Here is a 43,845-nt window from a genome sequence, read left to right on the forward strand (position 1 = left end):
TTACCGGGAGCTCCTTCACAGGAAGAAGCAGTTATTGCCTTTGGTAAGTTCAAACTGAACCTCGGAACCCGTGAAATGTTCCGCGAAGATGAACCTATGCCGTTAACCAGTGGCGAATTCGCGGTACTGAAAGCGCTGGTCAGCCACCCGCGTGAGCCTTTGTCACGGGATAAGCTAATGAACCTGGCGCGCGGACGTGAATATAGTGCGATGGAACGTTCCATCGATGTACAGATCTCCCGGTTACGTCGTATGGTCGAAGAAGATCCTGCCCATCCGCGTTATATCCAGACGGTCTGGGGCCTGGGCTATGTGTTTGTGCCGGATGGCAGTAAAGCATGAAGCGATTCCGCTTCTCGCCTCGCAGTTCCTTTGCCCGTACCTTGCTATTGATCGTTACCTTGCTGTTTGTCAGTCTGGTAACGACCTATCTGGTGGTACTTAACTTCGCGATTTTGCCGAGTCTGCAGCAATTTAATAAAGTTCTGGCGTATGAAGTCAGGATGCTGATGACGGATAAACTGCAACTGGAAGATGGCACGCAGCTGGAAGTTCCGCCGGCCTTCCGCCGGGAGATCTACCGTGAGTTAGGTATTTCACTGTATACCAATGCGGCAGCAGAGGAAGGAGGATTGCGCTGGGCGCAGCATTATGAATTTCTGAGTGATCAGATGGCACAACAACTGGGAGGCCCTACCGATGTTCGTGTCGAGGTCAATAAAAACTCTCCGGTTGTCTGGCTGAAAACCTGGTTGTCGCCTGATATCTGGGTACGGGTACCGCTGACAGAAATTCATCAGGGTGATTTTTCCCCGCTGTTCCGTTATACCCTGGCGATAATGCTGCTGGCGATTTGCGGTGCCTGGTTATTTATACGAATGCAGAATCGTCCATTGGTCGAACTTGAAAATGCGGCTCTGCAGGTCGGACAAGGGATTATTCCTCCACCGTTACGGGAATACGGTGCTTCTGAAGTCCGTTCGGTAACCCGTGCTTTTAACCAGATGGCGGCAGGGATCAAACAGCTCGCAGAAGACCGTACATTATTAATGGCCGGTGTCAGTCATGACTTACGTACACCCCTGACACGTATCCGTCTGGCAACGGAAATGATGGGCGAGGAAGAGAAATATCTTTCTGAGTCTATCAACAAAGACATTGAAGAATGTAATGCGATAATCGAACAGTTTATCGATTATCTGCGTACCGGTCAGGAAATGCAGACCGAACGTGTCGATCTCAATACCGTACTGGGTGAAGTTGTTGCTGCCGAAAGTGGTTATGAACGGGAAATTGATAATGCCGTCATGGACAGTGAGCTGTTGCTTGATATTAATCCGTTATCGATTAAGCGAGCAGTCGCCAATATGGTGGTAAATGCTGCCAGGTATGGTAATGGCTGGATCCGTGTAAGCAGCGGCCGTGAGCTAAACCGTGGCTGGTTCCAGGTTGAAGATAATGGTCCCGGCATTGAGCCCGGACAGATTGAACATTTGTTGCAGCCCTTTGTGCGTGGTGATAGTGCACGCAGTACCAGTGGTACAGGTTTAGGACTGGCGATTGTACAGCGTATTATTGATGCTCACCGGGGAGAACTGGAGATCGGAAAAAGTGAACGGGGAGGGTTACGTATTCGTGCCTGGTTGCCCGTCCCGGCCACTGAGCCGCCTCTGCCTGCCGCCTCCGCTCACTGACCATCCGTTGAACTGACGGGTATTATACTTAAGCATAATCCCGTCAGTTCTCTGTCAGCTATGCAGTGCCGGGCCTGCTTCCGCCAGTGCTTTACCGGCAGGGGTATCCGTATACTGTTCAAAGTTATCGACAAACTTGCGGGCAAGGGTAATGGCATTCTCCTGCCATTGTTCTGCGGTTTCCCAGCTGTTTCTCGGATCCAGTATCTGTTTGTCGACCTGTTTCAGTGCCACCGGCACCTGCAGGTTAAATACCGGCAGTGTCTGGAACGTCGCCTGCTGTAATTCATCATTAAGAATCGCGTTAATGATGGCGCGGGTATCTTTCAGCGAAATCCTTTGGCCTTTGCCATTCCAGCCCGTATTCACCAGATACGCTTCGGCCCCTGCTGTCTGCATCCGTTTCAACAGGACTTCTGCATAGCGGGTCGGGTGCAGGGTTAAAAAAGCCGCACCAAAGCAGGCAGAGAAGGTCGGTGACGGCGTGATTATGCCCCGTTCAGTCCCTGCCAGTTTAGCCGTGAACCCGGACAGAAAATGGTACTGTGTCTGCTCCGGCGTCAGTCTGGCAACCGGCGGTAAAATACCGAAAGCATCAGCAGTCAGAAAAATGACTTTCCGTGCATGACCGGCTTTTGATACGGGGCTGACAATATTATCAATATGACTGATAGGGTAAGATACCCGTGTATTTTCGGTCTTACTGTTGTCATTGAAGTCAATACTGCCATCTGCCCGTACGACCACGTTTTCCAGTAACGCATCACGGCGTATTGCCTGATAGATTTCCGGCTCAGCCTGCTCTGACAGATGGATAGTTTTGGCATAGCAGCCGCCTTCAAAATTAAAGACGCCGTCGTTATCCCAGCCGTGTTCATCGTCACCGATTAACTGACGGGCCGGATCTGTGGATAAGGTGGTTTTACCGGTACCGGATAAGCCAAAGAACACGGCAACATCACCCTGCTTACCGACATTGGCAGAACAGTGCATGGACGCGATATCTTGCAGTGGCAGCAGGTAATTCATTACTGAAAATAACCCTTTTTTCATCTCGCCGCCGTACCAGGTGCCGCCGATTAACTGAATACGCTCTGTCAGGTTAAATGCCACGAAATTCTCAGAATGCAGTCCGCGGGCCTGCCAGTCAGGACAGGTACATTTCGCCCCATTGAGTACCACAAAGTCAGGTTCGAACTGCTCCAGCTCTGTTTCCGATGGCCGGATAAACATGTTTTTGACAAAATGGGCCTGCCATGCAACTTCGGTGATAAATCTGACGCTCAGACGGCTGTCAGCATTCGCCCCGCAGAATGCATCCACGACAAATAGCCGTTTCCCGGACAACTGTTCGCTAACCAGATTTTTCAGCACCTGCCAGGTTTCCTGTGACAGTGGCTGGTTGTCATTTTTTCCTTTACTGCTGTCACTCCACCAGACGTTGTGGCGGGTGGTTTCATCCCGGACAATATATTTATCTTTGGGCGAACGGCCGGTAAAAATACCGGTATCGACCGAAACAGCACCGCTTTGGGTGAGAGTCGCGCGCTCACAGCCCCGGAGCTCAGGACGGGTTTCCTCATTGAACAACACTTCATAGTCAGGGTTATAAATAACCTCGACAGGGTCGCTGATACCTAGCGATGAGAGGTCGGGTAATTTCCTGCGTCTGGAAGACATGCTGCTGCTCCTTCAATCCTGTATTTGCAAGTGAATATGCCCGCGTCAGTTCTGGCAGATTTATCACACATGGGGACGCTCTGTCTGATAAGCGGAGGCAGTTTACACCGGATAGATAATGCAGAAAGTGGACGCAGGAAAAACTGTGAGGAGAGTTGTACTTCACCGACACAGTTGCCAGAAAACTGACTAATTTATGCCAACTGTGCCGGTTTTTGGGAAGGCCCTGATGCGGGCAGGCCTTCCCCGAAGTGATTAGTGAATGGCGTCGTGAGTGTCGCTGCCGGTCACGGTATTATTACGGATATTTGCCACATCAACAGCATCATATAAGTAATGTGCACCACAGTAATCGCAGTGCATATCAATCTTGCCGTCTTCGGCCAGTATCTGATCAATCTCTTCGCTGGCGACAGTTTTCAGTACATCGCCGCAGCGCTGATGGGAACAGGTACATTTGAATTCAATATCTGCCGGATCAAATACGGTCACGTCTTCCTGATGATAGAGACGCCACAACACATCATTTGCCGGCAGAGACACCAGTTCTTCGGCTTTAATGGTGTCAGATAACGTCGCTAAGTGCTCGAAGTCGTCGGTACTGGTATCCTGTGCCGGGAGGACTTGCAGCAATATGCCGCCCGCGCCCTGTGGGTTCTGACGAATAATCATCCGGGTCGGTAACTGCTCTGAGCGCATAAAATAGTCTTCCAGACAGGCCGCAACGGTATCCCCTTCCAGTCCGACAACACCCTGATAGCGCTCTCCTTTTTCCGGAGTAATGGTAATAATCAGGTAACCGTTGCCAGCCATCTGTTTCAGAGTACTGCCTGCGTCGATATCACCGCGGGTGCGGGCAACGCCGCGAAATTGCTGATGATTATTACCATTAATCACCGCCATGGACAACGGACCATCACCCTGTAGCTGTACCGTGATATTCCCTTCAAACTTGAGTGTCGCTGTCATCAGGCTGGTAGCAACCAGCAGTTCCGCCAGCAGTTCCTGTACCGGTTGTGGGTAGTCGTGATCCTTAACAATATCTTTAAGGGTATGTGAAACATTGACGAGTTCACCACGAACCGCGACATTATTAAATAAATAGCGATGGAGCTGGTCTTTTACTGGCATAAGTGTCTCTCTTTGGGTGTGTGATTTACTCATCACCCGTTAATTTAAATTTAATCAAATGACGGCGCTCTTTTTTATCCGGACGTCTGTCAGGATGCGGCATCGTCAGTGCAAACTGTTTGCGGGCGATGGCCTGTGCTTCGCGTTTCCCGATACTTTCCGGAGTTTCCCGGTACAGTAACTGTGCATCGGTTGCACTGCCTCGCCGGCCTGTTATTCCGGTAATAATCACCGTCCGTTGCTCATTGCCCTGACGGAGGCTCAGCTGTGCACTGGCTTCAACCTGTTTACCGGGTTTAGCCCGCTGGCCGTTGTAATGGACTTTACCGCCTTCGATCATCTCTCTGGCGATAGCCCGGGTCTTATAAAAACGGGCTGCCCATAGCCATTTGTCCAGCCGGACACCCTGTTCCTGATTCTGTGATTTCATGCTGACTCCCGCAACATAAGCATGTTTTTGTGAGTTATCTTGTCAGAAACCGGCCAGCCGTGGTTATTATTCCTGTTGACGGAGCGTGCCGGTAAGCGGCTGCACCGGGAATAGCAGCACGCCTGACACACAGGAATCATCGGGTCAGAACCCTGTTGATATTATCCTGTGCCGGATGATCCATAGATATGGGTGGATATAAATAAATCAAGGCAGTGAGCACATCCTGTTCATGGCACTGTCTGTTTAACATCCGGGCTGCGGCCGGGGGCGGCAGGTTACCATAAACAATGACAATGTCAGAACAGTGAACGTGTATCCGCGGGGTGACTCAGGGTCGGGTTAAAGCACTTATCGTAGTATCGCTGAATTGCCAGGCTGCGCTGACGGTCTTTATGGATCCCGCGCAGCAGGAATATAACATTGACCAGCAGGCATGCGATAAGGGCAATCAGAAACAGAGATGTCCCCAGATAACGCCATAGCAGGAATTTACCCGGGACCTCATGTAATGAGACATGAGTTGTACCGTTAGCATCGACAGCAAGAGCAGTAATGATACCGGACGCACTGAATGGCGTATGGAGCAGCATTGCTGAAATACGTTGTAGTTCATCCCACTGTTGCGGGGCATCCAGGTTAAATAACGGCACATCCGGCTGAGGTTGTCTGACAAACTGCCGTCCCTGATCACTGATCAGCAGATACCCCCCCGGCGGCGGACTGTTCAGTGTCTCTATCGCTTTACGTGTTTCGCTGGTAAAAAAGGTTGCAGCAGCATTGTTTACCAGGCTTTCCAGCGTATCCGCACTCACCGGACGCAGTAATACATTAATACCGTTTAGCTGACCAGACTTAGCCTTATCCACCAGAGATGGCCAGTCTTTGGCATTTTCCAGATTAACCAGTGCATTTTTCAGGCGTGTGCAGTCCATCGGTTGTCCGCACAACTGATTGGCGCGGATGACGATATCCGAAAAGTCATCCAGCAGGATCATGCCGGATTTTTCGATAGCCAGGGCCAGTTGCGGATTAATCTTCATGTTTTCTGCTGATCCCGGATGTAGCTGTCGACGGATAGTCTCCAGTAAGGCCATGGTTTCATCGACGGTTTCTGACTGGGGTAATGGCAGCGGAGTGGCGTTATTCCAGTAAATTGCAGAGCAGTCAAAGGGCATATATCCGTACATTCTGTTTCCCTGATAACTGCCGGGAACGGAGCACATTCCCTGGCCTTTTACATCCAGTAAATCCCCGACCCGGAGTTTCATGGCTGAAAGCTGGCTGAGAGATGTCACCTCAATACGCTGTGTTCCCTGTAACCAGGCAAGACTCAGTTTAAACGGCATGCCCAGCGGTACCCAGCTGGCCATCATTATCAGTACCAATAAAGCACCGCTGGCCAGAACGGCATTTCTGCGCCAGTGACGGAGAGGGTATTCACGAATCTCATCATGCAGAGAAAGGAAGCGGCCCTGACGCACCACCAGCTTCTCTGCATTAATATCAATATCTGTCACTTTCCCCAGGTCGTGGTGAATATAGGGTTTCCAGTAATCCGGATATTGCAGGTCGATAACTCCCAGAGAAATGTTGCTCTGCTCCTGATTAGACTCACCAAATAGTCCCCAGCGTTTAGGAATACCCCGCATACAGTGAATATCCTGGTAGTCGCTCAGTTTTACGGGACGATACATCAGCCACAGACATCCGGCGATAATAAGTAAGGCCGGAATAACCAGCCACAACATAACGACGGTGGGGACCAGCTGGCTGAGGAACAGGATCAGCAGTGCCAGACAGATAATCACCGCTTCGGTTGTGCCGTCTGGTCGTGAAAGCTGATGTTCCTCCGGTGTCTCTTTGCGAATCTGCAGCAGTTCTACATTACTGCTTTTCTCTTTACGGATAGAGGCGGGGGAGTTGACTTGTTCCGGGGGAGGCAGAGGACGCTCAGTGACCTCTTTATCATAATCAATCAGCTGGTGACCATTCAGCGAAGTCACCAGCAGGGTATTACCGGCAGGGATTAATTCAATGGTGTTTTCTGCGGTAATAAATTGTTCCCAGAGGGGCGGCAGATGAATTTCCAGCGTGTCCAGATAGTAACGCCATTGCCGGGGTGACTCTGTTGATAATCCGTAACGGGTTATCGGGTGAGTTACCGAATAAACTTTGTGGCTCTGTAAGGTAAATACCGGGTCTTTACTGGTCTTCTGGCGAGTCAGACGCGAGAAAAATGATGGTTCAGCAGTCCTGAGTGTTGACAGGTACTTAATTACAGCCTGTTTCTCATCAGGATAAATCTTCCGGCAGGAGGCGGGTATCCGTAAGAGTAATTTCTCCGGAAATGAGCGATATCTTGTGAAGTACACTATTGCGGCGACTGCCAGTATAATTGCCAATGCCAATATAGTAATCATCATACTCATGCAATGTTCAACCTGGCCCTGAAAAATCCACGAAGGTGAGTTGCCCTGGAAAAAAACGCTATTGTCATTTTTACCGAAAAGATAGCGGCTGACCGCCAGCGATGCAATGGAAGTGCTCCCATTATCAGCGGGGCGTAAACTCCGGGATGATTGATAAATACGCTATGCCGGACATATTTTACGGCACAAAGTGCTCTCAGTGTATCGGTTAATTCTGATTGTGTTGTGCGCTTTTTCAGGGATGGTGTTGGCGAAAATAATGCCTTAGCCAGTGCCTGTTGTGAAGAGTTAACACCGGGATATTTGAGCTTAACAGGGCAGCTGTGGTTCAATAGCAGCTAATAATATACGCGTTCATTACGACGCTCTTTTCGAGGTTATCAATGGGTTCCCTGAAAAAACCGGAAATTTTAAATGTCAGTGAGGTTGCCCGTTCCCGGCTGTTTACGATTCAGGAAGTCAGTCTGGAATTCAGTAACGGAGAGCGACGGGTCTATGAACGGATGAAGCCGAACGGCAGAGAAGCAGTCATGATCCTTGCTCTCGACGGGGATTCGGTTCTGCTGATTGAAGAGTATGCAGTCGGACTTGAAAGTTATGAACTGGGCTTCCCTAAAGGATTAATTGATCCCGGGGAAACACCGTTGCAGGCGGCACAGCGCGAGCTTAAGGAAGAGGTGGGTTTTGGTGCCGGAAAGACAGAGCTGCTGGCGAGCCTGACGATGGCCCCTTCCTACTTTTCCAGCCGTATGAATATTATTGTTGCACAGGACCTCTACCCTGAAAAGCTGGCAGGGGATGAACCTGAGCCACTTGTTGTCCATCGCTGGCCGGTGGATGATTTGCTTGCCTTGCTGGATAAAGAACAGTTTAGTGAGGCCCGTAATATCAGCGCACTGTTTTTATTACGTGAATGGCTGCTGAAACAGAGCACTGGCGCGGAATAACCCTCAAATCTGACAAAAAGCCGGCAGTGCCGGCTTTTTGTTGCTCAGTGAACCTCAGAACAGGTCATGGCTCTGGCCATTATCCATAATAGTCGGGCTGCTATCGCTGACTGAATATTCCGTCGGCTCGGTACCGGTAATAAAATATTCCTGGCGACTGTTACTTCCGCCTTTAGATAACTTACCGGTACTGCGATCGATAGTGACTGTCGTAATTCCCTCCGGCGGTATCAGTGGTTGCAGGGCAACACCGTCCAGAGCGACTTTCATATAATCATCCCACGCCGGCTGGGCTGTTTTGGCTCCGCCCTCATAGCCGGAAGCCTGATCTTTTATCACGCCGGACAAGGTACTGCGGCCCAGGTCTCTGCGGGCATCATCGAAACCGATCCAGACGGATGTCGCAATGTCCGGACCATAACCGGAAAACCATGCATCTTTAGAACTATTGGTGGTTCCGGTTTTGCCGCCGATATCATTACGTTTCAGGTCTCTCCCTGCACGCCAGCCAGTTCCTTGCCAGCCCGGTTCGCCGAAGATATTTGAGTTCATTGCACTTTTAATCAGGAAAGATAGCTGAGTACTGATGACATGGGGTGCGTATTGTTGATCGGTAGCCGGCTGACCGGGAGCCTGCTCAAGATCGGTCTGCGGCGGTGCCGGTTCCGTGACCGGAGTTTCATCCGGCCGGGCCACGTTCTCGATACTGTCTTCATTCAGTGCCGCAGATTTCGGTGTATCACCATAAATCACCGGGATATTACACTGCGGGCAGGCAATTTTGGGTTTTTCCTCAAATACGGTAGCCCCCGATGGATCTTCGATTCGCTGGATAAACCAGGGATCAATCAGGAAGCCGCCATTGGTTAAGGTTGCATACCCACGGACGACCTGCATCGGGGTGAAAGATGCCGCACCTAACGCCAGTGATTCGGTGCGCACAATATTCTGTGCCGGGAATCCGAGACGTTGCAGATACTGCACTGCATAGTCTACGCCCATCGCCCGCATTGCTCTGACCATCACCACGTTTTTCGACAGACCCAGGCCTTCACGTAAGCGGATAGGCCCGTCATAGGTATTTGGCGAATTATGGGGGCGCCAGTCAGTGCCGGCACCGGCATCCCAGCGGGAAATCGGTACATCGTTTAACATGGTTGCCAGTGTCAGCCCTTTATCCAGAGCAGCGGTATAAAGGAGAGGTTTAATATTAGAACCTACCTGGCGTAATGCCTGAGTGGCCCGGTTAAACATACTCTGGCTGAAGTCAAAACCACCGACCAGTGCTATGACAGCCCCGGTTTTAGAGTTCAGAGAAACTAACGCCGAGTTAACTTCCGGAACCTGTGCCAGTAACCACTGGCTGTTATCCTGACGTACCCAAATCTGTTGTCCGGCCTGGAGAACCTGGCTGACCGAACGTGGTACCGGGCCCTGCACAGTGTCTGACCGAAAAGGTCTCGCCCAGCGTACTGCAGCAAGGTCGAGGGATAGCCTGTTACCGCCTTTTATCACCACGCTGGCAGCAGTGCTGTCAGCAGAGGTGACTACCGCAGGGATCAGGGGACCGTAAACCGGCAGGCTGTTCAGCTCGTCATTGATCTTTGAAGGTGCCCAGGCCTGCTCCTGAGGTTTCCACAATACTTTTTGTGGTCCGCGATAGCCGTGGCGCATATCATAATCAATCACATTCTTCCGGACGGCATCCTGGGCCGCGGTCTGTAACCGGCGGGTGATAGTGGTGTATACCTTGAAGCCATCAGTATACGCATTATCCCCGTAGCGTTTAATCATTTCCTGACGCACCATTTCGGTAATATACGGTGCGGTAAAAACCACTTCCGGACCATGATAGCTGGCATCAATTTTCTGCTGACGGGCGTCATCATATTGCTGGCGGGTAATATAGTTCTGGTCCAGCATACGGGACAGAACAACGTTACGGCGTGCCAGAGCTCGCTCAGGGGAATAGAGCGGGTTAAACGTGGAAGGGGCTTTCGGCAATCCGGCAATCATTGCCATCTCACTCAATGTCAGCTGGTCAACATTTTTGCCGAAGTACACCTGCGCTGCCGCACCCACACCATAAGCCCTGTAGCCGAGATAAATTTTATTCAGATACAACTCAAGAATTTCATCTTTACTGAGCAGCTGTTCGATACGGATAGCGAGGAACGCTTCTTTGATTTTCCTCATCAGCGTTTTTTCCGGGGTGAGGAAAAAGTTCCGTGCTAATTGCTGGGTAATAGTACTGGCACCCTGGCTGGCATGGCCGGAGACCAGCGCAATACTCGCGGCGCGGAAAACGCCGACAGGATCAACCCCGTGGTGCTCATAAAAACGACTGTCTTCGGTCGCGATGAACGCTTTTACCATCTCCGGCGGGATCTGATTAAGTTTTAACGGCACACGGCGTTTTTCGCCAAATTGTGCGATGAGGTCGCCGTCAGCACTGTACACCTGCATGGGTGTCTGCAGGCGAACGTCTTTCAGCGTGTTAACGTCGGGTAACTGAGGCTCTATATATTTATATAAGCCATAAACCGAGCCCACGCCCAGTAGCACGCAACACACTGCCAAAATGAATAAATACTTTAAGAACTTCACCTGAAATTTCCCGCTATAGGTCAACCGGACAGTTTATAAACAATCGGCGCGTAGTATAAAGGCTGTCGGAATGGTTTGATACGTCATTTTACGCACAGACACAATGGAGGTGTCCTGGATGAAGGCAAATTACTGGCATATCGGGCTTGATATTCAGCCCGGGCAGGTTACCGCCCTCGGGGTTCAGCCGCGACGTAATGGCTGGCAACTACGCCACTGGTGGCAGCAACCTGTTCCCTGTCAGGATAGCAATCAGGATATGAATGGCCCCCGGACCGTGCTGGTCCGGTTATTAGAGCGCTGGCGCAGATTACTGCCGCGAAAGTTCTCATTACGTGTAGGGTTACCGCCACACCTGGTATTACAGCGGCAGCTGGATGTTCCGTCGGCTGTTGCCTGCGAACCTGTGCTGGGGAGTTATATCAGGGCGGCCGCAGGGCGGTTATTTCCTGAAGGCAGCGGCCCGTTAGCGATAGATTATCAGCCGGCTGTCCTGCAGTCTGACAGTGTCAGTATTACGGTAGCCAGTCAGACAGTTATTGAACAATGGCAAAATATTTTCTATCGGGCCGGACTCAGCCCTGATGTTTTTGAACTAATGCATGGCAGTCTTGCGGTCGCCCTGAGTATGCAGGGTTCCGGTCATGACCGGATCCTTGTCCATGAAAGCGATACATTCTGGCTATGGGCCTGCTATCGTCAGGGTAAGCTGCAACATGGCTGGCAGTTTCGGCAGCAGTGTCCCGATGCTGAATTCATATGTACGCAGCAATGCCCTGAGGCAGAGGCTCGTTTTTTTTGTGGCAGTCAGCTTCCGCCACGGGTCCCCGCCGGATTTCGTCTTTTTTCGCCTTTCCCTGCCATTGTGTATCGCCAGCCGCCGTTACCGGCAGAAGAAAGCAGTTTTACGTTAGCTGCCGGGCTGGCACTGCGTCAGGACGATCGTCTGTGATCCGGGTAAATTTATTACCATGGCGGGAAGCTGTATTGCAACGCAGGAAGCAGCAATGGCTGACCCGTGCTCTGTTAATGCTGGTTGTCCTTCTGACGGTCAATAGTGCCCTGTGGTTATCTCTGACACAGTCCGGGAAACAGACCGCGGTATGGGTTGCCCAGCAGAAAAAATTACAGGCACTGACCAGTCGCCTGCTGGCAGAGCAACAACAGTTATCTCAGCAGTTAGTTGACCGACAGCAACAGGATGAAGCCCGTCAGGCACTGGCCGACAGACTGGATAACTGGCGCCGTTTCTGGGTGAAGTTACCGGCCCTGATGCCTTTATCTCTGTGGCTGATATCGGTAGCACAGGAACTGACGACACTGACGTTTCGTGGCCAGGCGGATACCCTCTCCAGCCTGATGTTGTTTACAAGAAACCTCCGGCGACAAGCATTCTTCACCCGGGTCGATATTCAGGAAATGCAGGGGACAGGGCAGGGGGATTACCGTTTTACCCTCAGGGCCTATCTGGCGGTAAGCATGCAACTGTACGGGGGATGGGCAGATGACTGAATGGGCAACTGGCATGCTTTATCGGCCGCATTATCAGCAATGGGGCCTGTTTCTCCTGACCTCCGCGTGTGGTCTGCTATTTTCTGCACTGCTGCTGATTCTTCCGGAATGGCAGCGCTGGCAGCGCAGTGAACAACAGTATCTGCGTCAGGACAACTTTCTCCGACAGCAACAGGAACAATTATCCCGTTTACTGCCAGCGGAGCAGTTACGTGACCAGTTACTGATTCGACGAAACACACAACAGCAGAAAACAGGGATTGCCCTGGAAGAAATACTGGCAGGCAACGAGATAACCCTCAGACGCTGGCGTAATACAGAGTCACCGGCAGAGATACAATTGCAGCTTGACTGGCCGCAAGTTGCGGTCTTTTTCAGACAGATGAGGATATTACAGCCCTCTCTGTTACCGATCCGGTTTGGTCTTGAATACCGGGAAGAGGGGCTGGAAATGGTGATGTGGTTAAATCCTGATGAATAATATTCATTATTACTCGCTGATGTTTTTTTGCTGCTTTTACGTATCAGGAGCGGCCCGCAACCCTTTTCAGCCACCCGATATCAGTCTCCAGTGCCGCCTGCCGGACAGGGGGGAACCACAATGGCGCTTACAGGGGACAGTACTGCAACAGGATAAACAAGCAGCCCGGCTTTCACATCCCTCACAGGGCTATTACTTGTTGTTCGCCGGACAGTACTTACCGGGAACGTTATGGCAGGTTGAACAGATAACGCGGGGCCGTGTGATATTACGCAATACGGGTGAATGCCAGACCCCTTTATGGCTACTGACAATGGCCACTGGTCATGCCCATGAACGCTAAACTGCTGTGTTTTTTGCTCTCTGTTGCAGCGACTGGCAGTGTCACTGCAAACCCTGTGACCGTGGATTTTGAGGATACACCGGTAGCACAAATATTTTATCACCTCGCCGAGTTCCGGCAGGCTAACCTGGTGATCGCTCCCGGGGTGAGCGGAAGCTTAACTGTCAGATTACGCGACGTTGAATGGCCGCAGGCAGTAGCGCTGGTGGCAGAAATGGCGGGGGTGACCGCCCGGTGTAAACAAAATATTTTACGTATATCTCCACGCTCCGGAGATGAGAAAACCGGACATCCGCCACTGGATTCAGTTGAAGCAGCATTACCTCTGGAAACCCGCCGTTTTGTACTGCGCTATACGGATGTTAATCAGGTCAGGTCATTGTTGCTTAAGGAGAACGCTGGCCCTCTGACTCCCCGGGGACGAATCTCTCTGAATAGCAGAGCAAATATGTTAATTATCCGCGATACCGGCCCGGCGCTGGTCAGCATTGCGCAGTGGATAACCCTGTTCGATATACCCGTCCCGCAGGTAGAAATTACGGCCCATATCGTGACTATCAGTGAAGAGCAGTTACGTGAACTGGGTGTCGGCTGGGGACTGGGTGGTGTTTCATCGGTGAATGATATTCTGGCATCGCCGTCGCTGGATATACCGTTAAGTGTTGAGTCGGCTTTCTTCTCTGCGGGAATGACGCTGGCCAGAATCAATGGTCAGTTGCTGAATCTTGAACTGAGCGCACTTGAGCAGGAAAACCAGATTGAGATCATCGCCAGCCCGCGTCTGATAACCTCACATGGTAATGTGGCCTCCATAAAACAGGGGACAGAAATCCCTTATATTGTCTCGCAGGGCAGAAATGAAAACGCGACCGTGGAATTTAAAGAAGCGGTACTGGGGATGCAGATTACACCGGAAGTGCTGGGAGAAGGCAATGTCAGGCTGACCATCCGGCTGAGCCAGAATGTCCCGGGCAAGGCCCTGCAAAAAGGCAATAATGTGCCTCTGAGTATTGATAAGCAGGAAATTGAGACCAAAGTCACTATTCAGGACGGACAGACGGTAGCACTTGGCGGGATCTTTCAGCAACAGACGAATAACCAGCAGAACAAAGTCCCGGTTATCGGGGAATTACCCGCGATTGGCCGTCTTTTCCGGCAGGATGTCAGCCAGCAGACGAAGCGGGAACTGGTGATATTTATCACCCCCAGATTGGTATTTCCCTGATTATTCCCTGTAATTATCCCCACAGCAGGGAACAACGTTGACGCAGCGTAATATTTAGCATAAAAGATTAGCGATTTTGTAAACCTGTATGTAGTTATCCGGGACCAGATAAAGTATCAGGTTATCTTTGTTGTCTGCAGCAATGTTGTTGTAAAAATGAACAAAAGATACGATTTAATATCGCTCCGGAGGAGAAAGCTTCGCCGGAAATCATTTATTTGGTTGCCAAACGACCCATAGTGTTGAGATAATTTTTTGTCTGACTCTTATTAACGCTTATGAGGTCTCAGTTTCTGTCCCGCCTGTCAGCAAGGCTGAACGCGGGGTATCATCAACGAATTCTTAGTAATACCGATAAAATGGCAGAGAAACGAAATATCTTTCTGGTTGGGCCTATGGGTGCCGGCAAAAGCACTATTGGTCGTCAGTTAGCTCAGCAACTCAATATGGAATTTTATGATTCCGATCAGGAAATTGAGCGACGTACCGGAGCTGATGTTGGCTGGGTATTTGATGTAGAAGGCGAAGATGGTTTTCGTGATCGTGAAGAAAAAATCATCAACGAGCTGACTGAAAAACAAGGCATTGTTCTTGCGACGGGGGGGGGCTCAGTAAAATCACGTGAAACCCGCAATCGTCTTTCCGCCCGTGGTGTGGTTGTGTATCTGGAAACGACAATAGAAAAGCAACTGGCACGTACACAGCGTGACAAACGACGTCCTTTACTTCAGGTTGATTCTCCTCCGCGGGAAGTGCTGGAAGAACTGGCGGGTGAGCGAAATCCGCTGTATGAAGAAATTGCAGATGTGACCATTCGAACTGATGAGCAAAGTGCTAAAGTGGTCGCGAACCAGATTATTCATATGCTGGAAAGTAATTAATTTATCTTAAGCAGACTAAGTTGCAGGGTATCGATCATTATGGAGCAGATCACGGTCTCACTTGAAGAACGTAGTTATCCGATAAGAATAGCTGCAGGTTTGTTTGATGATCCTGCCTCATACTGGCCGCTGGGTGCCGGAAATCCTGTAATGGTGGTGACCAATGATACATTGGCACCGCTGTATCTGGATGCTGTGACTGAAAAACTATCAGCTGCAGGCGTTTTAGTTGACCAGGTTATATTGCCTGACGGTGAACAGTATAAAACGCTGACTGTCCTTGAACAAATATTCACCGCATTACTTGAAAAACCTCATGGCCGTGATACCACCCTGATCGCTCTCGGCGGCGGTGTAATTGGCGACATGACGGGTTTTGCTGCGGCCTGCTATCAGCGTGGTGTCCGCTTTATTCAAATACCCACCACCTTACTCTCACAGGTAGATTCCTCTGTCGGGGGAAAAACAGCGGTAAACCATCCGCTGGGTAAAAATATGATCGGCGCGTTTTATCAGCCTGCCTCGGTCATCATTGATACTGATTGTCTGAAAACGCTGCCCCCGCGTGAACTTTCGTCCGGACTGGCAGAAGTGATTAAATACGGTATCATTCTGGATAATGATTTTTTCGTATGGCTGGAAAACCATATGGAAGCATTAGTTGCTCTGGATGAAAAAGCACTGGCGCAGTGTATTCGTCGTTGCTGTGAGCTTAAAGCCCGGGTTGTGGCTGCCGATGAGCGTGAGTCCGGTGTCCGGGCCCTGCTTAATCTGGGGCATACCTTCGGTCATGCGATTGAAGCACATATGGGCTATGGCAACTGGCTGCACGGCGAAGCGGTGTCTGCCGGTATAGTGATGGCGGCCAGGACCGCTGAATATATCAATGGTTTCAGCCCTGATGATACTCAACGTATTATTAAGTTACTGGAGCGTGCCGGTTTGCCGGTGCACGGACCGCGGGAAATGACCGCCAGCCAGTATCTGCCGCATATGATGCGGGATAAAAAGGTATTAGCCGGTGAACTTCGTCTGGTTCTGCCTCGTAATATCGGGCAGTCAGAAGTGAGAGGCGATATTTCTCATGATATTGTTACCAGGGCAATCAATGATTGTCTGCCCGGCTGATAATACGGCATACAGTGTTCCCGCGGCACGAAAAGGCAGCGAGAGATCAATGGTTAAGTATGAGGTGGTTTAATGGATGAGTTTCAACCGGAAGATGAGTTAAAGCCTGACGCCAGTGATCGTCCTGCTGCGCGAAACCGTAAACCCTCTGCAGGGCCGAAATTACCGGTATCTAAGCAACATATTATGATTGCCGTCGGGATTCTGGTGCTGTTACTGTTGATCCTCGGTATTGGTTCTGCACTGAAATCACCCTCCGGACATGCACCTGCTGCCCCGGCCAGCTCATCCGGCAGTGCTGGTAAAGATATTGATCTTTCAGGTACCTCTGCCATGAGCGGGCAGTCTGCCCCGGCGTCTGCTGCCGCGACAGAGACACCCTCAGATACTGAGACACCTGCCAATAATGCCTCCGCCGGAAGTAACACTATTGCTATGCCCGCTATCTCGTCGACGCTATCTCAGGCAGCGGCAGGGACGGCTCCGGCTGATCAGCAGCGTATTACGGTGGCTGGCGGTATAAACAGTGCGCTGAATAATACACAGGTACCGGCAGAGTCCGCGGCGGCTACAACATCTTTGCCGTTGACTCCTGCCACGCTTGACCGCAGTGGAAAACTGGCCAATCCCATACCGGCGACTGGTCAGACAGGTAACCTGAACGCTCCGGCCAATAAGCCGTCAGTCGTTCACCGGACTCCGCAAAACAGCGCCAGCCAGGCGAATGAACGTAAAACAGTCGCCGCTGAACGTGAGCGTCAACGGGAAAATAGTCGCAGTGCAGAACGGCGTCGTACAGAAGAACAACGCCGGGCGGTACAACAGCGTCAGGCAGCTGAACAGAAAAAAACGGCCCCCCCCGTCGCATCAGCCACGGTGAGGAAGCATGAACCTGTCCCGCCAGTAACCCGTGCCGCAGACCCTGCCCGCCAGTTACCTGCCGGTCAATATACCCTGCAACTCAGTGGTGCAACCCATGAAGCTGCTCTGAATACATGGGCTAAACAGCAACAGCTGGGCAGTTACCATATTTACCAGACGCAACGTAACGGGCAGCCATGGTTTGTATTGGTCAGCGGTTCTTATGCAACCCCGGCAGAAGCAAAACGTGCTATCAGTGCGCTTCCTGACGCTGTACGGGCAAAAAGTCCATGGGTTAAACCCGTGAGTCAGGTCAAAAAAGAGGCCGGAAAGTGATAATCATCGGGGCTGCTGCCGGCAGCCCCATTTATAAGCGCAGATCTGCTGTCGGTTTATCCACAGCCATCAATGAAAAAATCTCTATTACGACAGCATGAAAAAACACCGCGCTTTCCTGAAGTGGGCAGGGGGTAAATACCACCTGCTGGATGACATTCGTCGATGCTTACCCGAAGGGGACTGTTTAGTTGAACCTTTTGTAGGTGCCGGCTCTGTCTTTCTGAATACTGACTATCAGAATTATCAACTGGCTGATATTAATAGCGATTTAATTAATCTCTACAATATTATTAAGACCAACAGTACCTCGTTTATTGCAGATGCCCGCCGGTTATTTATGGCAGAGGAAAATAAATCAGAGGCTTACTATGCCCATCGGGTAGAGTTTAACCTGAGCCGTGATGCCTACCACCGTGCATTGTTATTTTTATATCTTAACCGCCATGGTTATAACGGTCTTTGTCGTTATAACCTGCGTGGTGAATTCAATGTACCTTTCGGCCGTTATCAGAAACCCTATTTTCCTGAAGCCGAGCTGTTGTGGTTCGCAGAGCGTGCCCAGAAGGCTACTTTCGTCTGTCAGTCTTATGGCCCTACGATGCGGGAAGCCAGCAGTGGCTGTGTGGTGTATTGTGATCCCCCGTATGCACCGTTGTCAGCAACAGCTAATTTTACTGCCTACCATACCAACAGTTTCAGCCTGCATGAGCAGATCCATCTGGCGGAGCTTGCCGAAGAACTGGCAAAAGAAAGATCAGTACCTGTGCTAATCTCTAATCATGATACGGAGCTGACTCAGCAATGGTATAACGCGGCGGTAAAGCATATCGTTAAAGCAAGACGATCCATTAGCCGCAATGTGAACGGTCGCACCAAAGTCAACGAAATACTGGCCCTTTATCGTTAAACTGACCATAAACAGCGGCATTGTTCAGGGAATTACGCTGAATAATATTATCGGGAGAATCAGATGAAAGACTACTTGATAGCACCATCAATATTGTCGGCAGATTTTGCCCGACTGGGTGAAGATACGGCAAAAGTACTGGCCGCCGGCGGAGATGTTGTCCATTTTGACGTGATGGATAACCACTACGTCCCTAACCTGACGATGGGGCCGATGGTGCTGAAAGCCCTGCGGGATTACGGTATTTCTGCGCCGATTGATGTTCATTTAATGGTTTCTCCTGTGGATAGTCTGATCCCGCAATTCGCTAATGCCGGTGCCAGCTATATCACCTTTCACCCGGAAGCCACTTTACACGTTGATCGTACTCTGCAACTGATTAAAGAGCATGGCTGCAAAGCCGGACTGGTATTTAATCCTGCCACCCCCCTGAGTTACCTTGATTATGTGATGGACAAACTTGATGTGATCCTGCTGATGTCGGTTAACCCGGGTTTTGGCGGTCAGAGCTTTCTGCCTTCGACATTGAATAAGCTCCGTGAGGTACGCCAGCGTATCGACCACAGTGGTTTTGATATCCGTCTTGAGGTTGATGGCGGGGTAAAAGTTGATAATATCGGGCAGATCGCCGCTGCAGGTGCGGATATGTTTGTTGCCGGCTCGGCGATTTTCGGTCACCCAGATTATAAGAAAATTATTGATGATATGCGCAGAGCACTGGAGACAGCTAATGGCTCATTTCACTAATATTCGTGCGCTGGCCTTTGACCTGGACGGAACCCTGACAGACAGTGCCCCCGGACTGGCTGCCGCTGTCGATATGGCATTACAGCAGATGACGCTGCTAGAGGCCGGTGTCGCCCGGGTCTCCACCTGGATAGGTAACGGGGCAGATATCATGATGCAGCGTGCGTTGACTTATGCCCTGCAGCGGGCACCTGCGCCTTATGAGGCTGCACAGGCGCGCCAGCTGTTTGATAAGTTCTATGCACAGACGGCAGAGCAAGGCAGTGCGTTATTTCCCGGTGTGAAACAGACACTGCAAATACTTTGTCAGCAGAATATGCCAATGGCGATAGTGACCAACAAACCTACACCCTTTGTAGCCCCTTTACTTAAATCACTGGGTATTGATCAGTTCTTCTCGCTGGTGATTGGCGGTGATGATGTCACAGCCAAAAAACCGCATCCGGCAGCTGTCTATCTGGTACTGGGTAAGCTGGGACTGACCGCCGGTGAGTTACTGTTTATTGGTGATTCGCGTAATGATATCCGTGCGGCGAAGTCTGCGGGAGTACCATGTGCAGGGCTGAGCTACGGATATAACTATGGCGAGCCAATTGCAGACAGTCACCCGGATTGTGTGCTGGATAGCTTTGACCAACTTCTGCCCGCACTTGGGCTGTAATAAATCAGGATAAAATTTATGAGTAAACCCATTGTTTTTAGTGGCGCGCAGCCTTCAGGTGAACTAACCATTGGTAATTACATGGGGGCACTTCGTCAATGGGTACAGATGCAGGATGATTACCACTGTATTTATTGTATTGTTGACCAGCATGCGATTACTGTCCGTCAGGATCCGCAAGCACTGCATAAAGCGACACTGGATACTCTGGCCCTGTATCTGGCCTGTGGTATTGACCCTGAAAAATCGACCATCTTTGTACAGTCACATGTGCCGGAGCATGCACAGCTTTCATGGCTGCTGAACTGCTACACCTATTTCGGTGAGCTGAGCCGTATGACCCAGTTTAAAGATAAGTCGTCACGTTATGCTGAAAATATTAATGCCGGTCTGTTTGATTATCCGGTATTGATGGCGGCAGATATTCTGCTGTATCAGACTAACCAGGTACCGGTCGGGGAAGATCAGAAACAACATCTGGAACTGAGTCGCGATATTGCACAGCGTTTTAACTCTCTTTATGGTGATATTTTCCGGGTTCCTGAGCCTTTTATTCCTAAGTCCGGTGCGAGGGTGATGTCGCTGCTGGAACCGACGAAAAAAATGTCTAAATCCGATGATAACCGTAATAATGTGATTGGATTACTGGAAGATCCTAAAGCGGTTGTGAAAAAGATTAAACGTGCAGTGACTGACTCTGACGAGCCACCGGTAGTCCGTTATGACATTAAAAATAAGGCCGGAGTATCTAACCTGCTGGATATTCTGTCGGGTGTGACCGGACAAACCGTCAGCGAGCTGGAACAGGAATTCAGCGGTAAAATGTACGGACATCTGAAAGGTGCCGTTGCCGACGCTGTTTCCGGGATGCTGGCAGAGTTACAACAACGCTTTGAACACTTCCGCAATGATGAACAGTTACTGAACCGGATCATGAAAGAAGGTGCAGATAAAGCCAGCAGCAGAGCACGTGAGACACTGGATAAAGTTTACCAGGCGGTAGGTTTTGTCGCCCGGCCTAAAGGCTGAAAATAAGCCAGAGCCAGTGCAGGGACCATCAGCAGATGGTCCTTTTTTATTTCTCAGAAAAAACGCCGGTTAGCCGGCGTTTTTTGCTGAATAATCACGGATTACTCTTTAACCGGCGCGATATTGTTCAGACGATGTTTGCTGACAAAACCCAGCAACAGACACAGGATAAATACCACCCCGTATAAGCCATTGGCGGTCATCAGTGCCGCATGTGGTCCGCTGTGTTCTACTATCGGGCTGGTCACGACAAATGTCAGCATGGTACCGATAGTCCCGCAGGTCAGAATAAAGTTAACCAGTTTCGGTGATGACACGCGGGTCTGCTGTGAACCCAGAGTAATGATGGTGGTGTAAATTGCACTGGAAAAGAAACCTAAAATCATAATGATAATATGCAGCATTGCGACAGTTTCTGTATGAGTAAACCAGTACATTAGTGCAGTGGCCAGGGCAGTGATAACCACGAGGATTTTTTGCAGATCAACGAAGCGCAGTACCACACTGAATACCCACATACCGACCATATAGGCAGTCCAGAAATTACCGACCAGCTGTCCCGCATCAGAAATCTGTACCCCCAGATTCTTGGTGGCATATTCCGGAACCCAGGAAATAAAGCCCAGCTGACCGAGGATATAACACAGTGCCGCCAGTGCCAGCAGGAAAACACCACTGCCCCATTTCTCTCTTTCTGCCTGCTGTTGGTGGCTTTTTTTCGTCAGCACCGGAAATTCAACCATTAAGGTCAGAATAAAGATAGCCACATAAATCAGACCGATACAGCAGTACACCCAATACCATGGCAGTTGTCTGGCCAGCAGAACCCCTGCAATAATCGGGAACAGGGTTCCGGCCATACTGAAGAAAGAGTCAGTAAACAACAGGCGTGAACCACGCTGACGACCCTGGTAAAGGTGGGTAATCAGGAAGGTACCGATAGACATAGTAATTCCGCTGACCACCCCCAGTACAAACATGCATACCGAGAACATAGCGATACTGTGGCCGGTGACTAATCCGCCAATCGCCAGTAGCATTAATATAAACCCGAAGATTAACTGGCGTTTTAACGGAATAATTTCCATCAGCCAGGCATTAAGGAAGATAGCAACCAGAATCCCTGTATTAAGAAAAGTAAAAGTATTACTCATGCTTGATACGGGAACATTAAAGTACTGGGCAATATTATCCATGACCATCCCGGTCACAATTACTAATGCGCCGGTCAGGGCATAGGAAAAAAAGCTGATCCAGGTCAGGCCAGTCAGATTGGTCTTTGTCATTGTTAGAGACCCTAGTAAGAAGAAAGGTGAGAATTATCCCATGGGATTATAGAGTGAACCGTGATCCTGATAAATAATCAATGAAACATCATTTTCTTATTTCATCAATAATATGATCTTATTCACATATTTTTATACCGGTAATGATCTTTTCCTGCGGCCAGCAGATGGTCTGCAGGTAAATATCTGGTTCTCCTGCTGTGATCTCTCTACAATTAGCTTCGTTTTCCGTGTGGTTTATTCAATCAGGGAGTTTTTATGTTGAAACGTACTCTGGCGGCTGCCGTCGCGTTGCTGGCTCTTTCTTCAGCATCGGTACTGGCTGATACTCATGTACTGCTGACAACTTCAGCAGGTAATATTGAACTGGCGCTTAATGATCAAAAAGCCCCGGTGAGCGTCAAAAATTTTGTAAGCTACGTTAATAGTGGTTTTTATAACAACACTGTGTTTCATCGGGTCATTCCGGGTTTTATGATTCAGGGCGGAGGCTTTACTGCCGATATGACGCAAAAACCTGTCGGTGCGCCTATTAAGAATGAAGCTGATAATGGGCTGCGTAATCTGCGCGGTACTATTGCCATGGCCCGTACCGCTGATCCTGACAGTGCGACCAGCCAGTTCTTTATTAACGTCGCAGATAACGCATTTCTGGATCACGGCCAGCGTGATTTTGGTTACGCAGTATTTGGTAAGGTGATTAAAGGGATGGATGTTGCCGATAATATTGCCCGGGTTCAGACCTCCAATATCGGCCCTTATCAGAACGTTCCTGTAAAACCGGTCACTATTCTTTCTGCGAAAGTATTGCCGTAACAATGACAGGCCAGTGGACACTGGCCAGCAGTCCGGAGGATAAATACCCTGCTACTGGTTCAGTCTCTGCCCGGAGTACAGATAACCAGACGATGCGTCTGACAGTCAGGCGGGGCATACCAGCCATGTTACTTCTTATCGATAACTACGATTCCTTTACTTGGAATCTGTACCAGTATTTTTCCGTGACCGGTGTTGAGGTCAGGGTAGTACGCAACGACGCTATTACTCTCCCCGAAATTGCTGCATTACCTTTAAGCCATCTGGTGATTTCTCCGGGACCCTGTACTCCGGATCAGTCCGGAGTCTCGGTTGAGGCCATCAGATATTTCGCCGGTAAAATACCTATTCTGGGTGTATGCCTTGGGCATCAGGCGATTACTGTCGCTTTCGGGGGTAAGGTGGTACGTGCCCGTCAGCCGATGCATGGTAAAACCTCAGTGATTACCCACAATGACAAGGGGGTATTCAGACGTCTGAATAATCCTCTGACCGTGACCCGCTACCATTCGTTAGTTGCGGAAGCAGAATCACTGCCTGAGTGCTTTGAAGTCACCGCCCGGAGTGAATCGGAGCGGCAGTTTGATGAAATTATGGGGATAAAGCATAAAACATTACCCATTGAAGGCGTTCAGTTTCATCCTGAAAGCATTATGAGTGAGCAGGGACTTCAGTTATTGAAAAATTTTGTCGAACAGGCCGGTTAATATTTGCCTTTGGTTGATTTTTTATGCATATTTTTTGACTTATTATTTATATTTTCATGCACGGATAAATCAGGCGGACAATTCAATGGCAAAAGAGACGATAGCAGTTAACCGGGAAACGTTTGATCAGGTCATTTTGCCTGTTTATGCACCCGCTCAGTTTGTGCCAGTCAAAGGTAAAGGCAGTCGGGTCTGGGATCAGCAGGGTAAAGAGTATGTCGATTTCTCCGGTGGAATTGCGGTAACTGCCCTGGGCCATTGCCACCCGGCATTGGTCGACACCCTGAAAACACAAGGTGAAACCCTGTGGCATACCAGTAATGTGTTTACTAATGAGCCGGCACTGCGCCTCGCCAGTAAGCTGACTGACGCAACGTTTGCCGAACGGGTATTTTTCGCCAACTCCGGGGCCGAAGCCAATGAAGCCGCATTTAAACTGGCCCGTTACTACGCATCGGTACGCCATAGCCCTTATAAAACCAAAATTATTGCTTTTCACCACGGGTTCCATGGCCGTACGTTATTTACTGTGTCAGTGGGTGGCCAGCCAAAATATTCGGACGGTTTCGGGCCGAAACCTGCCGATATAGTGCATGTTCCTTTTAATGATCTCGGGGCAGTAAAAGCCGTTATTGACGATCATACCTGTGCGGTTGTTCTGGAACCTATTCAGGGAGAAGGAGGCATTACCCCGGCAACACCTGAGTTTATGCAAGGGCTGAGGGATTTATGTGATCAGCATCAGGCGTTACTGGTGATGGACGAAGTGCAGAGTGGTATGGGCCGCAGCGGCAAATTATTTGCCTATGAACATTATGGTGTGACCCCCGATATTCTGACCACGGCCAAAGCGCTGGGGGGCGGTTTCCCTGTGAGTGCAATGCTGACAACAAATGAAATTGCATCAGCGATGTCTCCCGGTACCCATGGGACAACCTATGGCGGTAACCCTCTGGCTTGCGCTATCGCAGAAACTGCGCTCGATACGATTAACACCCCTGAGGTCTTACAGGGTGTAGAAATACGGCGTCAGTGGTTTACAGAGGAGCTGGAAAAAATTAACCGGCATTTTTCGCTGTTCAGTGAGATTCGCGGCAAGGGGCTGTTGATCGGAGCAGAACTGAAGCCACAGTATCAGCCGAAGGCCCGGGATTTGTTACATGCGGCAGCGGCCGAAGGTGTGATGATCCTTACGGCAGGTAGCGGTGTTATCCGTTTTACCCCCTCACTGGTGATCACCGAGCAGGACATACGTGAAGGAATGGCCCGTTTATCCGTAGCCGTCGGAAAGGTATTTGGCTAACTTACTGACCGCCAGCCTCCTTGCGGACGCTGGCGGGTTTGCTTCAGACTTTCTTTTTCTTATTTATCAGCCACTGTCCGTGACGGGGACGTTGTCGCCAGACAATCGACGAAATAGTCCGCATAACTCTCAGGTGGCTTAATATCTGATCGAGCTGCCGCTCCATAATGGTTACCGGCCCCAGAGGAACCTTGTCGGGAGTATCCATTACCGCACTGCTGCGGTCATCTTCACTCTGGTAACTCAGGCGCTGCTGACATTGTTGTAATGCAATCTCACAGGACTCCAGGTAGCTGCGGGCCAGCCCGGGGCTGAGCATAGTATGTTCATGGGCAAGCGTCGTCAGCACATTAATATGTTCGACAATAAACTGGCTATGGGTAACCCACAGATGCATTTCGTTCAGATATTCAGTATTAAAGCCGGGTTCCTGCATAGCCTGGTTCATTGAACTGAAAAGGGCATTATGCCGCTGGTTTACCTTGATTCTGATACTTTCCAACTCATCGGCGGTGTGCTGCGGAGCAAGTAAGATCTGCAGGGCATGCTGATAGGTCTCCAGGACATCCAGGGCATTTTTTCGTAACAGGGCACTTTGCCACTGCGGCCATAGCCATAGCATGCCGGCGAAAGCAATCAGGCACCCCAGCAGGGTATCCAGCAGGCGGGGCACCAGGAAATTCACCCCGTTAAGGGACAGTAACTGCAGGCTGTATACTGCAGTGACGGTGAAACCAATGGTTGCCCAGCCGTAGTACTGACGGGAAAAGAGATTACTGAACAAGGTCAGCAATAACATTGTCAGCAGGATCACCGATTCCGGCGCGGCCATTTTCAGAGACCAGGCGGCAATCATCAGGCCGGCAAATGTGCCGAGGGCACGGTGCTGAATCCGGACCCGGGTTGCAGCATAACTGTTCTGACTGACCAGAATAATGGTCATTAATACCCAGTAGGGCTTCGGCATATTCAAAGACAGGGCCAGAGTACTGGCCGTCATCAGCATGACCGAAAAACGGCCGGCAGTCTGCAGGGCGACAGACTTTAACGAAATATAGCTGCGTAATGCGGCCAGCAAGGGCAGTCGTCGCTGGCTGTCTGCCATAAGGTCACGGCGGTAGAGTGGTTTCCTTGTTTGCAGTACTGTTGCAATTTTACTGAAATGGTACAGATAGAACTGGCCGACAGGGTTATCAGGGTACTGGCGGACGATATTCTGTAATTCTGACAGAGACTCACGCATCGAAAAGTCCGCCGGAATCTGGTGATAAAGGATATTATCGGCGGTCTTGCGCAGTTGTCTGGCAACCAGATTAGCGGTGCGTTTGATAATTTCTCCCGACTGACTTTTCTGTACCAGATCTCTGACATCCTCACTCTGGCTGAGAGTCACTGAAATATGCTCCTGCAGGTCTTCTGCCATCATAAAGGTGCGGATCAGGTATTTTTCACGGCTGTTTTTTTCCGCGGAAAGCATATGGATTTGCTGATAGGCGGTGGTGATTAAATCGACGACTTTCTGCTGGTAATTCAGTAATGCGGGTAATGATTTATCATAATCACTGCTGCTGAGCAGAGTATATTTTTCCTCGCAATATTTCGCCAGAGCGCGGTATAACAGGCTGAGTGTTTCACGCAGCGGCTGATCCTTAGACAGCCTGAACCAGTACCAGTTAAACAGTCCGTACCATAAAGTACCGCAGCCATAGAGCAAAGGGGGGCCCCACAGGGGCATTCGTCCGACCAGGCTCAGCGTAAATGTCATGGCGATCAGGGACCCCGGTAGCAGACGTCCATGCAACGGGCTTATTTCACCGCATACTCCGATTAATAATGGAAGCGCACCGACAATAAACGGTAACGGGACATTACGCAGCAGCAGCCACTGTAGTAAGAAACTACTGAGCGCAAACAGAGTACCGCCGATAACAATTCGCTTAAAAAAATGGCGATGCGGGGTATCCAGTCCGGCGATATTGCAGCAGGCCGGTACCAGAGAAAACAGCAGACCTTTCTGCAGATCGCCGGCCAGCCATCCGGCGGCGACAGGAAGACACAGGATAAGTGTCTGGCGCAAGGCATAGTTAACTTCAGGGTGATAAACAATTCTGCGCCACATCAGATACAACCGCAGGTCAATAATAAACAAGACACGGCAGTCACCTGCCGTGCAGAGAACAGTATGATCCGTTAACGGGTACCGTAGACGACGATGGTTTTCCCGTGGGCTGAAATCAGGTTCTGATCTTCCAGCATTTTCAGGATCCGGCCGACGGTTTCGCGGGAACAACCGACGATTTGGCCGATCTCCTGACGGGTAATTTTGATCTGCATTCCGTCAGGATGAGTCATTGCATCGGGCTGACGTGCCAGGTTAAGCAGGGTCTGGGCAATGCGTCCGGTAACGTCAAGAAAGGCCAGATTACCGACTTTTTCCGACGTTACCTGTAAACGGCGTGCCATCTGTGATGATAAGCGCATCAGAATTTCGGGATTCACCTGAATAAGCTGACGGAATTTCTTGTAAGAAATCTCCGCAACCTCACAGGCAACTTTGGCGCGCACCCAGGCAGTACGTTCCTGGCCTTCCTCAAATAATCCCAGTTCTCCAATAAAATCGCCCTGATTCAGATAAGAGAGGATCATCTCTTTTCCTTCTTCATCTTTAATCAGAACGGCAACGGAGCCTTTCACTATATAATAGAGAGTTTCCGCTTTTTCACCCTGATGGATCAGGGTGCTTTTGGAGGGATATTTGTGAATATGACAATGGGACAGGAACCATTCTAATGTAGGGTCTGTTTGTGGTTTACCAAGAACCATTCTCTTGTATCCTTCTGTTGTAATCGTGCCGGAAACACAGGGGGTAAGATCCTGTGGGGCTTTGAAATCATAGGGCTTTTTTGTCTGACATTCGCGGTGACCCAGTGACACTTACTCTGGTGAAGACGACCGTTTTGCCATGGTTGTAATCGGGTAAAAATTATCTACCCCTCTGTTTGTAGCATACCCTGAGGAAACTGTCTCCTGTTGTATTGTCTGGCCCGGGTCATTGCCCGCAGATTGCCGTTTATCCTGTGAAGGAGTAATCTGACAGATATTTAATAAACTGAGAGTAAGAACAATGCAGGCACGCGTAAAATGGGTTGAAGGGTTGAGTTTTATCGGGGAATCAGCCTCGGGACATCAGGTCCTTATGGATGGTAATGCCGGTGACAAAGCTCCCAGCCCGATGGAAATGGTTTTGATGGCTACCGGAAGCTGTAGTGCCATTGACGTGGTGTCTATTTTGCAGAAAGGCCGTCATGATGTGACAGACTGTGAAGTTAAACTGACATCGCAGCGTCGCGAAGAAGCGCCGCGTCTGTTTACCCATATTAATCTTCACTTTATTGTCACCGGGCATAACCTGGCCGATACAGCGGTAGAGCGTGCAGTTTCACTTTCGGCTGAAAAATATTGCTCGGTTGCTTTAATGCTGGGTAAAGGGGTTGATGTTACCCACAGTGTTGAAGTGATAAGTCTGTAAGTTCATGGTGTCCGGATGCTGTCTGGCATCCGGACGTATTAGCGGGGAGCGCGCTGTTCGATCAATTGTTTCACCAGCGGTGTCATAATCAGCTCCATGGCCAGCCCCATCTTGCCTCCCGGCACGACCAGCGTATTGATATGTGAAATAAATGCCCCGTGGATCATCGCCAGTAAATACGGGAAATTAATCTCTTCCAACCCCCGGAAATGGATCACCACCAAACTCTCATCCAGTGAAGGGATGGTCTTTGCTGAGAACGGATTAGACGTATCAACCGTCGGTACCCGCTGAAAGTTAATATGGGTCCGGGAAAATTGCGGAGTGATATAGTTAATATAGTCATCCATCGACCGTACCACCGAATCCATCACCGCTTCACGGGAGTGGCCGCGTTCGCCGGTGTCTCTGACCAGTTTCTGAATCCATTCCAGATTAACGATCGGTACCACACCGACCATCAAATCAACTTTGTCAGCAACGTTGTGTTGTCCGGTAACAATACCGCCGTGTAATCCTTCATAGAACAAGACATCCGTATTCTCCGGTAAAGGTTGCCAGGGGGTGAAGGTACCGGGCTGCTGTTTCCAGGGCACTGCTTCATCATAGGTATGTAAATATTTACGTGAGCGACCGGTACCCTGGCGGGCATATTCGGTAAAGGTCTGTTCCAGCAGAGAGAAGTCATTGGCCTCGGGCCCAAAATAACTGATATGCCTCCCCAGATCCCGTGCTTTGCGGATAGCAACATCCATCTCTGGCCGGCTATACCGGTGAAAACTGTCTCCTTCCACTTCTGCGGCACGGATATTCAGTTGCTGGAAAATTTTACGAAAGGCGAGGCTGGTAGTACTTGTTCCGGCACCGCTGGAACCGGTAACGGCAATGATAGGATGCCTTGCTGACATAACGTTATGCTCCCTGAACCAATACGGCTGACAGCATTGTTAACATGTCTGGCCGCGGGTGTCATCTGTCGTAGTACGGGACAAATCCGCGGTTAACCGAAATTACGCGCTGGCATCAGTGTGACTGACTCATGTAATTCCGACCACACCACGACGATTTCCCCGGCGGTGAGCTGCCGGTGAATATCGGCCGTTTTTTCTGACAATGAACGCTCCTGTTCACCATAGTCTGTGCCTTCTCTGAGGACAAAAGACTCAATCAGATTATTCAGCGTATCAGGATCTATTTGCTGCCATGGAATGATCACAATTATTTATCCAGCCAGGTTGAAAGCCATTGAGGGATACGATGCTCCAGCCACATGACCGGGCGGGTCAGGGTACCACTGACGAAACCAACGTGGCCACCGTACTGACAGAGCTGGTAGGTAATGCTCGGTGACAGATGCTCCGGATTGGGAATGACATCAGGCACCATAAAAGGATCATCCCGGGCATGGATAATCAGTAACGGTTTTTCGACGCCGGAAAGCAGCGGCATGCCGCTTGCACGACGATAATAGTCGGTTGCATCGGTAAATCCATGGTTTTTAGACGTAATTTCATCATCGAAATCCCTTAGCCGGTGAATGCTATTCAGGCGTTCGAGAGAGATATCCAGCAGGCCGGGATATGCTTTCAGTTTCCGGCGAACACTTTTTTTCATCTGCGACAGCAGATAGAACTGATAAAAACGCGAAAAGCCCTGTTCCAGCTTAGAACTGCAGGGCTCCAGCATTAAAGGGGCCGACACGATAACGCCGGCATCCAACAGACAGTCACTGCCCAGGGAGCCCATCATACAAGCCAGCATATTTCCGCCCAGTGAAAACCCGGTGGCGGCAGTCGGTGCCGGTCCCATCGTTTGTTGCATCCAGCGCAGGAAATAACTGGCGTCAGCAAAATCCCCGGAGTGATAGTTTTGTTTTTTCCGGTTCGACTCACCGCTGCAGCCCCGGAAGTGCATCACCACCCCCAGCCAGCCCCGTTTCTTAAATGCTGACAGCAGCCCGTGAGCATAAGGGCTGTTGATACTACCTTCGAGTCCGTGAAAAATAACAGCACGTGACTTATGTTGTGCATGTTGCGGATTTTCACTCCATGCCAGATCGACAAAATCACCGTCAGGTAGTTCAAGCCGCTGCCAGTAAGGCTTAATCCGCACAATCCGGCGCAGGATCCTTGGCAGAAGGGTCTGGATATGAGGGTTTTTCAGCTGAGGAATTGGGGTAAATTCCTCACCTGTATTACGACAAATTTTCATACCATCGGGTCTTGTCTGATCCATAACTCACTGTATAGTTTCAAAGGTTAATTTAATCCTGAGACAGGAATGGTGTCACGCATGGAAATGGGATTATTTCTCTCGCTACTGGGTTTTCTTTGGGTTGCAGCAATAACACCCGGCCCTAATAATATGTTACTTACTGCATCCGGTGCCAACTTTGGTTTTATTCGCTCATTTCCGTTAATGCTTGGCATTATGCTGGGCATGCAGATTATGCTGCTTATGGTTGCCTTCGGTATTGGCGGTCTTATTCTGGTCTATCCTGCTATTCATTTATTGCTGAAAATTGCGGGCAGCCTGTACTTACTCTGGCTTTCCTGGAAAATTGCCAGTGCGCCTTATGAAGAGCTGGATATCAGTAATCTGTCGGTTCCCGGGAAAGCCATGCCTTTCTGGCAGGGAGGGATACTGCAGTTAATTAACCCTAAAGCCTGGCTGATGTCACTGGGCGCGGTAGCCAGTTTTAGTCTTGCAGGTGCTCAGTATCATTCATCGGTGCTGGCGATCAGCTTTGCAATGTTCCTGGTGAATATTGTGGCCGGTATTATCTGGCTTAGCTTTGGTTCGTTTATCGGACGCTGGCTGAAAAGCCCCCGCGCCTGGAAAATATTTAATATCTGCATGGGGCTGCTTACCGCATCCTGTGTGATCCTTATCTGGCTGTAATACCGCCGAACCAGGGAATAACCGCCGGAGACTCCACACAGGTCATGATGACCGATGGATTTTAAATAAATCAGAGTCGGTCTGTCATGTAATTGTTGGTAATTTCTCTGCGGGCGCACGGATCCGACGTCGCAGGCTGTGTCCTGCAGACCCCCGGGGCCTGCCCGGCCTCAGGATGCTGCGGAGCTTATTGTTTCCAGTTGTTCCTGCAATTCCAGCCATTCCATTTCGCACTCTTCCAGCTCTGACTGGCTTTCTGCCTGTATTTTCAGGGCGGCAGTTAACTCAGTTTTTCTCTCCTGCTCGTAAATTCCCGGCTGGCTGAGTAACTGTTCATTTTCGCTGAGTGTGGTTTGCAGGACCGTCATGCGTTTTTCCAGCTGTTCTGTCTTTTTACGCAGTGGCTGGGTTTGGATACGCAGCTCTGCTTCGCGCCTTTTCTGGTCCTTACGGGCCTGAGCACTGTTACCTGACGCGGATTTTACCTCTTCAGGTGGTGTACTGTTTTTTTGCTGATTTGTCAGCCACTGCTGATAATCATCCAGGTCACCATCAAATACATCGACATTACCCGCGTCAACCAGATACAGGTCATCGGTGGTGGCACGAATCAGGTGCCTGTCATGGGACACCACGACTAATGCTCCTTCGTAATCCATCAGCGCTTCGGTCAGCGCCTGACGCATATCCAGGTCAAGGTGGTTGGTCGGTTCATCCAGCAGCAGTAAGTTCGGACGTTCCCAGACCACTAGTGCCAGTACCAGCCGTGCTTTTTCGCCGCCGGAGAATCGCCCTGTAGCCTCTTTGACTTTGTCGCCCTGGAAACCAAAGCCCCCGAGGTAGTCCCTCAGTTGCTGTTCCAGCACCCGCGGTGCCTGGCGTTGCAGGTGTTGTAATGGCGATTCATCTGCCCGTAAATATTCCAGTTGATGCTGGGCGAAATAACCCAGCTTAATACCTTTAGCCAGCGTTACTTCACCTTGCTGCGGTGCCAGATCGCCAGCCAGTAATTTGATTAACGTAGATTTTCCTGCGCCGTTACGGCCAAGTAAGCCAATACGTGAACCGGGAACCAGGTTAAGTTTTATCGAATTCAGAATCACTTTTTCGCCATAACCGGCCGTTACTTTCTCCATTTTGAGTAATGGATTTGGCAGGCTTTCCGGCGGCAAAAAACTGAAACTGAAGGGGTTATCCACATGTGCCGGGGCAATCAGTTCCATTTTCTCCAGCATTTTGATCCGGCTCTGGGCCTGTCTTGCTTTGGTGGCTTTGGCTCTGAAACGATCGATATAGTGCTGTAAGTGCTCTACCCGGGCTTGCTGGCTTTGGTAAAGTGCCTGCTGCTGGGCGAGTTTTGTTGCCCGCTGACGTTCGAAATCACTGTAATTACCCGTGTATTCGACCAAATCTTCCTGCTCAATATGCAGAATCTTGTTAACGGTCGGGTCGAGAAAGTCACGGTCATGTGAAATCAGTATCAGTGTGCCGGTATAACTTTTCAGCCAGCGCTCCAGCCAGATAACAGCATCAAGATCCAGGTGGTTGGTCGGTTCGTCAAGCAATAACAAATCTGATCGGCAAATCAGGGCCTGGGCCAGGTTCAGGCGCATTCTCCAGCCACCTGAAAAATCTTTTACCGGAGACTGTAATTGCTGCTGACTGAATCCTAAACCGTGTAGCAGGCTGGCAGCCCGTGACTGTATGGTCCAGGACTGAATGGCATCCAGTTTTCCGTGCAGTAACGCAATCTTATTACCGTCATTTTCTGCATTTGCTTGCGCCAGAGCATTTTCCAGCTGGCGAAACTCTCTGTCTCAGTCAATTACGTATTCGATAGCTGCCTGATCCAGCGCCGGCGTTTCCTGATTTACCCAGGCCAGCGACCAGTTACCAGGAAAATTAACATGACCGGCATCACTGTTAATTTCACCTTTCAGCAGAGACAGCAGGGTGGACTTCCCGCAACCATTTTTCCCGACCAGACCGACCTTCTGTCCGGGGTTAATGGTGGCGGAAGCGTTTTCCAGCAGTACCCGGGTACCGCGTCGAATTTGTAGCGAAGAGAAGACAATCATAAGCGCCGTATCGTCAGAATATGTTAAATTATCAGCTAAAATGAACCAGCGATTAAACAGAATATTTCGTAATGTGCTGCATGGTAGCTGAAATAGTTATCCGTGACGATGATTTGGAGGAGAACAATGTCAACACAGCCTAAAATCCTGCTGCTTTATGCTCATCCGGAATCACAGGAGTCGGTGGCAAACAGGGTCTTACTGGAGACCGCAAAGCGGCAGGAAAACGTGACTGTGCATGATCTGTATGCATTTTATCCTGATTTTTTCATCGACATTCATTACGAACAACAGCTATTACGTGAACATGACATTATCGTTTTTCAGCACCCGTTATATACCTACAGCTGTCCTGCGTTACTGAAGGAGTGGTTTGACCGGGTATTGTCGCGGGGCTTCGCCACCGGCAGTGGGGAGCATGCACTTGCCGGAAAGTACTGGCGCAGTGTCGTCACTACCGGAGAGCCTGAAACGGCCTATCATCAGCACGGGCTTAACCGTTATCCGATGACCGAAATCATGCGTCCTTTTGAACTGACCGCACAAACCTGTCGCATGCACTGGCTCACACCAATGGTGATTTACTGCGCCAGACGTCAGACGGCAAAGGCAATGCAAACCTATGCCAGTGCTTATCATGACTGGTTGTCTCAGCCGTTACCTCAGGGGGTTATTTGATGGAAGGTCCGGGCCTGTTAACCGCAGGTGTTATTTATTTGGGTGCAGCAGTGGTTGCGGTACCGATTGCTGCACGGATTGGTATTGGCGCGGTTCTGGGGTATCTGCTGGCCGGGATTGCTATCGGCCCCTGGGGTATCGGGCTGATCAGTGATGTCGACGAGATTCTGCACTTTTCTGAACTTGGCGTTGTTTTCCTGATGTTTATCATCGGGCTGGAGCTGAACCCTGGCAAACTCTGGGAGCTGCGTCGTTCAATATTTGGTGTAGGTGCTGCTCAGGTTATTTTCTCTGCTGTTATCCTCGGAGGGTTACTGTGGCTGACTGACTTCTCATGGCAGGCGGCCCTGATCGGGGGGATTGGTCTGGCGATGTCCTCGACCGCGATGGCGCTTCAGTTAATGCGCGATAAAGGGATGAATCGCAGTGAATCCGGACAGCTTGGTTTCTCAGTATTATTGTTTCAGGATTTGGCGGTTATCCCCGCCCTGGCACTGATACCTTTACTGGCAGGCAGTGATGGCCACCACCCTACCGACTGGATAAAAGTCGGTATGAAAGTGCTGGCGTTTGCCGGCATGTTGATTGGCGGGCGCTTTTTGCTGAAACCTATTTTCCGTTTTATTGCGGCCTCCGGCGTCCGGGAAGTGTTTACGGCTGCCGCATTATTACTGGTTATTGGATCAGCCGTATTTATGGATGCACTGGGGCTGTCAATGGCGCTGGGGACCTTTATTGCCGGGGTATTACTGGCAGAAAGTGAATACCGTCATGAGCTTGAGGTGGCGATTGAGCCGTTTAAAGGGCTATTACTGGGGTTATTCTTTATTTCTGTCGGTATGGCCCTGAACCTGGGGGTGCTGTACACCCATATTATTGAAATTCTGGTCGCAGTACTGGTGCTGGTCGCCGTTAAAACACTGGTCCTCTATTCTCTGGCCCGTATTTACGGTTTACGCAGTTCAGAACGGTTACAGTTTTCCGGTGTGTTAAGTCAGGGTGGGGAATTTGCTTTTGTTTTATTCTCTGGCGCGGCATCGGCACACTTGTTCTCAGGAGAACAGTTGCCATTGTTGCTGGTCACGGTCACATTATCCATGATGACGACCCCGTTGCTGATGCAAGGGGTGGATAAAATACTGGTCCGTCGCTTCAATAAATCCGGTGATGAAAATAATGAAAAACATTATGTCGAAGATGATCAGCCTCAGGTGATTGTGGTCGGGTTTGGCCGTTTTGGTCAGGTTATTGGCCGGTTGCTGATGGCGAATAATACCCGTATTACGGTACTGGAGCGGGACATCAGTGCGGTCAGTCTGATGCGAAAATATGGCTATAAAGTCTATTACGGCGATGCGACCGAACTTGAATTATTACGGGCTGCCGGAGCTGAAGGGGCACAGTCTATTGTGGTGACCTGTAATGATCCCGAAGATGCAATGACGATTGTACAGTTATGTCAGCATCATTTCCCGCATCTGAAAATTCTTGCCCGTGCCCGCGGACGTGTCGAAGCCCATGAACTGCTGCAGGCCGGAGTGACGCAGTTCAGTCGTGAAACCTTTTCCAGTGCACTGGAACTCGGACGTAAGACACTGATTACGCTTGGAATGCATCCGCATCAGGCGATGCGTGCCCAGTTACACTTCCGCCGTCTGGATATGCGGATGCTGCGTGAGCTGATGCCGAACCATGAGGATAACGGGCAGATTTCCCGTGTGCGTGAAGCCCGTCGTGAACTGGAAGATATTTTTAATCGGGAAATGCAGAAAGAAAAACAACAGTTTGATGGCTGGGATGAACCCGGCTAACCACCGTGATGTGATTACTTTCCGATAAACATAGCAAGCTGGAGCTGAAATGCGTAAACGTTTTATTGCCGGTGCTGTTTGCCCCCATTGTCAGCAAAAAGACACTCTTGCCATGTGGCAGGAAAACAGTATTGATGTTGTCGAATGTGTGAAATGTGGTCATCAGATGCGGGAAGCCGAAAAAGCGATTGCCGGTAATATTCGTCAGCATGAGCAGATTATTGGCGTATTTACCCCTGAATAATGCGGTTTTTTGTTTTTTTTCACACTGAAACTTACAGTGGGATTGAATTTCGCTACAATCAGCGCCATTAAGACCGGAGAGGAAATTAACCCGATTTTTTTCCGGTCAGGACCTTTCTGGTTGGTGTTATTGCAGGCAAGAATAAACCAATGAGACGGGAATTAAGCTCTCAACGGTTAGGAGATATCATGAAAGTAGCAAAAGACCTGGTAGTAAGTCTGGCGTATCAGGTACGTACAGAAGATGGCGTATTAGTTGATGAATCACCGGCAAATGCGCCGCTGGAATATCTGCACGGTCATGGTTCCCTGATTTCTGGTCTGGAAAAAGCACTGGAAAATCATGAGCCTGGCGATAAATTTGATGTGAATATTGCTGCGGATGATGCCTACGGCCAGTTTGATGACAATCTGGTGCAGCGTGTACCGAAAGATGTTTTTGTCGGTGTTGATGAACTGCAGCCGGGTATGCGTTTCCTGGCAGAAACTGATCAGGGTCCGGTACCGGTAGAAATTACCGAAGTCGGTGATGATTTTGTGGTTGTTGACGGTAACCATATGCTGGCAGGCCAGAACCTGAGCTTCAATGTGGAAGTGATGGCTATCCGCGAAGCGACCGCAGAAGAGCTGGCCCATGGGCACGTTCACGGTGAGAACGGGCACGATCACGGGCATGATCACGACCATGACCACGGTCAGGAAGGATGCGGTACCGGCGGCTGTGGCTGCCACCACTAATCCCTGCTAATACAGACAGCCACCGTCCGGTGGCTGTCTGCTCTGGTCAGTAATGAGGCGGTGGTGTCTCTTCTGACTGCGGGGCCAGCAATGAAGGCGCGGCTGTTTTTACTTTATCAACCAGCATGCGGAACTGCTCCCGTATTTTTCCCATCTCAAGTTCATGTCTGACGACAATCTGGTTCAGCTCTTCGATGGTCTGTTCCTGAAAAGCAATCTTGCTTTCAAGCGCTTCCAGACGTTTTTCCCATTCGGACGCTTGCATTATATTTCCTCATTATTTCGTTTCTGCGCCATGATGCGTTATCTGCTGCGATTATTCGAGCACTGCTGTCAGGATCTGGCTGATTTTTGTCTCTCAGTATGCGGTGACCTTGAAAATTCTCTTTTCAGCCCAATATCCTTTGAAACTTCCTGACGCAAAAAAGGTCGGAGGTTAACAGAGAATGATCGTGATGATGGTGTGTTACACCGTGATATACCGTTATAGTGTGGGTAATGAAAACACAATAATCACCGGGGTCTGATACTTCGGTTGGGAGATATGGATGAAATCATTGTTTAAAGTCTCATTGTTAGCGACCACTTTAGCCGTTGCGCTGAATGCACCTGTGGTTATGGCTGCTGACACGTCAGCCAAAACCACTGAGCAGGCACCTGCAAATGCTGCATTTAAAGATCAGACGCAGCAGTCTGCTTATGCGCTGGGTGCTTCCTTAGGTCGCTACATGGACAATTCTCTGAAGGAACAAGAGAAGCTTGGTATCAAGCTGGACAAAAAATTCCTGATCGCAGGTGTTCAGGATGCCTTTGCCGGTAAGAGCAAACTGTCTGATGCTGAAATCGAACAGACCCTGAAGACCTTCGAAGGTCATGTGAAAGCGGCCGCTCAGGCGAAAATGGAAAAAGATGCCAAAGAGAATGCCGAAAAAGGTGATGCTTTTGCTGCCAAATTCGCAAAACAAGCCGGCGTGAAAAAAACCGCCAGCGGGCTGCTGTATAAAGTAGAAAAAGAGGGCACCGGTAACGCGCCAGTTGATAGCGATACGGTTGTGGTTAACTACAAAGGTACCCTGATTAACGGTACCGAGTTTGATAACTCTTACAAACGTGGTGAGCCATTATCTTTCCGTCTGGACGGTGTTATCCCGGGCTGGACTGAAGGTCTCAAACACGTGAAGAAAGGCGGTAAAATTGAGCTGGTCATCCCGCCAGATCTGGCTTACGGTCAGAACGGTGTGCCTGGTATTCCGCCAAATTCAACCTTAGTCTTTGAAGTTGAGTTGCTGGATATTAAACCAGCACCTAAAGCGGATAATGCGGCAAAAGCGCCGGCAGCTGCTGCCACCCCGGCTCAGTAATTGTTTTACACCGCCGCACCTCTGCGGCGGTTCTTTACCCCGCCGCGCTAAAAGGGCTGGCTTAAGTGATCGACATTTGCCAGACTGATATTTCAATTATTTATAGTTTTTGAGTCTGCCCGGCTGTGCTTATGACAGGCTCCAGCTACCTGGGGTAATATCTGTAATGTCTAATCCTTTTAATCCCGGCGATATCGCTGATTACGAACTCCCGGAACGGTATCCGTTTGAACCGGCAGACTATGACATTCTGAAATCATATGAATCGGTTGTTGACGGGCTGGCCATGCTGATTGGTTCTCATTGTGAGATAGTGCTGCACTCGCTGGATAATCTGAAATGTTCGGCAATCCGGATTGCCAACGGTGAGCATACCGGCAGACAGGTCGGCTCACCTATCACGGATCTTGCCCTGAGAATGTTGCATGATCTGCAGGGTGAAAAAAGTAATGTCTCCCGTGCTTACTTTACCCGTGCCAAAAGTGGTGTACTGATGAAATCAGTCACTATTGCTATCCGTAATCATAGTCAGCGGGTGATCGGGCTGTTATGTATCAATATGAATCTGGATGTGCCTTTTTCACAGATCATGTCGACCTTTATGCCTCCGGAACTGCATCAGGTAGACTCGAGTGTTAACTTTGCAAGTTCAGTAGATGATCTGGTGGCCCAGACGATGGAATTTACCATTGAAGAAGTGACCAATGATCGCAATGTTTCCAATAATGCAAAAAATCGCCAGATAGTACTGAATCTGTATGAAAAAGGTATCTTTGACATTAAAGATGCGATTAACCAGGTGGCTGACCGGTTAGAAATTTCCAAACACACTGTTTACCTGTACATCCGCCAGTTTAAAAACGGTGATTTTCACGGAGGTGAACGCTGATGCGTTACTCACTGCTGGTGACCGGTGCCCCCTACGGGACACAGCAGTCATCCAGTGCCTTATTGTTTGCCAGAGCATTACTGCAGGCGGGCCAGCAACTTGAGAGCGTGTTTTTTTACCGTGAAGGGGTACTGAATGCCAATCGGCTGGTTTCGCCTGCCAGTGATGAAACTGATATGGTGCGGGAATGGCAGCATCTGCATCTGCAGCATGGTATTGGCCTGCATATCTGTGTGGCTGCAGCGCTCAGGCGTGGTGTGGCTGATGCGTCTGAATCGGCGCGCCTGCAATTACCCGCAGACAATTTACAGTCCGGTTTTACTCTGAGCGGGCTGGGTGCTTTTGCTGAAGCGGCCCTGACCTGTGATCGGCTGGTACAATTCTGATGAATAAAGTTGCCTTTGTATTTATGTCCGCTCCCCATGGCAGCAGTGCCGGCAGGGAAGGGCTGGATGCGCTGCTGGCGACAGCAGCCCTTAATGACCAGTGCGCTCTGTTTTTTATCGGCGACGGTGTTCTGCAACTATTGCCCGAACAGCAGCCAGAACAGATTCTGTCGCGTAATTATATTGCGACCTTCGGTGTACTGCCATTGTATGACATCGAACAGTACTACCTGTGCAGAGAGTCACTGGTCTGCCGTGGAATTCCTGATGACAGCGACTGGGTATTGCCTGCTGAAGTGCTGGATACCTGCGAATTACGTCGTCGTCTTACGGATTTTGATAAAATTGTCACATTCTGAGAAATAAACAGCAGATGCTACATACACTCATGCGCTCTCCCTGGCAGTGTGATTTACAGGGGCTGATAGCATTACTTTCACCCGGTGATGACCTGCTGTTATTACAGGATGGTGTGCTGGCAGCTATCGAAGGAAGTCAGTGCCTTACTGCATTATTACAGTCGCCCGCAACACTTTATGTGTTGCAGGAAGATATTACAGCCCGCGGGCTGGGCGAAAAAACCTCAGCCAGCGTGCAGCTAACAGACTACACCGGGTTTGTTAATTTAACCCTCCGGCACCCGCAACAGTTCACCTGGTAGCACAGAAGTATTGGTTATTTCTTGACACCTTTTGGACGGGGCCCTAAAATTCTGCGTCCTCGTAGAAATGCGAGGCGATTTATTACGTGTTTACGAAGCTAAAGCTAAATCCAGGAGCTATTTAATGGCAACAGTTAACCAGCTGGTTCGCAAACCACGCGTACGCAAAGTTGCAAAAAGCAACGTGCCTGCGCTGGAAGCATGCCCGCAAAAACGTGGTGTTTGTACTCGTGTATATACTACCACTCCTAAAAAACCGAACTCCGCATTACGTAAAGTATGTCGTGTTCGCCTGACCAACGGTTTCGAAGTAACTTCGTACATCGGTGGTGAAGGCCATAACCTGCAGGAACACTCCGTGATCCTGATCCGTGGCGGTCGTGTTAAAGACTTGCCAGGTGTGCGTTACCACACCGTTCGCGGCGCACTTGACTGTTCAGGTGTTAAAGACCGTAAACAGGCTCGTTCTAAATACGGTGTGAAGAAGCCTAAGGCTTAATGGACTCCGTTAAGTAAGGCCAAACGTTTTAATATAAATGTCAGAATAAACTCGTAGAGTTTTGGACAATCCTGAATTATCAACGGAGAATTTCCATGCCACGTCGTCGTGTGATTGGTCAACGTAAAATCCTGCCAGATCCTAAGTTCGGATCTGAGTTGCTGGCCAAATTTGTAAATATTCTGATGGTAGATGGTAAAAAATCTACTGCAGAAGCTATCGTATACACTGCGCTTGAGACCCTGGCTCAGCGCTCTGGTAAAACTGAACTGGATGCTTTCGACATTGCGCTCGAAAACGTGCGTCCTACAGTAGAAGTTAAATCCCGCCGTGTCGGTGGTTCTACTTATCAGGTACCAGTTGAAGTCCGTCCGGTTCGTCGTAATGCACTGGCAATGCGCTGGATCGTAGAAGCTGCTCGTAAACGCGGTGATAAATCTATGGCTTTGCGCCTGGCGAACGAACTTTCTGACGCTGCAGAAAACAAAGGTACTGCAGTGAAGAAACGTGAAGACGTTCACCGTATGGCCGAAGCCAACAAGGCGTTCGCTCACTACCGCTGGTAATTACCACGGTGTAGTTGTTAACCCGGCGGACGCTCTTGTAGCTAACCCGCCGTGGTTTACTTACATAGAACGTCCGGAATTCAGAGGAATCAAATGGCTCGTACAACCCCCATTGCCCGCTACCGTAATATCGGTATCAGTGCACACATCGACGCCGGTAAAACCACAACTACCGAGCGTATCCTGTTCTACACCGGTGTAAACCATAAAATCGGTGAAGTACACGATGGTGCAGCAACTATGGACTGGATGGCTCAGGAACAGGAACGTGGTATTACCATCACGTCTGCTGCGACGACTGCTTTCTGGTCTGGTATGGCAAAACAGTTTGAACCACACCGTGTAAACATTATCGATACCCCGGGACACGTTGACTTTACTATCGAAGTAGAGCGTTCAATGCGTGTTCTGGATGGTGCAGTAATGGTTTACTGTGCGGTTGGTGGCGTTCAGCCTCAGTCCGAGACTGTATGGCGCCAGGCTAACAAATATAAAGTTCCACGCATCGCGTTCGTTAACAAAATGGACCGTATGGGTGCTAACTTCCTGAAAGTTGTTGGTCAGATTAAAAGCCGTCTGGGCGCAAACCCTGTTCCATTGCAGTTAGCAATCGGTGCAGAAGAAGGTTTCACCGGTGTTGTTGACCTGGTGAAAATGAAAGCGATCAACTGGAACGAAGCAGACGCTGGCGTGACCTTCGAATACGAAGAGATCCCTGCTGATATGGTCGATCTGGCTGATGAATGGCGCCAGAACATGGTCGAGGCTGCTGCTGAAGCTTCTGAAGAGCTGATGGAGAAATACCTCGGCGGTGAAGAACTGACTGAAGAAGAGATCAAACAGGCTCTGCGTCAGCGCGTTCTGAACAACGAAATCATCCTGGTTACCTGTGGTTCTGCATTTAAGAACAAAGGTGTTCAGGCGATGCTGGATGCGGTTATCGAATATCTGCCTTCACCAACCGACGTACCTGCGATTAAAGGTATGCTGGATGACGGTAAAGATACTCCGGCTGAGCGTCATGCTGATGACAACGAGCCGTTCTCTGCGCTGGCATTTAAAATTGCTACCGACCCGTTTGTTGGTAACCTGACGTTCTTCCGCGTGTACTCTGGTGTGGTTAACTCCGGTGATACCGTACTGAACTCAGTAAAATCTGCCCGTGAGCGTTTTGGCCGTATCGTTCAGATGCACGCTAACAAACGTGAAGAGATCAGCGAAGTTCGTGCAGGTGATATCGCAGCGGCTATCGGCCTGAAAGATGTTATTACAGGTGATACTCTGTGTGATCCAAGCGCACCAATTATTCTGGAGCGTATGGAATTCCCTGAGCCGGTAATCTCTATCGCGGTTGAACCAAAAACCAAAGCTGACCAGGAAAAAATGGGTCTGGCTCTGGGCCGTCTGGCAAAAGAAGATCCTTCTTTCCGTGTATGGACTGATGAAGAATCTAACCAGACTATTATCGCTGGTATGGGTGAATTACACCTCGACATCATCGTTGACCGTATGAAGCGTGAATTCAATGTTGAAGCAAACATTGGTAAACCGCAGGTAGCATACCGTGAAGCAATTCGCGCGAAAGTTACTGATATCGAAGGTAAACACGCGAAGCAGTCTGGTGGTCGTGGTCAGTATGGTCATGTTGTTATCGACATGTACCCACTGGAGCCAGGTTCTAACCCGAACGGTTACGAATTTATCAACGACATCAAAGGTGGTGTAATTCCTACTGAATACATCCCTGCGGTTGATAAAGGTATCCAGGAGCAGCTGAAATCAGGTCCACTGGCGGGTTATCCGGTAGTTGATCTGGGTGTTCGTCTGCACTTTGGTTCATACCATGATGTTGACTCCTCTGAACTGGCGTTTAAACTGGCTGCATCTATCGCCTTTAAAGATGGCTTTAAGAAAGCAACTCCGGTTCTGCTTGAGCCAATCATGAAGGTTGAAGTTGAAACGCCTGAAGAGAATACTGGTGATGTCATCGGTGACCTGAGCAGACGTCGTGGTATGCTGAAAGGGCAGGAATCTAACGCGACTGGCGTAGAGATTCATGCTGAGGTACCACTGTCTGAAATGTTCGGTTACGCGACTCAGTTGCGTTCTCTGACCAAAGGTCGTGCTTCTTACTCCATGGAGTTCCTGAAGTACGATGATGCGCCGAACAACGTAGCGCAGGCCGTTATTGAAGCTCGTAGTAAATAAGACTACGGTTTAATTTTGAACAGATGCCTTCATCGGGTGATGAAGGCATAACGTAAGGAATATCGCCATGGCGAAAGAGCAATTTCAACGTAACAAACCACACGTTAACGTCGGTACTATCGGCCACGTTGACCACGGTAAAACCACTCT

At 49.8% G+C, this 43,845-nt stretch carries 45 protein-coding genes and 1 pseudogene (1 of these 46 only partly in view); 33 read left to right on the top strand and 13 right to left on the bottom strand.

The features are described from left to right. Nucleotides 1-342, top strand: partial view of a two-component system response regulator OmpR gene (gene ompR, locus JK211_RS03995; RefSeq protein ID WP_025901501.1) — the final stretch only. Its footprint begins 378 nt before the window's first position; only the last 342 of its 720 coding nucleotides appear in the window; its start codon lies off the left edge, out of view; it ends in the stop codon at nucleotides 340-342. Next, nucleotides 339-1,694 (top strand): two-component system sensor histidine kinase EnvZ, encoded by a 1,356-nt coding sequence (gene envZ, locus JK211_RS04000; RefSeq protein ID WP_212707380.1) that lies wholly within the window; start codon nucleotides 339-341, stop codon nucleotides 1,692-1,694. The genes ompR and envZ overlap by 4 nt, the downstream gene beginning before the upstream one ends. Nucleotides 1,695-1,748: 54 nt before the next feature. Here the strand turns inward: envZ and pckA are convergent, their stop codons facing one another. The 4 genes from pckA to JK211_RS04020 form a co-directional block, all read right to left on the bottom strand. Further along, complete coding sequence (gene pckA / locus JK211_RS04005; RefSeq protein WP_212707381.1) at nucleotides 1,749-3,374, bottom strand: phosphoenolpyruvate carboxykinase (ATP); 1,626 nt, start codon at nucleotides 3,372-3,374, stop codon at nucleotides 1,749-1,751. A 255-nt stretch (nucleotides 3,375-3,629) separates the two neighbouring features. Then, nucleotides 3,630-4,505 (bottom strand): Hsp33 family molecular chaperone HslO, encoded by an 876-nt coding sequence (gene hslO, locus JK211_RS04010; protein ID WP_212707382.1) that lies wholly within the window; start codon nucleotides 4,503-4,505, stop codon nucleotides 3,630-3,632. 25 nt (nucleotides 4,506-4,530) lie between these two features. Further along, on the bottom strand, nucleotides 4,531-4,935 hold the full coding sequence (hslR, locus tag JK211_RS04015; RefSeq protein WP_212707383.1) for a ribosome-associated heat shock protein Hsp15: 405 nt from the start codon (nucleotides 4,933-4,935) through the stop codon (nucleotides 4,531-4,533). Nucleotides 4,936-5,234: 299 nt separating this feature from the next. Further along, complete coding sequence (locus tag JK211_RS04020; RefSeq protein WP_212707384.1) at nucleotides 5,235-7,367, bottom strand: IgaA/UmoB family intracellular growth attenuator; 2,133 nt, start codon at nucleotides 7,365-7,367, stop codon at nucleotides 5,235-5,237. A 383-nt stretch (nucleotides 7,368-7,750) separates the two neighbouring features. On the opposite strand from JK211_RS04020, the gene nudE reads away from it, so the two are divergent. Continuing rightward, nucleotides 7,751-8,314 carry an ADP compounds hydrolase NudE gene (gene nudE, locus JK211_RS04025; protein ID WP_212707385.1) on the top strand — a complete coding sequence of 188 codons (564 nt, stop codon included), beginning with the start codon at nucleotides 7,751-7,753 and terminating at the stop codon, nucleotides 8,312-8,314. Nucleotides 8,315-8,368: 54 nt separating this feature from the next. Here the strand turns inward: nudE and mrcA are convergent, their stop codons facing one another. After that, nucleotides 8,369-10,921, bottom strand: a complete 2,553-nt coding sequence (gene mrcA, locus JK211_RS04030) for a peptidoglycan glycosyltransferase/peptidoglycan DD-transpeptidase MrcA (protein WP_212707386.1) — start codon at nucleotides 10,919-10,921, stop codon at nucleotides 8,369-8,371. A 118-nt stretch (nucleotides 10,922-11,039) separates the two neighbouring features. Between mrcA and JK211_RS04035 the strand changes: the two genes are divergently transcribed. The 12 genes from JK211_RS04035 (at nucleotide 11,040) to trpS (ending at nucleotide 21,035) form a co-directional block, all read left to right on the top strand. Further along, nucleotides 11,040-11,873: a pilus assembly protein gene (locus tag JK211_RS04035; RefSeq protein WP_212707387.1), complete on the top strand. Its 834-nt coding sequence runs from the start codon at nucleotides 11,040-11,042 to the stop codon at nucleotides 11,871-11,873. After that, nucleotides 11,870-12,433, top strand: coding sequence for a PilN domain-containing protein (locus JK211_RS17000; RefSeq protein WP_212707388.1), 564 nt, complete (start codon nucleotides 11,870-11,872; stop codon nucleotides 12,431-12,433). Before JK211_RS04035 ends, JK211_RS17000 begins: the two co-directional genes overlap by 4 nt. Beyond that, nucleotides 12,426-12,914: a hypothetical protein gene (locus JK211_RS04045; RefSeq protein ID WP_212707389.1), complete on the top strand. Its 489-nt coding sequence runs from the start codon at nucleotides 12,426-12,428 to the stop codon at nucleotides 12,912-12,914. The genes JK211_RS17000 and JK211_RS04045 overlap by 8 nt, the downstream gene beginning before the upstream one ends. Next, nucleotides 12,907-13,257, top strand: a complete 351-nt coding sequence (locus tag JK211_RS04050) for a HofP DNA utilization family protein (RefSeq protein WP_212707390.1) — start codon at nucleotides 12,907-12,909, stop codon at nucleotides 13,255-13,257. The genes JK211_RS04045 and JK211_RS04050 overlap by 8 nt, the downstream gene beginning before the upstream one ends. After that, nucleotides 13,247-14,482 carry a type IV pilus secretin PilQ gene (gene pilQ / locus JK211_RS04055; protein ID WP_212707391.1) on the top strand — a complete coding sequence of 412 codons (1,236 nt, stop codon included), beginning with the start codon at nucleotides 13,247-13,249 and terminating at the stop codon, nucleotides 14,480-14,482. The genes JK211_RS04050 and pilQ overlap by 11 nt, the downstream gene beginning before the upstream one ends. 359 nt (nucleotides 14,483-14,841) lie before the next feature. After that, entirely contained in the window at nucleotides 14,842-15,363 is a 522-nt protein-coding gene (aroK, locus tag JK211_RS04060) for a shikimate kinase AroK (protein ID WP_212707392.1), read from the top strand. Nucleotides 15,364-15,402: 39 nt separating this feature from the next. Continuing rightward, nucleotides 15,403-16,491 carry a 3-dehydroquinate synthase gene (gene aroB / locus JK211_RS04065; RefSeq protein ID WP_212707393.1) on the top strand — a complete coding sequence of 363 codons (1,089 nt, stop codon included), beginning with the start codon at nucleotides 15,403-15,405 and terminating at the stop codon, nucleotides 16,489-16,491. A 72-nt stretch (nucleotides 16,492-16,563) separates the two neighbouring features. Then, complete coding sequence (locus tag JK211_RS04070; protein WP_212707394.1) at nucleotides 16,564-17,688, top strand: SPOR domain-containing protein; 1,125 nt, start codon at nucleotides 16,564-16,566, stop codon at nucleotides 17,686-17,688. A gap of 97 nt (nucleotides 17,689-17,785) precedes the next feature. Continuing rightward, nucleotides 17,786-18,598, top strand: a complete 813-nt coding sequence (gene dam, locus JK211_RS04075) for an adenine-specific DNA-methyltransferase (protein WP_212707395.1) — start codon at nucleotides 17,786-17,788, stop codon at nucleotides 18,596-18,598. Nucleotides 18,599-18,661: 63 nt separating this feature from the next. Beyond that, nucleotides 18,662-19,345, top strand: coding sequence for a ribulose-phosphate 3-epimerase (gene rpe / locus JK211_RS04080; protein ID WP_212707396.1), 684 nt, complete (start codon nucleotides 18,662-18,664; stop codon nucleotides 19,343-19,345). Continuing rightward, a complete protein-coding gene (locus tag JK211_RS04085; RefSeq protein WP_212707397.1) occupies nucleotides 19,329-20,006 on the top strand; it encodes a phosphoglycolate phosphatase in 678 nt (225 codons plus the stop codon). Before rpe ends, JK211_RS04085 begins: the two co-directional genes overlap by 17 nt. A gap of 18 nt (nucleotides 20,007-20,024) precedes the next feature. Further along, nucleotides 20,025-21,035 carry a tryptophan--tRNA ligase gene (trpS, locus tag JK211_RS04090; protein WP_212707398.1) on the top strand — a complete coding sequence of 337 codons (1,011 nt, stop codon included), beginning with the start codon at nucleotides 20,025-20,027 and terminating at the stop codon, nucleotides 21,033-21,035. A 101-nt stretch (nucleotides 21,036-21,136) separates the two neighbouring features. On the opposite strand, the gene tsgA is transcribed toward trpS, so the two are convergent. Further along, a complete protein-coding gene (tsgA, locus tag JK211_RS04095; protein ID WP_212707399.1) occupies nucleotides 21,137-22,321 on the bottom strand; it encodes an MFS transporter TsgA in 1,185 nt (394 codons plus the stop codon). Nucleotides 22,322-22,579: 258 nt separating this feature from the next. Here tsgA and ppiA point away from each other — a divergent pair, with 258 nt between their 5' ends. The 3 genes from ppiA to JK211_RS04110 all read left to right on the top strand — a co-directional run bounded on the left by ppiA (nucleotide 22,580) and on the right by JK211_RS04110 (nucleotide 25,147). Then, entirely contained in the window at nucleotides 22,580-23,137 is a 558-nt protein-coding gene (ppiA, locus tag JK211_RS04100; RefSeq protein ID WP_212707400.1) for a peptidylprolyl isomerase A, read from the top strand. Nucleotides 23,138-23,262: 125 nt separating this feature from the next. Then, nucleotides 23,263-23,844, top strand: coding sequence for an aminodeoxychorismate/anthranilate synthase component II (locus JK211_RS04105; RefSeq protein WP_212707401.1), 582 nt, complete (start codon nucleotides 23,263-23,265; stop codon nucleotides 23,842-23,844). 85 nt (nucleotides 23,845-23,929) lie between these two features. Then, nucleotides 23,930-25,147 carry an aspartate aminotransferase family protein gene (locus JK211_RS04110; protein ID WP_212707402.1) on the top strand — a complete coding sequence of 406 codons (1,218 nt, stop codon included), beginning with the start codon at nucleotides 23,930-23,932 and terminating at the stop codon, nucleotides 25,145-25,147. 43 nt (nucleotides 25,148-25,190) lie between these two features. Here the strand turns inward: JK211_RS04110 and JK211_RS04115 are convergent, their stop codons facing one another. After that, nucleotides 25,191-27,266, bottom strand: a complete 2,076-nt coding sequence (locus tag JK211_RS04115; RefSeq protein WP_212707403.1) for a YccS/YhfK family putative transporter — start codon at nucleotides 27,264-27,266, stop codon at nucleotides 25,191-25,193. A 71-nt stretch (nucleotides 27,267-27,337) separates the two neighbouring features. Then, on the bottom strand, nucleotides 27,338-27,970 hold the full coding sequence (crp, locus tag JK211_RS04120; RefSeq protein WP_212707404.1) for a cAMP-activated global transcriptional regulator CRP: 633 nt from the start codon (nucleotides 27,968-27,970) through the stop codon (nucleotides 27,338-27,340). A gap of 301 nt (nucleotides 27,971-28,271) precedes the next feature. Here crp and JK211_RS04125 point away from each other — a divergent pair, with 301 nt between their 5' ends. Further along, nucleotides 28,272-28,676 (top strand): OsmC family protein, encoded by a 405-nt coding sequence (locus JK211_RS04125; protein ID WP_212707405.1) that lies wholly within the window; start codon nucleotides 28,272-28,274, stop codon nucleotides 28,674-28,676. 38 nt (nucleotides 28,677-28,714) lie between these two features. On the opposite strand, the gene JK211_RS04130 is transcribed toward JK211_RS04125, so the two are convergent. From JK211_RS04130 to JK211_RS04140, 3 genes are all read right to left on the bottom strand, one after another. Next, nucleotides 28,715-29,584, bottom strand: coding sequence for a phosphoribulokinase (locus JK211_RS04130; protein WP_212707406.1), 870 nt, complete (start codon nucleotides 29,582-29,584; stop codon nucleotides 28,715-28,717). Between the two features lie 92 nt (nucleotides 29,585-29,676). Further along, the gene (locus JK211_RS04135; protein ID WP_212707407.1) at nucleotides 29,677-29,892 is read right to left on the bottom strand and encodes a YheU family protein; all 216 of its coding nucleotides are present in this window, start codon (nucleotides 29,890-29,892) and stop codon (nucleotides 29,677-29,679) included. 2 nt (nucleotides 29,893-29,894) lie between these two features. Then, nucleotides 29,895-30,911 carry a hydrolase gene (locus JK211_RS04140; protein ID WP_212707408.1) on the bottom strand — a complete coding sequence of 339 codons (1,017 nt, stop codon included), beginning with the start codon at nucleotides 30,909-30,911 and terminating at the stop codon, nucleotides 29,895-29,897. Between the two features lie 57 nt (nucleotides 30,912-30,968). Between JK211_RS04140 and JK211_RS04145 the strand changes: the two genes are divergently transcribed. Beyond that, entirely contained in the window at nucleotides 30,969-31,577 is a 609-nt protein-coding gene (locus JK211_RS04145) for a LysE family translocator (protein WP_212707409.1), read from the top strand. 170 nt (nucleotides 31,578-31,747) lie between these two features. Here the strand turns inward: JK211_RS04145 and JK211_RS04150 are convergent. Then, a pseudogene (locus JK211_RS04150) lies at nucleotides 31,748-33,655 on the bottom strand (ABC transporter ATP-binding protein). A gap of 126 nt (nucleotides 33,656-33,781) precedes the next feature. Between JK211_RS04150 and kefG the strand changes: the two are divergent. The 4 genes from kefG (at nucleotide 33,782) to slyD (ending at nucleotide 37,125) form a co-directional block, all read left to right on the top strand. Further along, nucleotides 33,782-34,333 (top strand): glutathione-regulated potassium-efflux system ancillary protein KefG, encoded by a 552-nt coding sequence (gene kefG / locus JK211_RS04155; protein WP_212707410.1) that lies wholly within the window; start codon nucleotides 33,782-33,784, stop codon nucleotides 34,331-34,333. Continuing rightward, a complete protein-coding gene (gene kefB / locus JK211_RS04160) occupies nucleotides 34,333-36,144 on the top strand; it encodes a glutathione-regulated potassium-efflux system protein KefB (protein WP_212707432.1) in 1,812 nt (603 codons plus the stop codon). Before kefG ends, kefB begins: the two co-directional genes overlap by 1 nt. Nucleotides 36,145-36,193: 49 nt before the next feature. Continuing rightward, complete coding sequence (locus tag JK211_RS04165) at nucleotides 36,194-36,388, top strand: YheV family putative zinc ribbon protein (protein WP_212707411.1); 195 nt, start codon at nucleotides 36,194-36,196, stop codon at nucleotides 36,386-36,388. 188 nt (nucleotides 36,389-36,576) lie between these two features. After that, nucleotides 36,577-37,125, top strand: a complete 549-nt coding sequence (slyD, locus tag JK211_RS04170) for a peptidylprolyl isomerase (protein ID WP_212707412.1) — start codon at nucleotides 36,577-36,579, stop codon at nucleotides 37,123-37,125. A gap of 46 nt (nucleotides 37,126-37,171) precedes the next feature. Here slyD and JK211_RS04175 read toward each other — a convergent pair whose 3' ends face one another. After that, nucleotides 37,172-37,390, bottom strand: coding sequence for a SlyX family protein (locus JK211_RS04175; protein ID WP_212707413.1), 219 nt, complete (start codon nucleotides 37,388-37,390; stop codon nucleotides 37,172-37,174). A gap of 283 nt (nucleotides 37,391-37,673) precedes the next feature. Here JK211_RS04175 and fkpA point away from each other — a divergent pair, with 283 nt between their 5' ends. The 9 genes from fkpA to JK211_RS04220 all read left to right on the top strand — a co-directional run. Next, nucleotides 37,674-38,486 (top strand): FKBP-type peptidyl-prolyl cis-trans isomerase, encoded by an 813-nt coding sequence (fkpA, locus tag JK211_RS04180; protein ID WP_212707414.1) that lies wholly within the window; start codon nucleotides 37,674-37,676, stop codon nucleotides 38,484-38,486. A gap of 166 nt (nucleotides 38,487-38,652) precedes the next feature. Next, a complete protein-coding gene (locus tag JK211_RS04185) occupies nucleotides 38,653-39,375 on the top strand; it encodes a transcriptional regulator (RefSeq protein ID WP_212707415.1) in 723 nt (240 codons plus the stop codon). Next, nucleotides 39,375-39,761, top strand: coding sequence for a sulfurtransferase complex subunit TusD (tusD, locus tag JK211_RS04190; protein WP_212707416.1), 387 nt, complete (start codon nucleotides 39,375-39,377; stop codon nucleotides 39,759-39,761). Before JK211_RS04185 ends, tusD begins: the two co-directional genes overlap by 1 nt. Continuing rightward, nucleotides 39,755-40,120, top strand: coding sequence for a sulfurtransferase complex subunit TusC (gene tusC / locus JK211_RS04195; protein ID WP_343877300.1), 366 nt, complete (start codon nucleotides 39,755-39,757; stop codon nucleotides 40,118-40,120). Before tusD ends, tusC begins: the two co-directional genes overlap by 7 nt. A gap of 14 nt (nucleotides 40,121-40,134) precedes the next feature. After that, nucleotides 40,135-40,422: a sulfurtransferase complex subunit TusB gene (tusB, locus tag JK211_RS04200; RefSeq protein WP_212707418.1), complete on the top strand. Its 288-nt coding sequence runs from the start codon at nucleotides 40,135-40,137 to the stop codon at nucleotides 40,420-40,422. 124 nt (nucleotides 40,423-40,546) lie between these two features. Further along, nucleotides 40,547-40,921 carry a 30S ribosomal protein S12 gene (rpsL, locus tag JK211_RS04205; protein WP_003852912.1) on the top strand — a complete coding sequence of 125 codons (375 nt, stop codon included), beginning with the start codon at nucleotides 40,547-40,549 and terminating at the stop codon, nucleotides 40,919-40,921. A gap of 95 nt (nucleotides 40,922-41,016) precedes the next feature. Continuing rightward, on the top strand, nucleotides 41,017-41,487 hold the full coding sequence (rpsG, locus tag JK211_RS04210) for a 30S ribosomal protein S7 (RefSeq protein ID WP_038016579.1): 471 nt from the start codon (nucleotides 41,017-41,019) through the stop codon (nucleotides 41,485-41,487). A gap of 93 nt (nucleotides 41,488-41,580) precedes the next feature. Further along, nucleotides 41,581-43,695: an elongation factor G gene (fusA, locus tag JK211_RS04215; RefSeq protein WP_212707419.1), complete on the top strand. Its 2,115-nt coding sequence runs from the start codon at nucleotides 41,581-41,583 to the stop codon at nucleotides 43,693-43,695. A 67-nt stretch (nucleotides 43,696-43,762) separates the two neighbouring features. After that, the coding region (locus JK211_RS04220) for a GTP-binding protein (RefSeq protein WP_249213279.1) at nucleotides 43,763-43,845 on the top strand (83 nt) is incomplete at its 3' end.

Source organism: Tatumella sp. JGM130 (assembly GCF_018257525.1).
Lineage (GTDB): Bacteria > Pseudomonadota > Gammaproteobacteria > Enterobacterales > Enterobacteriaceae > Tatumella > Tatumella punctata.

Excerpts from the sequence above, each read along its gene's own strand:
- kefB (WP_212707432.1), top strand. The coding sequence starts at position 34,333 with ATGGAAGGTCCGGGCCTGTTAACCGCAGGTGTTATTTATTTGGGTGCA.
- JK211_RS04165 (WP_212707411.1), top strand. The coding sequence starts at position 36,194 with ATGCGTAAACGTTTTATTGCCGGTGCTGTTTGCCCCCATTGTCAGCAA.
- hslR (WP_212707383.1), bottom strand. The coding sequence starts at position 4,935 with ATGAAATCACAGAATCAGGAACAGGGTGTCCGGCTGGACAAATGGCTA.
- crp (WP_212707404.1), bottom strand. The coding sequence starts at position 27,970 with ATGGTTCTTGGTAAACCACAAACAGACCCTACATTAGAATGGTTCCTG.
- JK211_RS04105 (WP_212707401.1), top strand. The coding sequence starts at position 23,263 with ATGTTACTTCTTATCGATAACTACGATTCCTTTACTTGGAATCTGTAC.
- kefG (WP_212707410.1), top strand. The coding sequence starts at position 33,782 with ATGTCAACACAGCCTAAAATCCTGCTGCTTTATGCTCATCCGGAATCA.
- slyD (WP_212707412.1), top strand. The coding sequence starts at position 36,577 with ATGAAAGTAGCAAAAGACCTGGTAGTAAGTCTGGCGTATCAGGTACGT.
- fusA (WP_212707419.1), top strand. The coding sequence starts at position 41,581 with ATGGCTCGTACAACCCCCATTGCCCGCTACCGTAATATCGGTATCAGT.
- tusB (WP_212707418.1), top strand. The coding sequence starts at position 40,135 with ATGCTACATACACTCATGCGCTCTCCCTGGCAGTGTGATTTACAGGGG.
- rpe (WP_212707396.1), top strand. The coding sequence starts at position 18,662 with ATGAAAGACTACTTGATAGCACCATCAATATTGTCGGCAGATTTTGCC.
- JK211_RS04130 (WP_212707406.1), bottom strand. The coding sequence starts at position 29,584 with ATGTCAGCAAGGCATCCTATCATTGCCGTTACCGGTTCCAGCGGTGCC.
- trpS (WP_212707398.1), top strand. The coding sequence starts at position 20,025 with ATGAGTAAACCCATTGTTTTTAGTGGCGCGCAGCCTTCAGGTGAACTA.
- tsgA (WP_212707399.1), bottom strand. The coding sequence starts at position 22,321 with ATGACAAAGACCAATCTGACTGGCCTGACCTGGATCAGCTTTTTTTCC.
- JK211_RS04175 (WP_212707413.1), bottom strand. The coding sequence starts at position 37,390 with ATGCAAGCGTCCGAATGGGAAAAACGTCTGGAAGCGCTTGAAAGCAAG.
- rpsL (WP_003852912.1), top strand. The coding sequence starts at position 40,547 with ATGGCAACAGTTAACCAGCTGGTTCGCAAACCACGCGTACGCAAAGTT.
- JK211_RS04110 (WP_212707402.1), top strand. The coding sequence starts at position 23,930 with ATGGCAAAAGAGACGATAGCAGTTAACCGGGAAACGTTTGATCAGGTC.
- JK211_RS04050 (WP_212707390.1), top strand. The coding sequence starts at position 12,907 with ATGAATAATATTCATTATTACTCGCTGATGTTTTTTTGCTGCTTTTAC.
- rpsG (WP_038016579.1), top strand. The coding sequence starts at position 41,017 with ATGCCACGTCGTCGTGTGATTGGTCAACGTAAAATCCTGCCAGATCCT.
- tusD (WP_212707416.1), top strand. The coding sequence starts at position 39,375 with ATGCGTTACTCACTGCTGGTGACCGGTGCCCCCTACGGGACACAGCAG.
- nudE (WP_212707385.1), top strand. The coding sequence starts at position 7,751 with ATGGGTTCCCTGAAAAAACCGGAAATTTTAAATGTCAGTGAGGTTGCC.
- pckA (WP_212707381.1), bottom strand. The coding sequence starts at position 3,374 with ATGTCTTCCAGACGCAGGAAATTACCCGACCTCTCATCGCTAGGTATC.
- fkpA (WP_212707414.1), top strand. The coding sequence starts at position 37,674 with ATGAAATCATTGTTTAAAGTCTCATTGTTAGCGACCACTTTAGCCGTT.
- hslO (WP_212707382.1), bottom strand. The coding sequence starts at position 4,505 with ATGCCAGTAAAAGACCAGCTCCATCGCTATTTATTTAATAATGTCGCG.
- envZ (WP_212707380.1), top strand. The coding sequence starts at position 339 with ATGAAGCGATTCCGCTTCTCGCCTCGCAGTTCCTTTGCCCGTACCTTG.
- dam (WP_212707395.1), top strand. The coding sequence starts at position 17,786 with ATGAAAAAACACCGCGCTTTCCTGAAGTGGGCAGGGGGTAAATACCAC.
- JK211_RS04085 (WP_212707397.1), top strand. The coding sequence starts at position 19,329 with ATGGCTCATTTCACTAATATTCGTGCGCTGGCCTTTGACCTGGACGGA.
- JK211_RS04115 (WP_212707403.1), bottom strand. The coding sequence starts at position 27,266 with ATGTGGCGCAGAATTGTTTATCACCCTGAAGTTAACTATGCCTTGCGC.
- aroB (WP_212707393.1), top strand. The coding sequence starts at position 15,403 with ATGGAGCAGATCACGGTCTCACTTGAAGAACGTAGTTATCCGATAAGA.
- JK211_RS04035 (WP_212707387.1), top strand. The coding sequence starts at position 11,040 with ATGAAGGCAAATTACTGGCATATCGGGCTTGATATTCAGCCCGGGCAG.
- JK211_RS04045 (WP_212707389.1), top strand. The coding sequence starts at position 12,426 with ATGACTGAATGGGCAACTGGCATGCTTTATCGGCCGCATTATCAGCAA.
- JK211_RS04070 (WP_212707394.1), top strand. The coding sequence starts at position 16,564 with ATGGATGAGTTTCAACCGGAAGATGAGTTAAAGCCTGACGCCAGTGAT.
- JK211_RS04145 (WP_212707409.1), top strand. The coding sequence starts at position 30,969 with ATGGAAATGGGATTATTTCTCTCGCTACTGGGTTTTCTTTGGGTTGCA.
- JK211_RS04020 (WP_212707384.1), bottom strand. The coding sequence starts at position 7,367 with ATGAGTATGATGATTACTATATTGGCATTGGCAATTATACTGGCAGTC.
- JK211_RS04185 (WP_212707415.1), top strand. The coding sequence starts at position 38,653 with ATGTCTAATCCTTTTAATCCCGGCGATATCGCTGATTACGAACTCCCG.
- JK211_RS04125 (WP_212707405.1), top strand. The coding sequence starts at position 28,272 with ATGCAGGCACGCGTAAAATGGGTTGAAGGGTTGAGTTTTATCGGGGAA.
- aroK (WP_212707392.1), top strand. The coding sequence starts at position 14,842 with ATGGCAGAGAAACGAAATATCTTTCTGGTTGGGCCTATGGGTGCCGGC.
- ppiA (WP_212707400.1), top strand. The coding sequence starts at position 22,580 with ATGTTGAAACGTACTCTGGCGGCTGCCGTCGCGTTGCTGGCTCTTTCT.
- JK211_RS04140 (WP_212707408.1), bottom strand. The coding sequence starts at position 30,911 with ATGGATCAGACAAGACCCGATGGTATGAAAATTTGTCGTAATACAGGT.
- pilQ (WP_212707391.1), top strand. The coding sequence starts at position 13,247 with ATGAACGCTAAACTGCTGTGTTTTTTGCTCTCTGTTGCAGCGACTGGC.